Origin of the sequence: Actinoplanes sp. NPDC051470, from assembly GCF_040682035.1 — a bacterium.
Taxonomy (GTDB): Bacteria; Actinomycetota; Actinomycetes; order Mycobacteriales; family Micromonosporaceae; genus Actinoplanes.
This window is the reverse complement of sequence record NZ_JBFBAA010000008.1, coordinates 112,403-166,287: the sequence shown is the minus strand read 5'-3', so window position 1 is coordinate 166,287 and position 53,885 is coordinate 112,403. Positions and strand designations below refer to the sequence as shown.

General features: G+C 71.6%; 58 protein-coding genes and 1 pseudogene (2 of these 59 running past the window's edge). 29 read left to right on the top strand and 30 right to left on the bottom strand.

What is annotated here, in order from left to right; all coding sequences use genetic code 11:
• The 4 genes from fdhF to AB0M54_RS16870 form a co-directional block, all read left to right on the top strand.
• A protein-coding gene (gene fdhF / locus AB0M54_RS16885) for a formate dehydrogenase subunit alpha (RefSeq protein ID WP_364472080.1) crosses the window boundary here: on the top strand, window positions 1-1,381 show its end. 1,418 nt of this gene lie to the left of the window's left edge; only the last 1,381 of its 2,799 coding nucleotides appear in the window; the start codon falls outside the window, past its left edge; it ends in the stop codon at window positions 1,379-1,381.
• A 1-nt stretch (window position 1,382) separates the two neighbouring features.
• Window positions 1,383-1,592 carry a formate dehydrogenase subunit delta gene (locus AB0M54_RS16880; protein ID WP_364472077.1) on the top strand — a complete coding sequence of 70 codons (210 nt, stop codon included), beginning with the start codon at window positions 1,383-1,385 and terminating at the stop codon, window positions 1,590-1,592.
• An 86-nt stretch (window positions 1,593-1,678) separates the two neighbouring features.
• Entirely contained in the window at window positions 1,679-3,193 is a 1,515-nt protein-coding gene (locus tag AB0M54_RS16875) for an aldehyde dehydrogenase family protein (protein ID WP_364472074.1), read from the top strand.
• A gap of 179 nt (window positions 3,194-3,372) precedes the next feature.
• On the top strand, window positions 3,373-4,062 hold the full coding sequence (locus AB0M54_RS16870; protein WP_364472071.1) for a GntR family transcriptional regulator: 690 nt from the start codon (window positions 3,373-3,375) through the stop codon (window positions 4,060-4,062).
• 22 nt (window positions 4,063-4,084) lie between these two features.
• On the opposite strand, the gene AB0M54_RS16865 is transcribed toward AB0M54_RS16870, so the two are convergent.
• Complete coding sequence (locus AB0M54_RS16865) at window positions 4,085-5,794, bottom strand: thiamine pyrophosphate-binding protein (RefSeq protein WP_364472069.1); 1,710 nt, start codon at window positions 5,792-5,794, stop codon at window positions 4,085-4,087.
• Between the two features lie 113 nt (window positions 5,795-5,907).
• Between AB0M54_RS16865 and sucC the strand changes: the two genes are divergently transcribed.
• Both sucC and sucD read left to right on the top strand, forming a co-directional pair.
• Window positions 5,908-7,002 (top strand): ADP-forming succinate--CoA ligase subunit beta, encoded by a 1,095-nt coding sequence (sucC, locus tag AB0M54_RS16860; RefSeq protein ID WP_364472066.1) that lies wholly within the window; start codon window positions 5,908-5,910, stop codon window positions 7,000-7,002.
• 2 nt (window positions 7,003-7,004) lie between these two features.
• Window positions 7,005-7,888: pseudogene (sucD, locus tag AB0M54_RS16855) on the top strand (succinate--CoA ligase subunit alpha).
• A 53-nt stretch (window positions 7,889-7,941) separates the two neighbouring features.
• Here the strand turns inward: sucD and AB0M54_RS16850 are convergent.
• On the bottom strand, window positions 7,942-8,757 hold the full coding sequence (locus AB0M54_RS16850; protein WP_364332892.1) for a siderophore-interacting protein: 816 nt from the start codon (window positions 8,755-8,757) through the stop codon (window positions 7,942-7,944).
• A gap of 60 nt (window positions 8,758-8,817) precedes the next feature.
• Here AB0M54_RS16850 and AB0M54_RS16845 point away from each other — a divergent pair, with 60 nt between their 5' ends.
• Complete coding sequence (locus AB0M54_RS16845) at window positions 8,818-9,420, top strand: TetR/AcrR family transcriptional regulator (RefSeq protein ID WP_364332895.1); 603 nt, start codon at window positions 8,818-8,820, stop codon at window positions 9,418-9,420.
• On the opposite strand, the gene gcl is transcribed toward AB0M54_RS16845, so the two are convergent.
• The 3 genes from gcl to AB0M54_RS16830 all read right to left on the bottom strand — a co-directional run bounded on the left by gcl (window position 9,404) and on the right by AB0M54_RS16830 (window position 12,857).
• Window positions 9,404-11,092, bottom strand: coding sequence for a glyoxylate carboligase (gcl, locus tag AB0M54_RS16840; protein WP_364332898.1), 1,689 nt, complete (start codon window positions 11,090-11,092; stop codon window positions 9,404-9,406). The two genes, AB0M54_RS16845 and gcl, sit on opposite strands and share 17 nt — an antisense overlap.
• An 86-nt stretch (window positions 11,093-11,178) precedes the next feature.
• The gene (locus AB0M54_RS16835; RefSeq protein WP_364472063.1) at window positions 11,179-12,054 is read right to left on the bottom strand and encodes a 2-hydroxy-3-oxopropionate reductase; all 876 of its coding nucleotides are present in this window, start codon (window positions 12,052-12,054) and stop codon (window positions 11,179-11,181) included.
• Window positions 12,051-12,857 (bottom strand): TIM barrel protein, encoded by an 807-nt coding sequence (locus AB0M54_RS16830; RefSeq protein WP_364332904.1) that lies wholly within the window; start codon window positions 12,855-12,857, stop codon window positions 12,051-12,053. Before AB0M54_RS16830 ends, AB0M54_RS16835 begins: the two co-directional genes overlap by 4 nt.
• Before the next feature lie 97 nt (window positions 12,858-12,954).
• On the opposite strand from AB0M54_RS16830, the gene AB0M54_RS16825 reads away from it, so the two are divergent.
• Complete coding sequence (locus AB0M54_RS16825) at window positions 12,955-13,713, top strand: hypothetical protein (RefSeq protein ID WP_364472060.1); 759 nt, start codon at window positions 12,955-12,957, stop codon at window positions 13,711-13,713.
• An 88-nt stretch (window positions 13,714-13,801) separates the two neighbouring features.
• On the opposite strand, the gene AB0M54_RS16820 is transcribed toward AB0M54_RS16825, so the two are convergent.
• The 3 genes from AB0M54_RS16820 to AB0M54_RS16810 all read right to left on the bottom strand — a co-directional run bounded on the left by AB0M54_RS16820 (window position 13,802) and on the right by AB0M54_RS16810 (window position 15,375).
• Window positions 13,802-14,014, bottom strand: coding sequence for a hypothetical protein (locus AB0M54_RS16820; RefSeq protein ID WP_364332910.1), 213 nt, complete (start codon window positions 14,012-14,014; stop codon window positions 13,802-13,804).
• 114 nt (window positions 14,015-14,128) lie between these two features.
• On the bottom strand, window positions 14,129-14,923 hold the full coding sequence (locus tag AB0M54_RS16815; RefSeq protein WP_364472057.1) for an alpha/beta hydrolase: 795 nt from the start codon (window positions 14,921-14,923) through the stop codon (window positions 14,129-14,131).
• A gap of 62 nt (window positions 14,924-14,985) precedes the next feature.
• Entirely contained in the window at window positions 14,986-15,375 is a 390-nt protein-coding gene (locus AB0M54_RS16810; RefSeq protein WP_364332915.1) for a metalloregulator ArsR/SmtB family transcription factor, read from the bottom strand.
• Window positions 15,376-15,580: 205 nt separating this feature from the next.
• Here AB0M54_RS16810 and AB0M54_RS16805 point away from each other — a divergent pair, with 205 nt between their 5' ends.
• On the top strand, window positions 15,581-16,684 hold the full coding sequence (locus tag AB0M54_RS16805; protein ID WP_364472054.1) for an MHYT domain-containing protein: 1,104 nt from the start codon (window positions 15,581-15,583) through the stop codon (window positions 16,682-16,684).
• Window positions 16,685-16,899: 215 nt separating this feature from the next.
• Window positions 16,900-17,892: a ketoacyl-ACP synthase III gene (locus AB0M54_RS16800; protein WP_364472052.1), complete on the top strand. Its 993-nt coding sequence runs from the start codon at window positions 16,900-16,902 to the stop codon at window positions 17,890-17,892.
• 66 nt (window positions 17,893-17,958) lie between these two features.
• Here AB0M54_RS16800 and AB0M54_RS16795 read toward each other — a convergent pair whose 3' ends face one another.
• On the bottom strand, window positions 17,959-18,438 hold the full coding sequence (locus AB0M54_RS16795; RefSeq protein WP_364332924.1) for a hypothetical protein: 480 nt from the start codon (window positions 18,436-18,438) through the stop codon (window positions 17,959-17,961).
• A gap of 140 nt (window positions 18,439-18,578) precedes the next feature.
• Here AB0M54_RS16795 and AB0M54_RS16790 point away from each other — a divergent pair, with 140 nt between their 5' ends.
• The 3 genes from AB0M54_RS16790 to AB0M54_RS16780 are packed head-to-tail and all read left to right on the top strand — an operon-like array spanning window position 18,579 to window position 20,742.
• Window positions 18,579-19,619 (top strand): helix-turn-helix domain-containing protein, encoded by a 1,041-nt coding sequence (locus tag AB0M54_RS16790; protein WP_364472049.1) that lies wholly within the window; start codon window positions 18,579-18,581, stop codon window positions 19,617-19,619.
• Window positions 19,619-20,161: a hypothetical protein gene (locus tag AB0M54_RS16785; RefSeq protein WP_364472046.1), complete on the top strand. Its 543-nt coding sequence runs from the start codon at window positions 19,619-19,621 to the stop codon at window positions 20,159-20,161. Before AB0M54_RS16790 ends, AB0M54_RS16785 begins: the two co-directional genes overlap by 1 nt.
• 26 nt (window positions 20,162-20,187) lie before the next feature.
• Window positions 20,188-20,742 (top strand): hypothetical protein, encoded by a 555-nt coding sequence (locus AB0M54_RS16780; RefSeq protein ID WP_364472043.1) that lies wholly within the window; start codon window positions 20,188-20,190, stop codon window positions 20,740-20,742.
• Between the two features lies 1 nt (window position 20,743).
• On the opposite strand, the gene AB0M54_RS16775 is transcribed toward AB0M54_RS16780, so the two are convergent.
• The 11 genes from AB0M54_RS16775 to AB0M54_RS16725 form a co-directional block, all read right to left on the bottom strand.
• A complete protein-coding gene (locus AB0M54_RS16775) occupies window positions 20,744-21,175 on the bottom strand; it encodes a response regulator (RefSeq protein ID WP_364332935.1) in 432 nt (143 codons plus the stop codon).
• 170 nt (window positions 21,176-21,345) lie between these two features.
• Window positions 21,346-22,269, bottom strand: a complete 924-nt coding sequence (locus AB0M54_RS16770) for a type II secretion system F family protein (protein WP_364332938.1) — start codon at window positions 22,267-22,269, stop codon at window positions 21,346-21,348.
• 1 nt (window position 22,270) lies between these two features.
• A complete protein-coding gene (locus AB0M54_RS16765; protein WP_364332941.1) occupies window positions 22,271-23,218 on the bottom strand; it encodes a type II secretion system F family protein in 948 nt (315 codons plus the stop codon).
• Window positions 23,215-24,591 carry a CpaF family protein gene (locus tag AB0M54_RS16760; RefSeq protein ID WP_364472040.1) on the bottom strand — a complete coding sequence of 459 codons (1,377 nt, stop codon included), beginning with the start codon at window positions 24,589-24,591 and terminating at the stop codon, window positions 23,215-23,217. Before AB0M54_RS16760 ends, AB0M54_RS16765 begins: the two co-directional genes overlap by 4 nt.
• Complete coding sequence (locus AB0M54_RS16755; RefSeq protein ID WP_364472038.1) at window positions 24,588-25,769, bottom strand: P-loop NTPase; 1,182 nt, start codon at window positions 25,767-25,769, stop codon at window positions 24,588-24,590. The genes AB0M54_RS16760 and AB0M54_RS16755 overlap by 4 nt, the downstream gene beginning before the upstream one ends.
• A gap of 4 nt (window positions 25,770-25,773) precedes the next feature.
• Window positions 25,774-26,535 (bottom strand): RcpC/CpaB family pilus assembly protein, encoded by a 762-nt coding sequence (locus AB0M54_RS16750; RefSeq protein ID WP_364472035.1) that lies wholly within the window; start codon window positions 26,533-26,535, stop codon window positions 25,774-25,776.
• Between the two features lie 11 nt (window positions 26,536-26,546).
• Entirely contained in the window at window positions 26,547-27,482 is a 936-nt protein-coding gene (locus tag AB0M54_RS16745) for a pilus assembly protein TadG-related protein (RefSeq protein WP_364472032.1), read from the bottom strand.
• An 86-nt stretch (window positions 27,483-27,568) separates the two neighbouring features.
• Window positions 27,569-27,958, bottom strand: coding sequence for a TadE/TadG family type IV pilus assembly protein (locus tag AB0M54_RS16740; protein WP_364472276.1), 390 nt, complete (start codon window positions 27,956-27,958; stop codon window positions 27,569-27,571).
• Window positions 27,955-28,164, bottom strand: a complete 210-nt coding sequence (locus AB0M54_RS16735; protein WP_364332960.1) for a Flp family type IVb pilin — start codon at window positions 28,162-28,164, stop codon at window positions 27,955-27,957. The genes AB0M54_RS16740 and AB0M54_RS16735 overlap by 4 nt, the downstream gene beginning before the upstream one ends.
• A gap of 102 nt (window positions 28,165-28,266) precedes the next feature.
• Window positions 28,267-28,617: a DUF2750 domain-containing protein gene (locus tag AB0M54_RS16730; RefSeq protein ID WP_364332963.1), complete on the bottom strand. Its 351-nt coding sequence runs from the start codon at window positions 28,615-28,617 to the stop codon at window positions 28,267-28,269.
• Between the two features lie 83 nt (window positions 28,618-28,700).
• Window positions 28,701-29,156, bottom strand: coding sequence for a DUF2000 domain-containing protein (locus AB0M54_RS16725; protein ID WP_364332966.1), 456 nt, complete (start codon window positions 29,154-29,156; stop codon window positions 28,701-28,703).
• Window positions 29,157-29,227: 71 nt separating this feature from the next.
• Here AB0M54_RS16725 and AB0M54_RS16720 point away from each other — a divergent pair, with 71 nt between their 5' ends.
• The 3 genes from AB0M54_RS16720 to AB0M54_RS16710 all read left to right on the top strand — a co-directional run bounded on the left by AB0M54_RS16720 (window position 29,228) and on the right by AB0M54_RS16710 (window position 30,748).
• Window positions 29,228-29,689 (top strand): Lrp/AsnC family transcriptional regulator, encoded by a 462-nt coding sequence (locus tag AB0M54_RS16720; protein WP_364332969.1) that lies wholly within the window; start codon window positions 29,228-29,230, stop codon window positions 29,687-29,689.
• A gap of 9 nt (window positions 29,690-29,698) precedes the next feature.
• Complete coding sequence (locus tag AB0M54_RS16715) at window positions 29,699-30,184, top strand: GNAT family N-acetyltransferase (protein ID WP_364472029.1); 486 nt, start codon at window positions 29,699-29,701, stop codon at window positions 30,182-30,184.
• A gap of 96 nt (window positions 30,185-30,280) precedes the next feature.
• The gene (locus AB0M54_RS16710; protein ID WP_364332975.1) at window positions 30,281-30,748 is read left to right on the top strand and encodes a hypothetical protein; all 468 of its coding nucleotides are present in this window, start codon (window positions 30,281-30,283) and stop codon (window positions 30,746-30,748) included.
• A 67-nt stretch (window positions 30,749-30,815) separates the two neighbouring features.
• Here AB0M54_RS16710 and AB0M54_RS16705 read toward each other — a convergent pair whose 3' ends face one another.
• The 5 genes from AB0M54_RS16705 to AB0M54_RS16685 form a co-directional block, all read right to left on the bottom strand.
• Window positions 30,816-33,413, bottom strand: coding sequence for a lipopolysaccharide biosynthesis protein (locus AB0M54_RS16705; RefSeq protein WP_364472026.1), 2,598 nt, complete (start codon window positions 33,411-33,413; stop codon window positions 30,816-30,818).
• A 241-nt stretch (window positions 33,414-33,654) separates the two neighbouring features.
• Entirely contained in the window at window positions 33,655-34,743 is a 1,089-nt protein-coding gene (locus tag AB0M54_RS16700; RefSeq protein WP_364333015.1) for a magnesium and cobalt transport protein CorA, read from the bottom strand.
• A 26-nt stretch (window positions 34,744-34,769) separates the two neighbouring features.
• On the bottom strand, window positions 34,770-35,300 hold the full coding sequence (locus tag AB0M54_RS16695; RefSeq protein WP_364472023.1) for an ABC transporter permease: 531 nt from the start codon (window positions 35,298-35,300) through the stop codon (window positions 34,770-34,772).
• Window positions 35,219-35,488, bottom strand: coding sequence for a hypothetical protein (locus tag AB0M54_RS16690; protein WP_364332984.1), 270 nt, complete (start codon window positions 35,486-35,488; stop codon window positions 35,219-35,221). Before AB0M54_RS16690 ends, AB0M54_RS16695 begins: the two co-directional genes overlap by 82 nt.
• A gap of 3 nt (window positions 35,489-35,491) precedes the next feature.
• Window positions 35,492-35,869, bottom strand: coding sequence for a DUF4162 domain-containing protein (locus tag AB0M54_RS16685; protein WP_364472020.1), 378 nt, complete (start codon window positions 35,867-35,869; stop codon window positions 35,492-35,494).
• 611 nt (window positions 35,870-36,480) lie between these two features.
• On the opposite strand from AB0M54_RS16685, the gene AB0M54_RS16680 reads away from it, so the two are divergent.
• The 4 genes from AB0M54_RS16680 to AB0M54_RS16665 all read left to right on the top strand — a co-directional run bounded on the left by AB0M54_RS16680 (window position 36,481) and on the right by AB0M54_RS16665 (window position 39,838).
• Window positions 36,481-37,440, top strand: coding sequence for a YafY family protein (locus AB0M54_RS16680; protein ID WP_364472017.1), 960 nt, complete (start codon window positions 36,481-36,483; stop codon window positions 37,438-37,440).
• Window positions 37,441-37,524: 84 nt separating this feature from the next.
• Window positions 37,525-38,565 (top strand): amidohydrolase family protein, encoded by a 1,041-nt coding sequence (locus AB0M54_RS16675; protein WP_364472014.1) that lies wholly within the window; start codon window positions 37,525-37,527, stop codon window positions 38,563-38,565.
• A 9-nt stretch (window positions 38,566-38,574) separates the two neighbouring features.
• Window positions 38,575-39,354: an LLM class flavin-dependent oxidoreductase gene (locus AB0M54_RS16670; protein WP_364332995.1), complete on the top strand. Its 780-nt coding sequence runs from the start codon at window positions 38,575-38,577 to the stop codon at window positions 39,352-39,354.
• Window positions 39,355-39,373: 19 nt separating this feature from the next.
• Window positions 39,374-39,838 carry an NUDIX domain-containing protein gene (locus tag AB0M54_RS16665; protein WP_364332998.1) on the top strand — a complete coding sequence of 155 codons (465 nt, stop codon included), beginning with the start codon at window positions 39,374-39,376 and terminating at the stop codon, window positions 39,836-39,838.
• A 34-nt stretch (window positions 39,839-39,872) separates the two neighbouring features.
• On the opposite strand, the gene AB0M54_RS16660 is transcribed toward AB0M54_RS16665, so the two are convergent.
• On the bottom strand, window positions 39,873-40,403 hold the full coding sequence (locus tag AB0M54_RS16660) for a GNAT family N-acetyltransferase (RefSeq protein ID WP_364472011.1): 531 nt from the start codon (window positions 40,401-40,403) through the stop codon (window positions 39,873-39,875).
• Between the two features lie 77 nt (window positions 40,404-40,480).
• Between AB0M54_RS16660 and AB0M54_RS16655 the strand changes: the two genes are divergently transcribed.
• The 3 genes from AB0M54_RS16655 to AB0M54_RS16645 all read left to right on the top strand — a co-directional run bounded on the left by AB0M54_RS16655 (window position 40,481) and on the right by AB0M54_RS16645 (window position 45,013).
• On the top strand, window positions 40,481-41,878 hold the full coding sequence (locus tag AB0M54_RS16655; RefSeq protein ID WP_364472008.1) for a family 20 glycosylhydrolase: 1,398 nt from the start codon (window positions 40,481-40,483) through the stop codon (window positions 41,876-41,878).
• A 329-nt stretch (window positions 41,879-42,207) separates the two neighbouring features.
• Entirely contained in the window at window positions 42,208-44,256 is a 2,049-nt protein-coding gene (locus AB0M54_RS16650) for a M48 family metallopeptidase (protein WP_364333007.1), read from the top strand.
• 283 nt (window positions 44,257-44,539) lie between these two features.
• Entirely contained in the window at window positions 44,540-45,013 is a 474-nt protein-coding gene (locus AB0M54_RS16645) for a hypothetical protein (RefSeq protein WP_364472006.1), read from the top strand.
• Here the strand turns inward: AB0M54_RS16645 and AB0M54_RS16640 are convergent.
• From AB0M54_RS16640 to AB0M54_RS16625, 4 genes are all read right to left on the bottom strand, one after another.
• On the bottom strand, window positions 45,010-45,420 hold the full coding sequence (locus AB0M54_RS16640; protein ID WP_364472273.1) for a nitroreductase/quinone reductase family protein: 411 nt from the start codon (window positions 45,418-45,420) through the stop codon (window positions 45,010-45,012). The two genes, AB0M54_RS16645 and AB0M54_RS16640, sit on opposite strands and share 4 nt — an antisense overlap.
• 2 nt (window positions 45,421-45,422) lie before the next feature.
• Window positions 45,423-46,421 carry a WYL domain-containing protein gene (locus AB0M54_RS16635; protein WP_364472003.1) on the bottom strand — a complete coding sequence of 333 codons (999 nt, stop codon included), beginning with the start codon at window positions 46,419-46,421 and terminating at the stop codon, window positions 45,423-45,425.
• Between the two features lie 65 nt (window positions 46,422-46,486).
• Window positions 46,487-47,404, bottom strand: a complete 918-nt coding sequence (locus AB0M54_RS16630) for a hypothetical protein (RefSeq protein ID WP_364472000.1) — start codon at window positions 47,402-47,404, stop codon at window positions 46,487-46,489.
• Between the two features lie 10 nt (window positions 47,405-47,414).
• A complete protein-coding gene (locus AB0M54_RS16625) occupies window positions 47,415-48,023 on the bottom strand; it encodes a hypothetical protein (RefSeq protein ID WP_364471997.1) in 609 nt (202 codons plus the stop codon).
• Between the two features lie 353 nt (window positions 48,024-48,376).
• On the opposite strand from AB0M54_RS16625, the gene AB0M54_RS16620 reads away from it, so the two are divergent.
• From AB0M54_RS16620 to AB0M54_RS16595, 6 genes are all read left to right on the top strand, one after another.
• Window positions 48,377-50,830 carry a nitrate- and nitrite sensing domain-containing protein gene (locus AB0M54_RS16620; RefSeq protein WP_364330881.1) on the top strand — a complete coding sequence of 818 codons (2,454 nt, stop codon included), beginning with the start codon at window positions 48,377-48,379 and terminating at the stop codon, window positions 50,828-50,830.
• Complete coding sequence (locus AB0M54_RS16615; protein WP_364330884.1) at window positions 50,831-51,238, top strand: roadblock/LC7 domain-containing protein; 408 nt, start codon at window positions 50,831-50,833, stop codon at window positions 51,236-51,238.
• A gap of 2 nt (window positions 51,239-51,240) precedes the next feature.
• Window positions 51,241-51,627, top strand: coding sequence for a DUF742 domain-containing protein (locus AB0M54_RS16610; RefSeq protein WP_364331192.1), 387 nt, complete (start codon window positions 51,241-51,243; stop codon window positions 51,625-51,627).
• Window positions 51,608-52,195, top strand: a complete 588-nt coding sequence (locus tag AB0M54_RS16605) for an ATP/GTP-binding protein (protein ID WP_364330887.1) — start codon at window positions 51,608-51,610, stop codon at window positions 52,193-52,195. The genes AB0M54_RS16610 and AB0M54_RS16605 overlap by 20 nt, the downstream gene beginning before the upstream one ends.
• A gap of 7 nt (window positions 52,196-52,202) precedes the next feature.
• Window positions 52,203-53,231, top strand: coding sequence for a lactonase family protein (locus AB0M54_RS16600; protein WP_364330889.1), 1,029 nt, complete (start codon window positions 52,203-52,205; stop codon window positions 53,229-53,231).
• Window positions 53,232-53,432: 201 nt separating this feature from the next.
• Window positions 53,433-53,885, top strand: the start of a protein-coding gene (locus AB0M54_RS16595) for a VWA domain-containing protein (RefSeq protein WP_364330892.1). Its footprint extends 1,254 nt past the window's final position; only the first 453 of its 1,707 coding nucleotides appear in the window; it begins with the start codon at window positions 53,433-53,435; its stop codon lies off the right edge, out of view.

Sequence of the window (53,885 nt, the reverse complement as noted above, 5' to 3'; positions counted from 1 at the left end):
CCGGGCATTCGTCACCGAGCGCTGTGAGGACTTCGACTCCTGGGCCGCCTTCATCGCGCAGCCCGAGCACAGCCCCGAAGCGGTCGAGGTGATCACCGGCGTGCCCGCGGCCGACCTGCGCGCGGCCGCCCGGCTGTACGCGTCGGCCGGCAACGGCGCCATCTACTACGGGCTCGGCGTCACCGAGCACAGCCAGGGCTCCACGATGGTCATGGGGATGGCCAACCTGGCCATGGCCACCGGCAACATCGGCCGCGACGGCGTCGGCGTGAACCCGTTGCGCGGGCAGAACAACGTGCAGGGCTCCTGCGACATGGGCTCGTTCCCGCACGAGCTGCCCGGCTACCGGCACGTCTCCGACCAGGCCGTCCGCAGCGTCTTCGAGAACCTCTGGGGCCGTTCCCTGGAGAAGGAGCCCGGCCTGCGCATCCCGAACATGTTCGACGCCGCGGTCGACGGCAGCTTCCGCGGCCTGTTCGTGCACGGCGAGGACATCGCCCAGTCCGACCCCAACACCGCGCACGTCACCGTCGCGCTCCGGTCGATGGAGCTGGTCGTCGTGCAGGACCTGTTCCTCAACGAGACGGCCAAGTTCGCCCATGTCTTCCTGCCCGGCGCCTCCTTCCTGGAGAAGGACGGCACGTTCACCAACGCCGAGCGGCGGATCAACCGGGTCCGGTCGGTGATGCCGCCACGCACCGGCAAGCACGAGTGGGAGATCATCTGCGACATCGCCACCGCGATGGGCTACCCGATGAGCTACACCCACCCGAGCGAGATCATGGCCGAGATCGCCTCGGTGACCCCGACCTTCACCGGCGTCTCCTTCGAGGTGCTCGACAAGCTGGGCAGCGTCCAGTGGCCGTGCAACGAGAACGCGCCGGCCGGCACCCCGGTCATGCACATCGGCGAGTTCGTCCGGGGCAAGGGCAAGTTCGTGCGGACCGAGTACGTGCCCACCGAGGAACGCACCACCCGCCGCTTCCCGCTGGTCCTGACCACCGGCCGGATCCTGAGTCAGTACAACGTCGGCGCGCAGACCCGCCGCACCGGCAATGTCGCCTGGCACCCCGAGGACGTGCTCGAGGTGCACCCACACGACGCCGAGGACCGCGGCATCATCGACGGCGACCTGGTCACGCTGGCCAGCCGGGTGGGCGAGACCACGTTGCACGTCCGCGTATCGGACCGGATGCCGGTCGGCGTCGTCTACACGACCTTCCACCACCCGGTCACCGGCGCCAACGTGGTCACCACCGAGAACTCCGACTGGGCCACCAACTGCCCCGAGTACAAGGTGACCGCCGTCCAGGTCGCCCTCGCCCAACCCCTGGTGCGCCATGCCACCGAAGAGACCTATCTCGTAGCGGGCCAAGCCTGAGATGGCCGGCACCGTCCCGGCGGAACAGCGGATGATCAACGACATCGCACGGCAGTTCCGCCACCTGCCACCCGGCGAGGCGGCCGAGGCCATCGCCTCGCACGTCCGCCGGTTCTGGGACCCGCGCATGCGGGCCCAGTTGCAGGCGCTCGCCGATCAGGCGGCGCCCCTGGACCCGCTCGCCGTCGAGGCCGCTCGCCTCGTCGGCTGAGCTTCGCGCCCGGTGGTAGCCCAGAGCGGCATCCGACGCCCGGATGCCGTGCTGGGCTACCACTCGACCCCACTCGCGGGAGTGACATGCTGCTCAAGTCCGGAACTGACTGGCCCACCCTCTACGCGCGGTGCCGCCAGGTGGCGCCCCAAGCCTTCCTGCCCGACGGGCTCGCCAACTACTGGGGCGGGCTGTGGCGCGCCGGCGGCGCCACCACGCCGGGAGTGTCCCCGGTGGACGGCACCGAGATCGCCGGGGCGCCCGCTGTCGACCAGCTGACCGCCACGGCCGCCGTGCGGTCGGCGTACGACCAGCATCGAACCTGGGCCGACACCCCACTGAGCGAACGAAAAACGCGCGCGCTCGCCGCTCTCGACGCCCTGCGGGAGCATCGCGACCTGCTGTCCCTGCTGCTGGTCTGGGAGATCGGCAAACCGTGGCGGCTGGCCACGGCCGACGTCGACCGCTGCCTCGACGGCGTGCGCTGGTACGTCGACGAGATCGACGGCACGCCGCTGCCCGGGCCGGTGAGCAACATCGCCAGCTGGAACTACCCGATGAGCGTCCTGATGCACGCGATGCTGGTGCAGGTGCTGGCTGGCAACGCGGCGATCGGCAAGGCGCCCACCGACGGCGGGGTGAGCTGCCTGACCCTGGCCGTGGCGCTGGCCGCCCGCGAGGGACTGCCGCTCACGCTGATCAGCGGCAGCGGCGCGAAACTGTCGTCGGTGCTGGTCGGCGCGCCCGAGGTCGGCTGCGTGTCGTTCGTCGGCGGGCGCGACGTCGGCGGCCAGGTCGCGGCGCGGCTCCTCAGTACTGACAAGCCTCACGTGCTCGAGCAGGAGGGGCTCAACTGCTGGGGTGTGTGGGAGTTCAGCCAGTGGGAGCTGCTGTCCGGGTTGGTGCGCAAATCCTTCGAGTACGGGAAACAGCGCTGCACCGCCTACCCGCGCTACGTCGTGCAGCGCCGCCTCTTCGACGCGTTCCTGGCGGCGTACCTGCCGGCCGTGCGCGAGGTCCGCTTCGGCCACCCCCTGGCGGTCGCCGCGGCCGGCGACCCACTTCCCGACCTCGAGTACGGGCCCCTGATCAGCCACGCCAAGGCCAAGGAGCTGAACGACATCGTCGAGGTGGCGATCGCCCGCGGCGGCGTCCCGCTGCACCGCGGCTCGCTGTCCGACGGACGGTTCCTGCCCGGCCAGCCGACCGACGCCTACCTGCCGCCGGTGGCCATGCTGGCGCCGCCACGGTCGTCGCCGCTGCACCACGCCGAGCCGTTCGGCCCGGTCGACACGATCGTGCTGGTCGACACCGAGGCCGAGCTGCTGGCCGCGATGAACGCCTCGAACGGCTCGCTGGTGGCGTCGCTCGCCTGCGACGACGAGGCGCTGGCGGGGCGGCTCGCGGCCGACGTGCAGGCGTTCAAGGTGGGCATCAACCGGCCGCGGTCGCGGGGTGACCGGGACGAGGTGTTCGGCGGGCGCGGGGCGTCGTGGCGCGGGGCGTTCGTCGGCGGTTCGCTGCTCGTGCATTCGGTGACCTGCGGGGACGCTCCCCGGTACGGCAACTTCCCGTCCTATTCGAGCTATCCGTCGGTGTGACCCGTTGCCCATACGCGCTCAGAGCAGCTCTGAGCGCGTATAGGCAACACTCCGGCTCGGTGGCCCTGTCCGGAGTGCATCTGGGCGACTGTATGCTAAAACCACTGGCTGCCCGACCGCGGCCGCCGCCGGGCAGCGTCGCCGCGGCAAAGACCATGCGAACGTTTCCGGAGGACGCCATGCCCGACAGCACCACGCGGCGACCCCGCTCGGCGCGGCAGCCGCTGGAGCGGCCCGTGCCGCTGCGCCAGGCGGTCACCGACGTCATCTCCGACATGATCATCAACGGTGAGCTCCAGCCCGGCGAGCACCTCGTCGAGCAGGAGCTGGCGGCGCAGCTCGGGGTGAGCCGCCAGCCCGTCCGTGAGGCGTTGCAACGGCTGCATGCCGAGGGCTGGGTCGACCTGCGGCCGGCGCTGGGCGCGTTCGTGCACACCCCGACGCCCAAGGAGGCGGACGAGCTGCTCGGCGCGCGCTCGCTGCTGGAGGCCGAGTCGGCCCGGCTGGCCGCGGTGAACGCGACGCCCGAGACGGTCGAGCAGCTGTGGAAGCTCCAGGCCACCGGCGAGCAGGCGGTGGCCAAGGACGACGAGGCCGGCATGGTGGCCGCCAACGCCGCGCTGCACCAGCACATCCTCACGATGTCCGGCAACAAGATCATGGCCGAGCTGATCGGCATGGTCGACCGTCGGGTGCGGTGGTACTACCGGCCGATCGCGCGGGCCCGTGGCAAGGAGGCCTGGGACGAGCACCGTGAGCTGATCGAGACGATCGCGAGCGGGAACGGGCGCAAGGCCGGCGATCTGATGCGCAAGCACACCGAGCGGACCCGCAAGATCTACGAGCAGCGGGCGGAGACCACGTCGTAGTCCCCGCCCGCGCCACCGTGGACTACTTGTACATGGTCTGGTTCATGGTTCCCGGCGCGTAGGCGTCCGGATCGACCCAGACGTTGATCAGCGACGGCAGCCCCGACTCGCGGGCCCGTCGCAGCGCCGGCGCGATCTGGGCCGGGTCGCGCACCTCCTCGCCGTACCCCCCGAGCATCTCGGCGAACTTGTCGTAGTGCACGTCGCCCAGGGTGTTGCCGACCCGCTCGCGGGCCTCGCCGTACTTGCGCCTCTGGCCGTACCGGATCTGGTTCATCGACGAGTTGTTGCCGACCACGCCGACGAACGGCAGGCCGAAGCGCACCATCGTCTCGAAGTCCCAGCCGGTGAGGCTGAACGCGCCGTCGCCGAAGAGGCACACCACCTCACTGTCGGGGCGGGCGTACTTGGCCGCCATGGCGAACGGGATGCCGACGCCGAGCGTCCCCAGCGGGCCCGGGTCCATCCAGTGGCCCGGCGCCTTGGGCTGCACCACGCCGCCGGAGAACGTGACGATGTCGCCACCGTCGCCGATGAAGATCGAGTCCTCGGTGAGGAACTCGTTGATCTCGTGGGCGAGGCGCAGCGGGTGGATCGGGTCGGCGTCGGAGAGCTGGCGGGGGAGGCGCTTCTGGTACGCCGCGGTCTCCTCGGCGCGCAGCTCGTCGAACCAGGCCTGGCGGTTGCGCCGGTGGGACGCCTGGGTCACCGCGGCCAGGACGGCGCCCGGGTCACCGACGATCCCCAGGTCGATGTCGCGGTTCTTGCCGACCGTGCGGTAGTCCATGTCGATCTGGACGACCTTGGCCGTGGCCGGCAGCCGCCGGCCGTACCCCATCCGGAAGTCGAACGGGGTCCCCACGATGATGATCAGGTCGGCGTTGTTGAAGGCGTAACGCCGCGACAGGTGGAAGTGGTGCGGGTCGCCGGGCGGCAGCGTGCCCCGGGCGGCGCCGTTCATGTACGCCGGCACGTTGAGCTTGCGCACCATCTCGATCGCGGCGTCGGTGCCACGGCCGGTCCACACCTGGGTCCCGAGCAGGATGGCCGGCTTCTCCGACCGAGCGATCAACCCCGCCAGCGCCTCGACGGCGGCCGGGTCGCCGGCGCTCTTGGTGCTCGCGCGATACCGGCCGGGTGCGGGGATCGTGCAGTCGGCCAGCTTGACCTCGGCGTCCAGCACGTCGCGCGGAATCTCCAGGAAGGACGGTCCGGGCGCGCCGTTGTAGCACTCGCGGAACGCCATCGAGACCATGTCGGCGCTGCGTGAGGTGTGTGGGACGGTCGCGGCGAACTTGGTGATCGGCTGCATCATGTCGACGTGTGGCAGGTCCTGGAGGGACCCCATCTTGTGCTGGCTCAGCGCGCCCTGGCCGCCGATCAGCAGCATCGGGCTCTCGGCGCGGAAGGCGTTGGCCACGCCGGTGACCGCGTCGGTGGTGCCCGGCCCGGCGGTCACCACGGCCACGCCGGGTTTGCCGGTGATCCGCGCGTAGCCGTCGGCCGCGTGGGCGGCGACCTGCTCATGGCGTACGTCGACCACCTCGATGCCCTCGTCGATGCAGCCGTCGTAGATGTCGATGATGTGCCCGCCGCAGAGCGTGAAGATGACATCCACGCCCTCGGCCTTGAGCGCCTTGGCGACCAGGTGCCCGCCGGAGATGGTGTCGGGATCCTCGCTGGGGCGGCGCAGGATCTTCTCCGTGGACGACTCGGTGGCGGTCTGTGTCATGGTGCCTGCCCTCCGAATTGAAGACTGCATACCGTATGCGACCATCCTGGCCGCTCTACTTTGGCTTGTCCAGCCTATGGTAGACCACATATTGCATACAGTATGCTCCGAGAATGGATCTGCTGGAGCACCAGGCAATGCGTCTGTTCGCCGCTCATCAGGTGCCGGTCCCGGCCGGCGAGGTCGCGGCCTCGCCCTCGGCGGCCGGTGCCATCGCCGCCCGGCTCGGCGGCGCCACCGTCATCAAGGCCCAGGTCAAGGTGGGTGGGCGTGGCAAGGCCGGAGGGGTCAGGCTCGCGGCCACGCCGTCGGCCGCCGTCGCTTGCGCGGCCGAGATTCTCGGCATGGAGATCAAGGGCCATCGGGTACGCGAGGTGCTGGTCGCCTCGGCCTCCGACATCGTCACCGAGTACTACCTCGCCTTCCTGATCGACCGGTCGGCGCGGGAGATCATCGCGATGTTCTCCGAATCCGGTGGCATGGACATCGAGCAGGTGCCCGCGTCGTCGATCGTCCGTACCCCCATCGATCCTGGGCTCGGGCCGCCGGCTGACGCTTTTCCCGCGGACGTCGCTCCGGTCGCCGCGAAGTTGTGGGACGTGTTCATCGCGTCGGATGCCACGCTGGTCGAGGTCAACCCGCTGATCGTCGATGCCGCGGGTCGGGTGCTCGCCGTCGACGGCAAGGTGACGCTGGACGACAACGCCTTCTTCCGCCAGGACTTCTCGGACATCTCGACATCCCCGGAAGATCCGTCGGAGGCGCGGGCCGCCTCGCTGGGCCTCAACTATGTCAAGCTCGACGGCACGGTCGGCATCATCGGCAACGGGGCCGGCCTGGTCATGTCGACGCTCGACGTGGTGGCCGGGGCGGGCGCGCGGCCCGCCAACTTCCTGGACATCGGGGGCGGGGCCGGCGCGCAGGTCATGGCCGACGCGCTTTCCGTCGTACTCGACGACCCGGCAGTGAAATCGCTCCTGGTGAACGTCTTCGGCGGCATCACCGCCTGCGACGCCGTCGCCAACGGGATCATCCAGGCGCTGGACCGGCTGGGCGACGCCGTGACCCGGCCGATCGTGGTGCGGCTGGACGGCAACAACGCGGCCGCCGGGCGGGCGATCCTGGCCGCCGCGGCCCATCCCATGGTCACCCTGGTCGACACCATGGACGACGCGGCCGCTCGGGCCGCTGAGCTGGGAAAGGCGTAGTCATGGCGATCTGGCTGACCGAGAAATCCCGGGTCGTGGTGCAGGGCATGACCGGCGCCGAGGGCGCCAAACACACCCGCCGGATGCTGGCCGCGGGCACCGATGTGGTGGGCGGGGTGAACCCACGCAAGGCCGGTACGTCGTTCCAGGTCAAGGACACGTCCTTGCCGGTCTTCGCCTCGGTGGGTGAGGCAATGGAGGAAACCGGTGCGGACGTGTCCGTCATCTTCGTACCGCCGGCCTATTTGAAAACGGCTCTCGTCGAGGCCGTGGAGGCCGAGATCCCGCTCGCCGTGGTGGTCACCGAGGGCGTGCCGGTGCTCGACACCGCCGCCGCGTGGTCCCGTGCACGTGACAGCCGCACCCGGATCATCGGCCCGAACTGCCCCGGACTGATCAGCCCCGGCCGCGCCAACGCCGGCATCATCCCGGCCGACATCACCGGCCCCGGCCGCATCGCCTGGTGTCCAAATCGGGCACGCTGACCTACCAGCTGATGCACGAACTCCGTGACATCGGCTTCTCCACCTGCGTCGGCATCGGCGGCGACCCGATCATCGGCACCACCCACATCGACTGCCTGGCCGCCTTCGAGAACGACCCCGACACCGACGCGATCATCCTGGTCGGCGAGATCGGCGGCGACGCCGAGGAACGGGCCGCGTCGTACATCGCCTCGCACGTCACCAAGCCGGTGGTGGGCTACATCGCCGGCTTCACCGCCCCGCCCGGCAAGACCATGGGTCACGCGGGCGCGATCATCTCCGGCTCCTCGGGTACGGCCACCGCCAAGGCCGCGGCGCTGGAGGCGGCCGGCGTCCAGGTCGGCCGGACCCCTACCGAGACGGCGTCGTTGCTGCGCGCGGTTCGGCCAGGAACTCCCTGAGCCGCGGCTCCGGCGAGCCGGTCCACGGCCCGGCGGGCATCCGGCCCTGCCCCTCAGCCGGGGCTGGAGCGGCCGAGGCGCCAGTAGCCGAAGAAGGCGATGTCGGACTTGGCGACGCCGCGGTCGTTGACCAGGTGGCGGCGGACGCCGGTCGCGAGCTTGGACTCGCCGGCCACCCAGGTGTAGAAGCGGCCCGGTGGCAGGTCGGCCTCCTGGACCGTGGCCAAGGCCAGCGCGCCCGGCCGGGCGGGACCGTCGGGGCGGGGGAGCCAGTGGATGCGGGCGCCGGGCGGGGCGGTCACCGAGGGGCGGATGTCGGCCGCCGACGGGACCTCGAGGAACACCTCGGCCACCAGGGAGTCGGGGGCATGCTCCAGGATGGACAGGATCGCCGGGAGGGCGGTCTCCTCGCCGACCAGCAGGTGCCACTCGGCCTCGGCCGGGGGCAGGTAGGAGATGCCCATGTCGAAGAGGCCGGCGGGGTCGCCGGGGCGGGCCCGGGTGGCCCACGCGGCGGCGGGAGCATCGCCGTGCAGGGCGAACTCGATGTCGACCTCGCGCAAGGCGGGGCGGGCGCGGCGGATCGTGTAGTTGCGTACCCAGGGGCGCACGGTTTTGGGCAGCAGCAGGACTTGAGCCATCCAGGCCTCGTTGTTGAGGGTCGGCATGCGTAGCGTGGGCTGACCGGACCGGGGGAAGAACAGCCGCACGGTCTGGTCGAAGCCCAGCGGCAGGAAGTGTTCCAGCTCAGGCCCGCCGAGGGTGATGGTGCGGAAGGCGGGGCTGGTCTGTTCGACCCGGCGCACCGTCGAGGTGATCATTCTTCGGGCCGTCGGCCATTGCACCTTCGGCAGGATGTCCCAGCTCATGACATTATTGTGAGCAATTACTCGCCTTCTTGGAAACTCGCTTTCGCAGAGGAGGGGCGCATGCGCGACGTGGAGCCTCGTAAGCAGCCGCGACAGGTGCGGGCGGAACTCACCCGGCAGCGGATCCTGGCCGCGGCTGCTCACGTTTTTGTCGAGCACGGGTACGCCGCCGGCACCACCAACCGCATCGCCGAGCGGGCCCGGGTGTCGATCGGGTCGCTGTACCAGTACTTCCCGAACAAGGGCGCCATCCTGGCCGGGCTGCTGGCCCAGCACCTCGACGCCGGCGTCGCGACGTACCACGCGAACCAGCAACCGGAACGGCTGGCCGACATCGTGCGGCTGTTCGTGCGCACCGCGATCGACAACCACCGGGACGACCCGCGGCTGCTGCGGATGCTGATCGAGCAGGCGCCGTGGTCGCCGGGGCTGGTCAGCCGGCTCGAGGGGTATCAGCGCGAGCGGGTCGCCGAGGTGCGGGCGCTGCTGGAGAGCCATCCGGAGGTGCGCGTCGCCGACACCGGCACCGCCGCCCAGATGATCGTCGCCACCGTCGAGGTGGTCGTCCATCAGCTGGCGGCCGGCACCAATCCGCTCGACGAGTCGCGGCTCGAGGACGAGATGGTGCGGATGCTGACCGCCTATCTCACGAGTACTCCCTGACCGCGTCGATCGCGGCGCCGTGCGGGGTGTTCGCCTCGCGCTCGATCATGATCTCGACCAGGACCGGGCGGCTGGTGCGGGCCGCCTCCTTGCGGGCCCACTCGATGGCGTCCCGGATGTCGCCCGGGTCGAGGACACGGCGGCCGGAACACCCGTACGCCTCCATGATCTTGACGTTGTCCGTGCCGTACGTGTCGTAGTGGATGTCGACCTCGTAGTTGATCGCGTACGGGAGCTCGGCCTGCCGGATCAGCCCGAGGTACTCGTTGTTCAGCATGATCAGCACGAACGGGATGTCGTACTGCGCGGCCACGGCCAGCTCCTCGACCAGGAACTGGAAGCCGTAGTCGCCGACCACGCCGACCACCTCGGCCGACGGCGCCGCCTTCTTCACGCCGATCGCCGCCGGGATCTCCCAGCCGAGCGGTCCGGCCTGCCCGCACACCTGGTAGCGGCGCGGCTCGTGCACCTTCTGATGTTGCCCGCCCCAGATCTGGTAGAGCCCGATCGCGGTGACGAAGTAGGTGTCCGGCCCGAAGATCTCGTTGATCTCCTTGTAGACGCGCGGCGCCTTGACCGGCACGTCGTCGTAGTCCTCGCGGCGGGTGAGGGTCCTTTTCAGTTCGTCGATCCGCGTGAGCCACTTTGTCGTTTCGCAGGTAGCTGACCGGCGCCGGGCCGCGGCGAGCAGCTCACGCAGGAAGATCCGGGCGTCCGAGACCACGCCCAGGTCGGGGCCGAAAACCCGGCCGATCTGGGTCGGCTCCACGTCGACGTGGATGAACTTACGGTCGCCGCGGTAGACGTCGAGCGCGCCGGTGTGCCGGTCGCCGAACCGCGCCCCGACCGCCAGCACCAGGTCGGACTCCAGGAACGACGCGTTGCCGTACCGCTGCGAGGTCTGGATCCCGGTCATGCCGGCGTGCAGCGGATGATCGTCGTCGAGCGCGCCCTTGCCCATCAGCGTCACCTGTACGGGCACCCGCAACTGCTCGGCCACGTCGCGCAACTCGACCGCCGCGTCGGCCAGGATCACCCCGCCTCCGGCCAGGATCAGCGGGCGTTCGGCGGCGAGCAGCAGGTCGAGCGCCTTCTCGACGCGCGGCAGGTGCGGGCGGACCGGCGTCACCGGCAGCGGCGCGTCCACCGACGCGTCCCATTCGATCAGTTCCTTCTGTACGTCGAGCGGCAGGTCGATGAGCACCGGGCCGGGCCGCCCCGACCGGGCCACCTGGAACGCCTTCCGGAAGATCCACGGCGCCTGGGCCGCCTCCTTGACCTGCACCGCCCACTTGGTCACCGGCTCGGCGACGGCCACGATGTCGACCGCCTGGAACGCCTCCTGGTGCAGCTTGGCCGACACCGCCTGACCGGTGACGCAGATGATCGGCACCGAGTCGGCCTGGGCCGTGTAGAGCCCGGTGATCATGTTGGTGCCGGCCGGGCCGGACGTGCCGATCGCGACGCCCACGTTGCCGGTCGTACGGGACCAGCCGTCGGCCATGTGGGTGGCGCCCTCCTCGTGGCGCACGATCAGGTGCTCGATCCGGCCGTCGGCCTCCATCGCGTGGTAGAGCGGCAGGATGGCGGCGCCGGGACAGCCGAAGACCGTGGTCACGCCCTCCGAGCGGAGCACCTCGACGACGGCCTGCATGGCGGGGACCTTCGGCATGGCAAAACCTTTCTGCGGGGTACGGAGGGAAGCGCCGGTGTTGCCTATACGCGCTCAGAGCTGCTCTGAGCGCGTATAGGCAACGGTCACTCGCGACCGGAGAGTGCCGTCGTCACGGTCAGCAGCGCGGAGTGGTCGTCGCCGCCGTGACCCATCGCTCGCGCGGCCGCCACCAGCTGGGCGACCAGCCCCGAGAGCGGGAGCGCCACGTTCGCGCGGCGGGCGGCGTCCAGCACGATGCCCATGTCCTTGTGGTGCAGGTCGATCCGGAAGCCCGGCTGGAACTCGCGGGCGATCATCGAGGCGCGTTTGAGGTCGAGGATCCGGCTCGCGGCCAGCCCGCCGGCCAGCACGTCGAGGCCCTTGGCCGGGTCGACGCCGGACGCCTCCAGCAGCACGATGGCCTCGCCGACCAGCCCGTAGACGCCGGCCACGACGAGCTGGTTGGCCGCCTTCACGACCTGGCCGGCGCCGTGGTCGCCGACGTGCACGACGTTCTGGCCGAGCACCTCGAGGATCGGGCGCGCGGCGGCGACGTCGTCCGGCGTACCCCCGACCATGATGGACAGAGTCGCCTGCTTGGCACTCACCTCGCCGCCGGAGACGGGTGCGTCGAGAACCCGGAGGCCGCGCTCGGCGCCGGCCTTGGCCACCGCGACCGACGTCTCCGGGCGGATCGTGCTCATGTCGATCAGCAGCGTGCCCGGCTTGGCCCGGGCCAGCACGCCGTCCTCGCCGAACGCGACCTGCTCGACGTGGGTGTGGTCGGGCAGCATGGTGATCACCACCTCGGCGTCGGCCACCGCGTCGCCGACACTCGCCGCCGCGCGCCCGCCGATCGCGCCGAGCTGCCGCACCGGGGCGGGCTGCACGTCGAAGCCGGCCACCCGATGTCCCGCCGCGATCAGGTGGCTGGCCATCGGCGATCCCATGATTCCCAGCCCGACGAAACCGATGTTCATGACACGACCTCCCGGTTCAGCCAGCCGAAGCTGCTCGTGGTGTCCGTGCTGGGGGCGTACTCCAGGCCGACGTGCCCGCGGTAGCCGTGGGAGACCAGCCGGTCGACCACACCGATCAGGTCGACCGACCCGGTGCCCGGCTCGTGCCGGCCCGGGGCGTCGGCGATCTGCACGTGCCCGATCCGTGGGGTCAGCTTGTGCAGGGTGCTGAGGTCGTCGCCGTTGACCGCGAGGTGGTAGAGGTCGGCGAGCAGGCGCAGGTTGTCACGGCGGGGGAGCCGGTCGATCACGGCGAGCGCGTCGGCCGCCTTGCGCAGCGGATAGCGCGGCACCCCGCTCAGCGGCTCGATCACCAGCTGCGCGTCGATCCGCCCGGCGAAGTGGGCGGCGTGTGCGAGCGCCTCGATCGCGATGTCGTCCTGCCGCCCCGGGTCGACGCCGGGCAGCCGGTTGCCGTAGAGCGCGTTGAACGTCCGGCACCCGGTGCGTACGCCGATGTCCACGGCCACGTTGACGCTGTCCAGGAACTCGCGGGTACGGCCGGGCCAGGAGACCAGCCCGCGATCGCCGGCGGCCAGATCACCGCCGAAGAAGTTGAGCGCGACGAGGCGCACATCGGCGTCGGCGATGGCCGCGACGAACCGGTCGACCTCGGCCGCCGGCGGGTCGGCCGAGGCGAACGGCCACCAGAACTCGACCGCCTCGAACCCGGCGGCACGGGCCGCCGCCGGCCGGTCCAGCAGCGGCACCTCGGTGAAGAGCATCGACAGATTGACGTCGTACGACCACAGCGCGTCCGTCATTCCGGTATCCTGTATGCAGTATGTAAGACTGTCAAGGCCGGGTGACATCGGACCCGTTGTCCATCGTCCCGCCCCGGCCGTGAGCTGCACTTCTCCCATGAAGACTCTGGTTGCCGCGCTGTCGTCCGTCCTCGTCGCCACCTCGTTGGCCTGGCCACGTGATCAGCTCGAACTCCGCTACGCCGGCGATCTGGCCGGGCCGGCCCTCGTCGCCGACTCCAGTGGCAACGCCGTGCACGGCGCCATCGCGACCGGCGGCACGGGCACGGTCACGACACCGTCCGAGCCCGGCCGTGGCCCCTTCCTCCGCTTCCCCGGCGGCAGCTGCACGGTCGCACCCTGCCCGCAGGGCGTCATCCGCCCGACCAGCACGGTCACGCTGGTCCCGGGCAGCGAGGGCGAGGGCCGCTTTGTGTACGGCGCCGACATCCGCCTCACCGAGCCACCGTCACCGGCCGCCGGCATGAACGTCTTCCAGTTCGGGGCGGCCGGCGCCGGCCTCAGCCAGTGGAAGCTCCAGGTCGACTACGGCCGCCCGTCCTGCCGCTGGTCCGACGGCACGCAGGTGGTGCTGTTGCCGGCCGGCCCGGAGAACTTCCAGATGACCGTCGGCCGCTGGTACCGGGTCACCTGCAGCCGCAAGGCGCGGGTGCTCTTCTCGATCCGGGTGGACGACCCGGCCACCGGCTTCCCGCTGCTGGTGCCGCGCTTCCAGACCGTCCGCATGGCCGGCATCATGCCCACCGGCTCCGTCGTCATCGGCGGCAAGCGCATCAACGCCACCCAGTCCGACATCGACACCGACCAGTTCCACGGCGACCTCGACACCATCGAGTTCGGCCGCCGCTCCGACTGATCGACGGACGAACCTCTGAGTGGCATCGAGCGTGTTGACCGGTCCTGTGCCGGAGATTGCGCATCGGCCACGGCGCGCCGCGGGCTAGTTACGCGGCTGCCGTTCCGTCGCCACCGAGCGGGCCGTCGGCGGAGATCAGATCTTCGGCTTCGGTGAGGTAGGAGGCGTAGCCCGCCGGGTCGGTGGCCCGGAAGGCGTCCATCGCCCGAATCGACCGAAGCTGGGCATGCTCGTCGAGCAGCGCCCGAACGGTCTCTTCGGCGCTGGCGCCGTCGAAGTCTTCCCGAGCGGCGTCGGCCAACCGGGTCTAGTTTGGGCCCCCGGAATATCCCCGCGCGTCACTGTGGCCTATCGCTCAGGCGGGGGCGAGGCGGTGGCGCAAGGGGTCGTCGAGGAGAGCGGCGAAGGCCAAGGATCAGTCGATGACCTGGCGCAACCTCTCGGCGAAGGCGGCGGCGAGCGAGATGAAGCCGCCGTGGTCGCCCGGGAACTCGGTCATCGGGACGCCCAGCCGCTCGGCCAGCGCGGCCGACGTGCGGTGGGTCAGCAGCCCGCCCGACCCGGCGCCGATGCCCACGACGATGCGGGCCGGTCCGGCCGTCAGGGCCGCGATGTCCGGCACGTAGGTGGTGGTGCCGCGCAACTCGTACGCGAAGAACCGCTCGTTGTCCTTGATGTCCTGCTCGGACGGCGGCGGCATGTCCGGCATATCGGCCAGGTCGTAGCCGGCGGTCCGCATGAAGAGGCCGAACGCGGGCCCGGCGCCGTGAGCGTGGAACGTGCGGATGATCTCGTCCGTCGTCGCGTGCCGCGCGGCCGCGTCGGGGAGCAGGTCGAGCACGGGAGGTTCGTGGGCGACGAGCGTACGCACGCGGCGCGGATGCCGGGTGACCAGCGCGAGCCCGGTCACCGCCCCGCCGCTGGAGCCGAACACGTCGGCGGTGCCGGCGCCGACCGCGTCGAGCACCGCGGCCAGGTCGTCGGCCCGCAGGTCGGGCGTGGAGTCCTGGTCCGGGTCGTCGAGCGTGCTGGCGCCGATGCCCCGCGGGTCGTGCGTGACCACGGTGTGGTCGCCGGCCATGGCCTCGGCCAGCGGCTCGAAGAACCGCGCGCCCATCGGCGAACCGGTCAGCACCAGCGCCGGTCCGCTTCCGCGGACCTGGATGAAGAGCTTGCCGCCGGGCACGGTGATCAGGTCGGTCTCGGTCATCGGTTCCTCCTGGTGTTCTCGGGTACGCAAGAAGGACCGTTCTGGTTACCGAAATTCATCGGTTAATCGGAGATGAATTTCTGGCCGGGCGAATCGTCCGTTCCGTCGGCCTCGGCGGTGGCGGCCAGCCGCCGCTCCCGCTTGCCCCGGGCGATCTCGGTGGCGAGCGCGTCGAGGTGTGGCGTCCAGAGCCGGCGGAAGCGGCCGAGCCACTGGTCCGCCTCGCGCAGGGCGCTGTCGTCGACCGCGTAGAGGCGGCGGGTGCCCTCCGCGCGCACGGTGGCGAAACCGTTGTCCCGCAACACCCTCAGGTGCTGGGAGACGGCCGGCTGGGTGATGCCGAACTCTTCCCGGACGATCGCGGTGACGGCGCCCGAGGACTGCTCGCCGTCGGCCAGCAACTCGAGGATGCGCCGCCGGACCGGGTCGCCCAGGACGTCGAACGCGTGCATGGTCCGACAATATCAGGATTGCCTTATATAACGACCCCTCGACTCGTGCGAACGGTGCCGCGCACCTGGCCCGAAGGGTTGCTTCTGACCCGTCCGCATCCCACAGTTATGCAGATGGGGGCCGGTGCAGGCATCATGCATCGCGGTTAACAAACGAAGGGGAAGCTGGATCATGGCGGAGATCCATCACCTGGCTCATGGATGGGTGACGCCCTCAGTCAGCTACGTGCTCTCGGTGCTCGGGTCCCTGCTGGGCCTCACCTGCGCGGTGCGGTTCCGCACCGCGGCCAGCTCCGGGGCCCGTAACTTCTGGCTGATCCTGGCGGCGGTCGCGATCGGTGGCACAGGCATCTGGACCATGCACTTCGTGGCGATGCTCGGGTTCGACGTGGTCGGCACGCCGATCCGGTACGACGTCGGCCTGACCGCGGCGAGCGCCCTGCTCGGCATCGTGGCGGTCGGCATCGGCCTGGCGCTCGCGCTGTACGGCAGCGGCGCCCAGCAGCTGCGGATCATCATCGGCGGCGTGCTGGCCGGCCTGGGCGTGGCGGGCATGCACTACACCGGCATGGCGGCCATGCACCTGGACGGCGAGATCGACTACAGCGCCACCCGGGTCGGCATGTCGATCGGCATCGCGGTGGTCGCCGCGGCCGTCGCGCTGTGGCTGGCCGTGACCGTACGCAAACCCGTGGCCATCCTGGCCGCCGCCCTGATCATGGGCGTGGCCGTGAACGGCATGCACTTCACCGGCATGTCCGCCATGTCGGTCCGCCTCGAGCCGTCGGGCACGCCGCTCTCCGGCGCCACCGCCACGCAACTGCTCCTGCCGATCGGGCTGACCGTGGTGTTCGCGGTGCTCGGCCTGCTGTACGCGCTGATGGCCGCGCCGACCGAGGAGGACCTGGCCGGGCTGGCGTACCTGGCGGCCCGGCAGGACGGCTCGGCGCCCGCCCCGGCCCCGGCCCGCCCGGTGTTCGGCGGCGTGCCGCAGCAGCGATCGGCGCCCGCGCCCCAGCAGCGGCCGCCCGCGCCCCAGCAGCGACCGGCCGCGGCCCAGCCCGCGCCGGTGCCGCGTCCGGTGCAGCAGCGCCAGCCGCAGCGGCAGTACCAGCCGCCGCAGCAGCCGATCGGCGGCCCGCCGTCGCTGGGCGAGCGGCTCGGATCGCTGCAACGCGAGCAGGCCGACAAGGCCGCACAGTCCCGGGCCGACAGCGACGAGGACACCCGGTGGATCGGCCCGCAGGGCCCGCGCCGGATGCCGACCGCGGACAGCAGCTGGACCTTCCGCGACCGCGCCGACAGCTAGACAACCAGACAGCCACCCCAGAAGGGCCTGGTGCGGGTACGCACCGGGCCTTTCGGCTGTCCGGGGGACCTTTGGTCGCCGACGGTCGTCGTGAACCGGGGGCCGACCGGACGACCGTGTTGACCTTGCGGGTGATGACGCTGGGTGACTACTGATCGACGATCGAAGGACGGCAGCATTCGGTGGACTGCCGCCTTTTCTCGTTGGGTGGTGGCATGTCCGTGGACGTCGGAATCCTCGGCACCGGTTCGTACCTTCCTTACCGGGAGGTGACCAACGTCGAACTGGCAACCCTGGTCCCGGGGGCTGATCCGGACTGGGTGGCGCGTAAGACGCTGATCGGGGCGCGCCGGTTCGCGGCGCCCGACGAGGCCGCCTCGGACCTCGCCGCGAAGGCCGCGATCCCCGCTCTGGAGGCGGCCGGCCTAGCCGCGGGCGACCTCGACTACGTGATCGTCTCCACCTCCACCGGTGACTCTCCGCAACCGCCGACGGCCACCCTGGTGCAGGGGCTGATCGGCGCCGACCGGGCCGCGTGCTTCGACATCAACGTGGTCTGCGCCGGCTTCGTCTTCGCCCTGTCGATGGCGCGCAGCCTGGTGGCCGTCCAGCCGGACGCCAAGGTGCTGGTGATCGCCTCGGACGTCTACTCGCGCATCCTCGACTTCAACGACCGGCGGACGGCCGTGCTCTTCGGCGACGGCGCGGGCGCGGTGGTGGTCGGCGCGGTGCCCGAGGGCTACGGCATCCTCGAGACCGAGCTGGTCAGCCGGGGCGCCGCGCACCAGCTGATCCGGGTCGAGGCGGGCGGCAGCCGCAAGCCGGCCTCGCACGAGACGGTGGACAACGGCGACCACTTCTTCCGGATGGACGGACGCGGCGTCCGCGAGTTCGTCGCCGAGCACGTGCCGCCGGTGCTGGCCGGGATGCTGGAGCGGGCCGGCATGCACGCCAAGGACATCGACCACTTCGTGCCCCACCAGGCCAACGGCGTGATGCTGCGCGAGCTGGTCGACCTGGCCTCACTGGACGGCGCGACCACCCACCTGACCCTGGAGCGCTACGGCAACGTGGGCAGCGCCTCGGTGCCGGTCACCCTGGACGCGGCCGCCCGCTCCGGCGCCCTGCGCGACGGCGACCTGGTCCTGCTGGCCGGCTTCGGCGGCGGCATGGCCGTGGGCGCGGCCGTGCTCCGCTGGCACCCCTGACCAGGAAGGGGCGGTCAGGACCTCGACTGGGCTGGTCCTGGCCCGCCCCTTCCGCCGGCTGACGCCCTACGGCTTGATCTCTTTCCAGCCCTGGATCCAGGCCGGATCCCAGCTGCCGCTGGAGTAGCGCGTGCGGTGCCACCACCGGTGGTCGTTCAGGCCCCAGCAGTTGATGACCATGTTCCACCGGTCGTGGTACGCGCTCTTCTCGAGCCCGCCCCCGGGGCCGTTCGGATCACAGTTGCCGCCCATGTTGACCCATTCGGACGTGGCTGTCTCGGTGTTCCACTTCGTCCACACGTTGCGGTCGGTGCCGATCACGAAGTCCTGGATCGTGTCGTACGGCGTGATCCAGCGGGTATGACTGTCGCAGTAGAACGTGCCGCCCCATCGTTCGACGTAGCACATCACCAGCTGGTTGTCGTAGAAGCGGGTCCCGCCGGGATTGATCCGCCCGGCCGCCGCGGCGGGTGTCGCGACCGCCCCGAGAAGGGCCGTCACCGCGGCCATCACCAGGCCGGCCCGATGCGCCATTCGCTTTTGCATGCGGGGCAGTGCACCACGCTCCGGCCGACCGGAAACGGATCGTGCGGAAAACCGCACGGCGTGCCGACAAAACGGACCGGGGTAGTCCCGTGCCGTCCCCTGTGGTTCCATGACCCCGGCCAGGTCATTGGGGGGTGTCGATGGCGCGTCGGATGTCGGTGGCGATCGGTGCGGCGGTGCCGGATCTCGCACGGTGGGGTTTGTCGAGCGACGCCGACCTCATCTATCGCACCCTCGTGACGATGGGTGCCCGGAACGCGCACGGGCTCGCCGTCGAGCTCGGCCTCCCGGCGCGGCGGGTCGAGGACGCGCTCGCCGAGCTGCGGGCGGTGGGTGCGGCCGCCGGCGATCGGTCGATCTGGGCGCCGCGGCCGCCGGCCGAGGTGGTCGAGGCGCTGCGCCGCCGCCGGCTCCGCCCGGCCGATCGAAATGCTCAGGTACGTACACATCACGCCGTCGTCCGACGGATGGCGGGACGGCACGGCGTGGCGGCGCTCGGCGGCGAGCTGGGCGACGGCGTGCGCTACCTGCCGACCCGCGAGCTGACCCGGCGCCGGCTGGCCGAGCTGATGGCCGCCGAGCGGGTCGAACACCTGGCGATCAACACGGAACAGTCGTTCGACGCCGCCTCGGCCCGGGCGGCGGCGCCGCTGAGCCGGCAGATCATCGAGCGTGGCGTACGCATGCGTGTGCTCGGCCTCCCGCCCGCCGACCGCGACCTGCACGTGGACACCACGGTGTTGGACCACCCGTTCCTCGGCTACCGCGAGGCGCCCGAGATGCCGATGAAGCTGCTGGTCATCGACCGGCGGCAGGTGCTGTTCCCGGCCGACCCGGCCGACCTGGAACGCGGCTACCTGGAGATCAGCCAGCCGGGTGTGGTCCGCGCGCTGGTCACGCTCTTCGAACAGCACTGGGCGCAGGCCACCGACCCGCGGGAGCACGGGATGCCGCACATCACCCTGGACGATCGCGAGCGGGAGCTGGTCTCGCTGCTCGCCCTCGGCTACACCGACCTGAGCGCGGCCGCCCGCATGCGGATCAGCACCCGCCTCGTCACCAAGATCATGCGCAACCTGATGGACCGGCTCGGCGTCGAGAACCGCTTCCAGCTCGGCATGGTCCTCGGCGCCGCCCGCCAGACCCCGATGCCACCCGCAACCTGCGAGGAGAACCGCTGATGTCCCGTCGTCGATGGTTGCCGATCATCATCGTGCCCGTGCTCGCCGCGGCGATCACCCTGATCGGCGCCCGGCCCAGCCTGGCCGGGGACGCGTACTGGCTCGGCGGCCCGATCTGTGCCACCGGCACCCTGACCGCTGGCCCGCGGACCGGCGACCCGGTCGAGACCCCGCTGCAGGTGACCATCACCCCGTGCGAGGGAACCACCCAGGCGGTGGCCGACCGGGGGCGCTGGGGGCTGGCCAGGTTCTACGACACCGGCGCTGAACTCGGGGCGAACGGTTACCGGTTCGGTATCGCGCCCACGTTCAACCGAGGGACGACGCCTTACGGGATCCGTGACGGCGTTCTGCGCCTGCGGGCGACCTGCCTGGTGACGAATCAGTTCAACCGGCTCGCTTGCCTCCGCATCGACGCGGTCGGCCCGGCGGGCACCATCGTGACCCAGCCCCTTGCCGTCGACGACCCGCTCGTCGCACCCACCCCGAGGATCGTCGGGTCGAACAACCAGCCCGAGCCGGAGTGCGGCGCCTGCGTGTGATGGCTCGCCCACCGAGGAGAAGACCGATGCTCACACGTGGGTGGCTCGCCGCCGCTGTCGTCCTGACCCTGGCGGTGGCCGCGGCGCCGACGCCGGCGGCCGCCGAGCCATCGCTGGCCTGGCCCGGCCGGCCGATCTGCGCCGAGGGGAGCGTCGGCCCGGGGGAGCGGACCGACACGGATCCCGCTCGCACCCCGATCACCTTCAGCGTCCAGGCCTGCGCCGGCGAGGACGCCGCCGCGGTGGCCGCCGGGCGCTGGGCGATCGCGGTCTACTCGACCCACCGTTCGCGGGTGGCCGGCGACGGCCGGGCCCGTATGCGTTCCCACGGCGACCCATGGGTCGGACAGACGTTCGGGTGGGAGGACGACGGCCTGCGACTCGATTCCGGCGTGATCCAGGCGGCCTGCCTGATCACCGGCCACACCGTGCGGGTGGCCTGTGTCCGGCTCGATGCCATCGGTGACGCGGGCACGATCGTCATGGAGCCGTTGGCCGTGACCGATCCCGTGGTGAGCCGGTTCGCCGTGATCGTGCCGCCGAGCGCCTACACCAAGCCGGAGTGTGGCGCCTGCGTGTGAGTCAGTCCTGCCGGGGCAGGATGGCCACCTCGCGGTAGAACTTGTCGATCTGGCGGACGGTGGCCTCGAACTCGTCGAGGCCGAACGGCTTGGTGACGTAGGCGTTGGCGCGGTGCTGGTAGCTCGACACGATGTCCGGCGCCGCCCCGGACGTGGTCAGGATGACCACCGGGATGGCCTTGAGCCGGTCGTCGGACTTGATCGCGGCCAGGGTCTCGCGGCCGTCCATCCGCGGCATGTTCAGGTCGAGCAGGATCAGGTCGGGCCGGTGGGCGTCGGCGTACTGGCCCTCGCGGTTCAGGTATTCGAGTGCCTCGCGGCCGTCGGCCACGCGGATGACCGTGGTGTTGCGCTCGGTCGCGCCGAGCGCCTCCTCGATCATCAGTGCGTCGGCGTCGTCATCGTCGACGACCAGGATCTGGAGGCTCCGCACCCGACTTCTCCTCTGTTTGCAGTGGCGCAAGCATAGGGCTCGTCCCGGGACGCGCTCCATGACCTCCCGGCCGGAAATCACCGGTCGGTGGATTCCCGGCGAATCGCGACAAGTGTCACAGGGCCCGGATACGCCGAACGGGAATCGGCAGGGCGAGCTGTCGGCGCGCGTCAGCGACCCAGCGCCTCCAGCAGGCGAAGCACCCCTGGACCCAGGATCACCACGAAAGTCGCCGGAAAAAGGCAGAACAGCACCGGGAACAGGAGCTTGATCGGCACCTTCTGGGCCCGCTCCTCGGCCGCCTGACGACGCTTTATCCGCTGGTCGCGAGCGTGCTCCCGGAGCACGTTGGCGATCGGCACGCCCAGCTCGCCGGCCTGCACCGCGGACGTCACGAAGCTCTGCAACGAGCGGACCGTGGTGCGGCCGGAGAGCGCGTGCAGGGCCTCCGTACGCGAAATGCCGATCCTCATCTCCTGAAGCACCCGGTTGACCTCGCCGGGCATCGGGCCGGTCAGGTTCTCGGCCACCTGCTGCATGGCCGCGTCCAGGCCGAGCCCGGCCTCCACCCCGATCACCATCGCGTCCAGCACGTCCGGCAGCGACGCGGCCAGCTCCCGCTGCCGCTTGCGGCCCAGGTCGTGCAGGGCCAGGTCGGTCACGAACAGGCCGAGCACCGCGCCGGCCGGGGCGCCGAGCAGCGCGCCCACCGGGCCGGCCACGATCGCGCCGGACAGCGCGCCGCCCGCGCCCACCCCGAGCAGCAGCAGCCCACGGCGCCGGATCACCACCTCGAGCGGCTGGTCGTCCGGGTTGCCGGCGTAGTCCAGCAGCCGGCTCAGCCGCGCCCGCGCGCCCGGCGGGGTGACCGTCCGACCGAGCCGGTCCAGCCCGTCCACGACCGAGCGGCGCAGGCGTTCGTCCCAGCGCGGGCCACGGTCGTCGATCAACTTCCCCCGGGTACGCCCGAACTCCGCCAGCGTCCGCAGCAGCCGCTCGCCCCGCGTCGGCGGCATCGCCACGGCCAGCACGACCAGGCTCACCGAGGCGGCGGCCGACAGCACGGCCACGGCCAGCACGATCAGCATGGCCATGTCAGACCTCGACCCGGATCACGCGGCGCAGCCAGAGGATGCCGACGATCATCAGCAGGCCGGCGCCGGCCAGCATGGCCAGGCCGAGCGGCTCGGCGACCAGCGGGCGTACGTAGTCGCGCCGGAACAGGAACATCCACGCCCCGATCAGCAGCGGCATCGCCACCAGGATGGTCGCCGACAGCCGGCCCTCCGCGCTCAGCGCCTGCACGCTGCGCCGCAGCCGCTCCCGCTCGCGCATCGTGTCGGCGGTCGTCTGGAGCACCTCGGACAGGTTGCCGCCGACCTCGCGCTGGAGCTTGATCGCCATGGTCAGCCACTTCATGTCGGCGTTGCCGGTGCGCGTGCCCACCCGTACCAGCGCCTCCTCCAGCTCCCCGCCGAGCCGCGTCTCGGACAGCGCCCGGCGCAGTTCGGCGGCCACCGGCCCGGTGCTGTCCCGCACCGAGGCCTCGATGCCGTGCTGGAGCGTGAACCCGGCCCGCAGCGAGCTGACGACCAGCTGCAGGGTGTCCGGCAGCTCCTGCGCGAACATCCTCTTGCGGCGTTCGATCCGACCGGTGAGCAGCGCGTTCGGCACCAGGAACCCGGCCGGCAGGCCGGTCGGCAGCCCCAGCCACCAGGGCAGCGGGACGGACAGCAGCAGGGCCAGGCCGAGCGCGGCGCCGACCCGGATCACCAGCCACTCGGCCGGCCGGATCGGCACCGCCGCGGCGTCCAGCAGGTCGTGGTTGTCCAGCCGGGTGAGCCGGGTCAGCCACTCGCCGGCCCGCGAGGCGGCGGCGCGGATCGCGGCCAGCAGGCGGCCCTTGCGCTCCGGCCGGCGTACCGCGAACCGGGTGAGGATGGTCAGCCGGCGCTGGAACGCGGTGCGGCCGACCGCCGCGTCGAGCACCATCCAGGTGAGAAGGGTGACCGCGGCGCCGGCCAGGACGATCGCCGCGATCATCGCGACCCGGCCGTGAACAGCGACGGCGGCAGGGTCACGCCGTAGATGGCGAGGTCGTCGGTGAACCGGGGCCGGACGCCGGTCGGCTTGAGCCCGCCCTTCGCCGACCTGAAGTCGTACCGGAAGAGGTCCTGCAGGCCCACCACGTCGGCCTCCATGCCGACAACCTCGCTGATGTGGGTGATCCGCCGGCTGCCGTCCTTGAGCCGGCTCACGTGAAGGATCAGGTCGACGGCCGAGGCCACCTGGTCGCGGATCGCGCGGACGGGCAGCTCCAGGCCGCCCATCAGCACCATCGTCTCCATCCGGGACAACGCGTCGCGCGGGGCGTTGGCGTGCAGGGTGGTCAGCGAGCCGTCGTGGCCGGTGTTCATCGCCTGGAGCATGTCCAGCGCGGCGGCGTCACGGACCTCGCCGACCACGATCCGGTCCGGGCGCATCCGCAGCGCGTTGCGGACCAGATCGCGGATCGCGATCAGGCCCCGGCCCTCGGAGTTGAGCGGGCGCGCCTCCATCCGCACCACGTGCTCCTGACGCAGCTGGAGCTCGGCGGCGTCCTCGATGGTCACGATGCGCTCGTCGGCCGGGATGAAGCCGGACAGGATGTTCAGCATCGTGGTCTTGCCGGAGCCGGTGCCGCCGCTGACCACGACGTTGCGCCGGCCGCGGACGCACGCCGCCAGGAAGTCGGCGGTCTTGCGGGTCAGCGTGCCGTGCCGGATCAGGTCGGCCACGGTCAGCGGGGACGTGGCGAACTTGCGGACGGTCAGCGAGGAGCCGTCCAGGGCGATCGGCGGCACCACCGCGTTCACCCGGCTGCCGTCGGGCAGGCGGGCGTCGACCATCGGGCTGGCCTCGTCGACCCGGCGGCCCACCCGGGAGCAGATCCGGTCGATGACGCGCCGCAGGTGCGCCTCGTCGTCGAACTCGACCTCGGCCCGTTCCAGCCGGCCGTAACGCTCCACCCAGACGTGGTCGTGGCCGTTGACCATCACCTCGCTCACCGACGGGTCGCGCAGCAGCGACTCGATCGGGCCGTGGCCGAGCACGTCGTCGGTGACCTCGCGGATGATGCGGGCCTTGTCGGCGCCGGCGAGCGGGGTCTCCTCCCGGGTGATCAGCTCGGTCAGCGCCTGGCGGACCCGCTCCTCCAGGTCCTCGGCCGGCGCGTTGGTCGAGTACAGGGTCGGGCCGAGCTCGTCGGCCAGCCGGCGCTGGATCCGCAGGCGCACCTCGGTGATGCTGTCCCCGGCCTGCAGGCCGGCCGCGCGATAGCGCTCGGTGGTGGCCGAGACCGGCCCCGGCGTCCCGTCGAGCGGCGGCGCGGCCTCCGGCGTCCGGGCGCGGCCGGCGATCCGCGCGGCCAGGCTCACCGCTTCCGCCCGAACGCGAACAGCCGCCGCCTCGCGACCGGTTCCTCGGGGCTGCCCGCGACGCCGGCGCAGCGGTCGGCCAGCCGGCGCATCGCCTTGCTCACCGGATGGGTCGGGTTGTCCAGGGTGATCGGGATGCCCTTGTTCACCGACACCGGCACGTCCCGGGACGACGGCATGTGCACCGACAGGTGGGCGCCGACCGCCTCCTCGACGTCCTCCACGGTCAGACCCACCTGCGAGTCGGCCCGGTTGAAGACCACCAGCCGGCGCTCGCGCGGGTACTCCAGCAGGTCGAACATCTCCACGGTGAGCCGGATGCTCTTCAGGGTGGGCAGGTCGGGCGTCACGATCGGCACGAACCAGTCGGACAGGTCGAGTGCCGCGAGCACCTGGTCGGTGACGAACGGCGGGGTGTCCACCACCACGAAGTCGTACATGCCCCGGGCCACCCCGATGACCTCGGTGACCAGGTCGCGGCCGACGTGCTCACCCTCGGCCGGGCTGGCCGGCGCGAGCAGAACATCAAAATTCGGCCGGTACGCGGTGAGCACCGACCGCAGTCCGGTCTCGTCGAGCCGTCCCGCCATCCCGATCGCGTCCGTGATGCTCCGGGCCGGCGGCAGCTGGAGCATGATCGCCACGTCGCCGAACTGCAGGTCCAGGTCGACCAGCAGGACCCGCCGGGTGCCCTGGGCGGACAGCGCCGCGGCCAGGTTGGTGGCCACCACGCTCTTGCCACAGCCGCCCTTGCCGGCGAACACGGTGATCACCCTGGCGGTGCGGGCGTCGTCGTGGCCGCGCATCGTCGTGCTCAGCGCCTTGGACAGGTCCACCGACCGGGCCGAGGCGTGGCGGATGCCCTCGCAGTCCAGCTCCTGAACCACTTCGCGGACACCCGAACGCATCGCCCGGGACAGCACGTCCGGCTCGACGGTCGGGCGCAGCAGGACCACGCCGAGCAGAGGTCGCTGCACCCGCTGGTACGCCGTGAACGTCAGCACCGCCTCCAGGTCCACCGTGGCGCCCACGACGACCAGGAGCGTCTCCGGGTTCCGGGACAGGTGCTCGGCCAGGTCGGCCAGGTCGTGCACGACGTCGAAGCCGTGGCCGGCGTAGGCCTCGCCGGACGCCGCCCGTCGCTCGGGATCCGGCTCGACGTACACGTAGTAGGTCACGGGGTCACCCCTTCGGCCAGATGTTGTCGTAGTCGACCGCGGCCGACGGGTTGATCGACGTGCCCGCCCCGATCAGGCCCAGGTAGATCAGGCCGGTCTGCGCCCCGTGGACCAGCCGGGTCGCCTGGCTCTGATCCACCGCCAGGGTCGCCGGGTACGAGTCGGCCGGTCGGCGGTTCAACACCGACAGCCGGGAACTCGCCGTCGGGGCGGGCGTGACGTCGCTCGGCGGCCCGTTGGCGATGCTGATCACGGTCGCCTCGGGAAGCAGCACCCGCGTCTTCTGCCCGCTCGGCGGATAGTCCTTCGGGTACGTCACGAAGACGGTGACCGTGTCCCCGGCGGTGACCTTCTCGGCCACGCCCGGCGCCATCGTCACCTCCACGCTGACCGCGAGCTTGCCGTCCGGCACCCCCACCTGCGCCGCGGGAACGTCGCCGGGGCCGGTGAACAGGCCACGCATCAGCATCTGGTCCGGCAGCAGGTCGGCCGAGAGCCGCCGGCCGTCCAGCTTGCCGTCGATGTCGGTCAGCGCGCCCTCCGGCACCGTGGACGCCGGCATCAGCACCCGCTCGGCGAGCTTGCCCGACCGGATCTCGGCGCCGGTCGTACCCCGGGGAATGCGGTCCTGGGCGAGCATCACCCACACGCCCTGGCGGTCGGCCACGGCCCGGCGGTCCGCGCCGCGGGCGTAGACCAGCACGGCCATCGCGCTCAGCCCGCCCAGAACCAGGGCGACCAGCACGATGAGAACCCGTCGGCGCATGTGAGCCTCCTTCATCCGATCCGCGTGAGGTACGTGGCGCCGTAGTCGCGCCCGTCGCCCGGGAGCTGTCCGTTGACCGGCGTCATCCGCTGCTCGAACCGGCCGGTCAGCGGGTCGTCGTCGATGACCACGAAGGACGCGAAGCCGCTGATCCGGTAGTCGTTGCCGCGCACCGCGTCGGTGACCGGCAGAAGCACCGGCTCCCCGCTGCTCCGGGCGGCGTCGAGGGCGGCGGTGCAGTCGGCCGGGGCGGCCGGCGCGGTCACGGTGTCGGCCGTGTCGAACGTCCGCTCGCAGCTCCCGTCGACCGCGAACGACGTGTAGCCGGTAGTTGCCGACCAACTAGTCGGTAAGTTCTGGCCGCAGGACGCCGGGCTGGCGCCGCCGGCGGCCAGGGCGCCGGTGGCGGACGGGTAGACGGCGCCGTTCTGGGTGGCGTCGGCCCAGGCGCAGTGCGAGACGGCGAGGGCCAGGACGGTGCCGGTGGCCGGGGCGCCCCACGCGACCTGGGCGCAGGCGGCCACCGTGGTGCCGGCGTACCCACCGGCCATGGCCTGCGCGAGCACCGGGGGCAGCAGGGTGCCGCCGCCGCCGTCGCGGGTCTCGGTGCGGACCTCGGCGAACGACGCGGTCAGGGCGGTGGGCAGGGCCGGGCAGGGTTCGGTACGCCCGCGGGGCTCGCCGCCACAGCCGGTGGCGCAGACGGTCACCGAGGCGGCCGACCGGCCGTCGCGGGCGTTGCCGTCGGCCTGGCGCTGCGCCAGCGGTTGCTGGGCGGCGCACGTGGCCGGCGTACGCACGCAGGAAGCCGCGACCGCCCACGCCGCCGCATCCGCACCGCCCTGCAGTTGCTCGCGCTCGTGCGCGATCAGCCCGACGTCGATGACCAGTGCGCCCAGCCCGAGCAGCACCCCGCCGCCGAACAGGATGGCGACCAGAACGGCCACCGCGCCGTCGTCGTCGCGGTCGTGGGTCAGTGGTAGGCCCGCACGGTATCTGGCCCGCGGATACCGCGCTGCGCGACCACCGGGTTTCAGCCGGCGCATGCCATCACGCCCGTGGCGCGCAGCTCGAACGTGTCGGCCGCGCTCTGGCCGAACAGCAGCATGAGGCTGCCCAGCGGGGTCTTCGCCTGGTAGCGGTAGGTCAGGGTGACGCGGGCGTCCTGGTCGGGGGTGGCGTCGGCCGGACAGGACGTGACGCTGACCGACGACGGCTGGTCGCCGAGGACCGACGCGGCCCGGCCGCCGACGTCGGACTGTCCGAACGCGGCGGCCCGGGCGCCGGCCTGGGCCGCCTCGGTGAGCAGGATCTGCCGGTTGAGCAGCATCCCGAAATCGATGATGCCGAACAGGATGAGCAGGAGCAGGGGCAGCACGATCGCCGTCTCGACGGCGGCCGCCCCGTCCTCCGCGTGCGTCAGGTGGTGGAGGAGTCGCCGCTCAGCTGGTTCGCGATGTCGTCGAACATGGCGTCGATGTTGCCGCCCAGCAGCGTCACCGACGAGATGATGATGACCGCGATGAGGCCGACGAGCAGGGCGTACTCGACCGCCGTGGCACCCTTGTCGTGGTCCGCACGCCGGGAGGAGAAGCGCGTCGCCATCTCGTGGAGCAGGGTGGTGAGCATCGGAGTTCTCCCTCTGGGGTGCCGCGACCGATTGCGCCGCCACGGTCAGCCTGTCGCAATGTGTATCGGTCCCAGAAAGGGCCATCAAAGGGTTTGGGCTCGTCATGAAGGCTCGGCGAACCACCTGGCGACCTGGCCCGGGGAGACGTCGTAGCCGGTCGCCCGTGGCCCGGCCCAGTTGACCCCGACCAGGTGGCCTTCCCGCTCCAGGCCCGGCAACCAGCGGCCCAGCCAGTCGGCCAGATCGATCTCCACGACATCGAACTTCCGGTACGCCGCGACCTGACCGACCACCTTCTGCGCGCGGGACGACTTCGACCAGAACGGCAGCGTCGTCGTCCCGTCCGGGTCCTTCGCCACCGGATAGCCCCCGGCGTCACGGATCGAGAAGACCCGGCCCTCCTGGGGCGTTTCGCGCCGGAACGCCGCCCGATGTGCGCCGCTGAGCGACATGCCACTTCCTCCGTACCCTCTGCTACGCCGATCCACGGTCTATCGTCGCTCTTCGGAGGGTTCGGGGTGATTTGAATGGAAATTTAGTCGAGGAGCGACAGCCGCTTGACCAGCTTGTCGATCCGGTTCCGCGGCCCGACCAGGCTCACCGCGAGGTAGTCCGGGGCCTCGTCCTCGCCCAGCCGGCGCAGATAGTCGTCGTAGACCCGGGTGGCCTGGGCCGCGACCGGCATGTCGGCGACGAAGACGCCCTCGGTGGCCCGGGCGCGGATGTCGGCGATCTCCTCCCGCGTCGCGCCGAGAACCGTGCATCCGGCCCACGGCAGGCCCGGGTGCACGTTGCCGGCGGCGTCCTTGCCGTCCGGGCCGAGCAGCCCGGTCACGCCGGTGGCGGTCGCCGCGGCCACGCAGACGGCGGCGTTGGCGGCTCGGCCCTTGTCGAGGTCGCGATCGACCAGGACGACCCACTTCAGGCGGGCGGTGCGGGTTGATTCGTCCGTACGGATCTCGGTGGGCTCAAAGCCAATCTGTGCGCTCATGTGTCTGAACGCTATTCATAGCGACGGCCTCGACTCAAGGAATCCGTACTTAATTCGGCTAGGCTGCCCGGATGGCCGAGCTGGACGAACTTGATACGGCGATCCTGCGCGAGTTGCAGGTCGACGCACGGCGCACGAACCGCGACATCGCGGCCGCCGTCGGGGTGTCGCCCACCACGGCCCTGGACCGCACCCGGTCCCTGCGCGAACGGGGCGTGATCCGGGGCGCCAGCCTGACGATCGACCTGCACGCCATCGGCCGCCCGGTGCAGGCCCTGATCGCGGTCCGGATCCGCCCGCCGTCGCGCCGCAACATCGAGGCCTTCCGCAACTGGGCCGGCGCCCTGCCCGACACGCTCGGCGTGTTCGTCACCTCGGGCAGCGAAGACTTCCTGCTGCACGTGGCCGTCCCCGACAACGACGCCCTGTACGCCTTCGTCATCGACCGCCTCACCGAACACGCCCACGTGGCCGACGTCCGCACCTCGGTCGTCTACGAGCACCTCCGTAACGACCGCATCGCGCCTGCTTAGGGTTGGCTCGTGGAGATCAGGGAAGCTACGGCCGCTGACTGGCCGCACATCTATCCGTTCTGGGCCCGCATCGTCGAGGCGGGGGAGACCTACGCGTACCCGGAGAACCTCGACCAGCACGAGGCGGCCGCGCTGTGGATGGAGCCGGCGCCGGCCCATGTCGTCGTGGCGGTCGAGGGCGAGCGGGTGCTCGGCAGCGCCAAGATGGGACCCAACCGCCCGGGCCGCGGCGCGCACATCGGCACGGCCAGTTTCATGGTCGATCCGGACGTGCAGGGGCGGGGCGTGGGACGTGCCCTGGGCGATTACGTCATGCGGTGGCTGAGTGATGCCGGCTATCACGGGATTCAGTTCAACGCGGTGGTCGAGTCCAACGTGGCGGCCGTCAATCTGTGGCAGGCGCTCGGATTCCGCATCATCGGCACGGTTCCGGAGTCGTTCCGGCATCGTACGAACGGGCCAGTAGGCCTCCACGTTATGTACAAGAAACTCTAGTAAGCACCTAAATCCCAGAAAATCCCTAAAGTCCGAATAGCCTGTATTGCGTCGGTCGCTCACGGGGGCGTCCGAATCTTTACAGGAGGCTTCGGCATGAACAAGATCCGGCGGATCGGTGCAATGGTCGCGGCGACGGTGGCGGCTACCGGCATGGCGATGACGGTTGCCGCAGCGCCCGCCCAGGCTGCCCCGCAGAAAGGCCCCATGCCGCTGAGCAACCTGCTGGCCCCGATGGTCGAGAACAACGGGCCGCAGGGTCAATGGCAGTCGGTCAAGTTCCGGTCCAAGACCAAGGCCTGCAACTTCAAGATGCGCGTCTGGGACTTCGCCCCGAACGCCACCGTGGTGCACCCGCAGGGCTTCTACACCTCGCTGTGGCAGGGCCCGACGCTGAACAAGAACGAGATCGACTTCGCCTCGGTCAAGTTCTACACCGGCGACTACAAGCCGGGCTGGACGGTGCAGACCTTCCCGGCCACGATCTGGTGGGACAACTGCAAGAAGAAGGCCAAGACCCAGAGCAAGAGCACGCTGTTCGTGGTCTGGGTCAAGGGCTTCTGACCCAGGCCCCGGAAACGGGATGCGCGCGGCCGGCGGGGGCGGCCGGCCGCGCGCACGTCTCTGAGGGTCAGACCCTCCGGCCGGCCGCCGCCATGATGAGCGCGGCCGGGCCGGCGCAGACCAGCTCGAGGGCCCGGCCCACCATCGCCGGGTCGTACGTCGAGGCGTGGAACGTCGCCTCCAGATGCAGCACCCCGCCCATCTCCGACGTGGTCAGCGTGATGCCCTCCGGGCCGTTGAGCGTCGGGACGCTCTGGTTCACCCGGTGCGCCGCGTCGATCGCCCACGGCAGGTCAGCCAGCACGTCGTGCCGCCCCTGGTTGCTGAAGGTGAGCCGGACCAGCGGGTCGGCCGGCGCGGTCGACGGGTACGGGTCGGGGAACCCGGGCGCCCCGGTCACCGCGAGCTTGCTCTCGCGCAGCAGCATCATGGTCAGCATGCCGCCGGTGGCCAGCTCGCCCTTCAGGGTCTTGTGGATGGCCATCGGGTCGAGCAGCGATGCCGGGGTCAGGTACGGCCCGAAGCAGAAGTTGCTCTCCACCGTCACACCCTCCGGCAGGTAGCGCCGGGCGTCGGCGAGGAACGTCGCACCCGTCAGGTCGGGGTGGAAGCCCAGCTCGCGCAGCGCCGCGGTGAACGCCGCGAAGGTGATCGCCGAGGTGGTGACGCCGGGCGCGTGCTCGTCCCGCCAGACCCGCATCCTGCCGAGCACGTCGGCCGAGCGCGCGGTCTGCACGGTCAGGTTCGCCGTCCACGGCCGTTCGTCGCCGGTCTCGAAGTGCGGCGTACGGGCCATCTTCAGCGCGTCGCTCCACCGGCCCGGGTGCTTGCCGAACGTCTGCCACCACGCGCCCGGCAGCGCGAACCGGCGCGGCATCGGCGGGATGGCGGCCGCCCGTTCCTCGCCCGCCGCCCGCACGACCTCGCGCAGCAGCGTGTTCACCGGGCCGGCGTCGCCGTACGAGTGGGCCACCTTCATCGCCACGTAGCCGCCGCCGACCAGGAACCGCACCGGGTGGTGGGCCCGAGGCTCGGACTGGAGCCGGCGGGTCATCGCGTCGAAGTCGGCCGGCCCGTCGCCCAGGTCGGTGACGGCCTCGGTCACGTACGCGGCGAAGGTCGGCGCGTCCAGGTGCAGCCAGCGGCCGCCGGTGCGGTCGAGCCGGGAGACCGCCCGGTGGGTCGGGTCGGCCGCGTGCAGCCCGATCAGGGCGGCCCGGACCCGCTCGGCGGTCACCCCGGTCAGGGGCCCGACGGTACGGATGTACTCCAGCGGCAGCCAGGCACGCTCGTGCAGGGTGAGGCGGGTGGCGGACATGGTTCCTTCCGGGAGGTCAACCGCGTCGGCCCGCCGGGACGGGAGCACGACGCGCAGCACGATGGGCGCGACGATGATCATCTCCAGGGCCATCACCCCGGCGACCCAGGCGACCAGCTCGGTCAGGCTGCCGCGGGAGCCGCCGTACCAGGCGGCGGCCAGCTCGGCGAGGCCCGCGAAGACCGAGAAGACGCCGGCCCCGCGGACCTTGCCCTGGACCCGGGAGATGGCCAGGAAGAAGTGGTGGAAGACGAAGGGGATGTAGGTCAGGGCCAGGATCGCCAGGGCGGGACCGGCCGCGGCCGCGTACTGGGCGCCGAAGAGGCCCATCACCCAGTCGGAGAAGACCGCGACGAAGATCGACACCGGCAGGCCGACGACCAGGCAGATGAGCAGGCCGACGCGAACCTTGGAGCGCAGCGCGGCCCGGTCGCCGCTGGCCACGGCGAAGAGCGTGAGCGCCACGTTGCCGGGGACCATGGCCAGGAACGAGGTGACCATGAACGCGGTGTAGAAGGCCGCGTTCGCCTCGGCCGACAGCACCGCGGTGACCACCAGCGGCAGCGCCGCCCGCGGCAGGTAGGTGGCGAGGTTCAGCAGGTTGTGGTCGAAGGTGGCCTGGCCACGGCCGCGCATCAGGTTCAGCCGCGGGCGGACCGAGTCGACCATGCCGCGCCGGCGCAGCGCCCGGCTCAGGATGGCGACCGACAGCACCATGCCCGCCACCCAGGTCAGCAGCACCGTGCCGCCGGTCAGGTTGAGGGGCAGGATCACCAGCAGGCCGAGCAGCACCAGCTTGATCACCGAGAACCAGGCGTTGCGCATCAGCTGCATCGGGCCGGCCAGCAGGCCGACCAGCGCCTCGTCCAGGACCAGGGTCATGGCGTTGAGCGCGATGCCGAAGACCAGCAGCACGGTCGCGGCGGGGGAGCCGAGCGCGTCCTTCAGGCCGGGGACGGCCAGGTGGGCCAGCGCGACGTAGATCAGGCCGCCGACGGTCGCGGCGCTGCCCGCGACCAGCAGGCAGGTGGAGATCAGGTCCCACTTGCGGCCGGTCAGCCGGGGGAGGTCGGAGATCAGCATGGTGCCCATGCCGAACATGCCGATGGTGCCGATCAGGGTCATCGCGGCGACCGCGGCCGACGCCTGGCCGACCGCCTCGGCCGGCGCCGTGCGTGCGGCCACCCACCAGTACGCGAAGCCGAGCAGCGACGTGATCGCCGTGGTGGCCATCAGCGAACCGGCGTTCAGGAACAGGTCGACGTGCCCGCGCAGCCGGCCGAGAATCCCGTGCCGCGGCGCGGGTTGGTTCGGCGCGCTCTGTGGCACGGCCTCGATTGCGGTCACTCGTTCCCCCAAATGATCGACCAGCAAACGGTAGTTACTGGACGTAATTGGGCGGTACGGCGAAGCGGTCCGAGATGCGGCACGGTCCTCCGACGGATCGCTCCGGTCGAGCGATCATGGATGACCCGTTCGGCGGAGCTTTGTTGGGCCTGAGGTCCCATGCGTTTTGCCAGGTCACAACGTTAACGCCGGTTTCGTGAGTGATCTGGATCGCCCGACTCACGCTGGGTGTTGCCGACCGTCACAGCCAGCCGACCCGTTTCAACCGGCGGTACAGCGCGACCGCCGCGACCAGCATCAGGGCGATCACCCCGGCGTAACCGTACTTCCAGCGCAGTTCCGGCATGTGCTCGAAATTCATGCCGTAGACCCCGGCGATCGCGGTCTGCACCGCCGCGATGGCCGCCCACGAGGCGATCTTGCGCATGTCGTTGTTCTGGTCGATGGAGACCTGGGCCAGCCGCGCCTGCATGATCGAGTTCAGCAGGTCGTCGAAGCCGGCCACCCGGTCGACGGTCCGGGCCAGCCGGCCGCGCACGTCGACGAAGTACGGCCGGAGGCCCGGCGGCGGCAGCTCCGAGTCGAGGACCCGGTGCAGCGGCTCCTGCAACGGCAGCACGGCCCGCTTGAACTCGACCATCTCGCGCTTGAGCTGGTACATGTGCGAGATGGCGGGCCGGCGGTCGGTGGCGAACGCGGTCTCCTCCAGCCGCTCCATGTCCCGCTCGACGTGGCCGGCGACCTCCAGGTAGCCGTCCACCATCGCCGCGCACACGGCGTGGGCCACCGCCCACGGGCCGAGCCCGAGCATGGCCGGCCGCTGCTCCAGGTCGCGCCGCACATCCCGCAGCGCGCCCGGGGCGCCGTGCCGCACGGTGATCACGAACCGTTCACCGATCAGCAGCGTCACGTCGCCGGTGTCGACCACCTCGGAGGTCTCGGTGAGCTCCTCGTGCTCCACGTACCGGGCGGTTCGCAGCACGATGCGGGCCACGTTCCCGATGGTCTCGGCGGCCGGCCGGTGCCCGCCGTCGATCGCCTGCTCCACAACCAGGTCGTGCAGCCCGAACGCGTCGCCGACGGCCCGCATGACGACCAGGTCGGGTTCGTACAGCCCGAGCCAGACGTAGCTGTCGCCGCGGCGGCGGACCTCCCGGGCGGCCTGGGTGAAGGTCACCCGCCCGGGCCGGCGGGCGCCGCGCGCGTAGACGCCGCAGTCGACGACGGCGTCCGGGTTGCCCTGGCGACGGACCTGGGCGGGCATCGTCTGCCCGCCCGGTCCGACCAGGTTCTCCAACAGTCGTCTGAACGGCCGCTCCGGGCCTGGCATCCACCGCACACCGGAGAACGTAGCGGTCAGGCGTCCTTCTGCATGGCCCGGACACCGACGGCCAGGCCCAGCGCGGCCACCAGCACCGCCGCCGCGGCCCCGGTGAGCGTGGTGGTGGCCCAGATGTCGCCGTCGAACAGCGCGCGCTCGGCGTTCTCCACGTACGTCAAAGGGTTGAACTTGGCCGCGGTCTGGAGCCAGCCGGGACCGTTGCCGATCGGCAGCAGCATGCCGGCCAGCAGCAGCAGCGGGAACAACAACGTCTGCTGAATGGTCCAGAACAGCCACTCCTGATGCTTCGAGGCCAGGGCCAGCGTGTACGAGAGGGCGCCCATGCCCACGCAGAAGCCGGCCAGGATCAGGATCCCGATCAGCGCGCCGGCCAGGTGAAGCTCGAAGCCGAACGGCAGGCACACCGCCACGATCAGGGCGGCCTGCGCGAACATCGGCACGATCTCCTTGAGCGCCCGCCCGATCAGCAACGCCGGCCGCCGCAACGGGGTGACCAGCATCCGCTCATGCGAGCCGGTCTGGATCTCGAAGTGGCGAACAGACACGACATCACCACGATGCCGGGTACGAACCACTGCAGCGCCCCGCCCTCGATGTCCGGCAGCAGCGGCGCGAACAGCCCCAGGAAGACCAGCGGCTGCACCATGCTGATGATGATCGTGAACGGCTGCCGCAGCGTCGGCCGCAGCTCGCGGCCGAAGACGGTGCCGATGTCGGTGACAAGACTGGTCATGGCTCAGACCTCCACGAGCTCGCGGTCGACGGCGGACTCCGGCGCGGCGCCACCCTCACGGAGGCTGCGACCGGTCAGTTGGAGAAAGACGTCGTCCAGGGTTGGCCGGGTGACCTCGATCGAGGTGACTCCGAGGCCCGCGGCGCGAAGGTCTTCGAGGATGCCCGGGAGCAGCCCCGGCGCGCCGTCGACGCTGATCCGGAGCGTGCGCTGCTCGAGCAGCGACACCTGGTGGGGCATCCGATCGGCCGCGGCCGCGGCGTCAGGTGAGGTGGCGAACCCCAGAGTGATCCGATCACCCACGTGCTTGGCCTTGAGCCGGGCCGGGCTGTCGTCGGCGATGATCCGGCCGTGGTCGACCACGATCACCCGCTCGGCCATCGAGTCGGCCTCGTCCAGATAGTGCGTGGTCAGCAGGATCGTCGTTTCATGCTTCGCCCGCAGCGCGACGATGTGCTCTCTTCTTGTCGCCCAACTTCAAGATCAAGAGCCTGATGTCGTAGCTCGGCGGGAGGTACAGACCGTCGCTCCCGCCGAGGCCGGGCGCGCGGCTCCAAGGCCGTGACCGGCCAGAACAGAGCCGCGCACCCTTCATTCTGCGTGCGTGGTCGCCCTCCGGGCGCTCCGCGCCCAACCCCACCCCGCGGCCCTTTGCTCTGAGCGCATATAGGCACCACCTGGATGCCGGCGACATCCGGATACCGCCACCATCGAAGTGTTGCCTATACGCGCTCAGAGCAAAGGGCGCGAGCGCCGTGGGGGTGACCCCTTACGCAGAATGAAGGTCGCGCGGCTCTGGTTTGGACGCGCCAGCGGCCAGGAGCCGGGTGACCGGCCTCGGCGGGAGCTGCGGTCAGCACCACCCACTCAGGTGCGACATCAGGCCCTTGATCTTGAAGTTGGGCGCCAAGAAGAAGGCGTCTCAATCATGTTCCCCAAGCTATGAGGGCTTGCGGTCAGTTTCTGTCCGCAATGGGGGACAATCTGGAGTCATGGCGAACACCAGTGCTCGGATGCTCCGGCTGCTGTCCCTGCTGCAGACGCACCGCTACTGGCCCGGGGGCGAGCTGGCGGGTTGGCTGGAGGTCAGCCCGCGGACGCTGCGGCGGGACGTCGACCGGCTGCGTGAGCTGGGCTATCCGGTGGACGCGGCGCGTGGGGTCGCGGGCGGCTATCAGCTCCAGGCCGGCGCGGCGGTGCCGCCGCTGCTGCTCGACGACGACGAGGCGGTCGCCATCGCGATCGGGCTGCGGACGGCCGCGGCCGGCGCGGTGTCCGGGTTCGAGGACATCTCCGTGCGCGCGCTGGCCAAGGTGATCCAGCTGCTGCCGCCCCGCCTGCGCCGGCGCATCGACGCGTTGCAGGCGATGACCAGCCCGGGCGTCTTCGGCGGCGGCCCCACCCTGGACGCGGGGGCGCTGACCACGATCGCCATGGGCTGCCGCGGCGAGGAGCGGATGCGCTTCGACTACACCGCGCGCGAGGGCGAGGTGACCCGGCGGCACGTCGAGCCGCACCGGCTGGTCTCGCTCGGCCGGCGCTGGTACCTGATGGCCTGGGACCTGGAGCGCGGCGACTGGCGCAGCTTCCGGGTCGACCGGATGAGCGGGCCGACGCTGACCGGCGCCCGGTTCCGGCCCCGGGACATCCCGGGCGGCGACCCGGTGGCGTGGCTGCGCTCGCGGCTCGCCTCGGTGCAGACCCGGCACGAGGTGTCGGTGCTGATCTCCACGCCGGCGTCCCGGGTGACCTCGGTCGTCGGGTACTGGGGCACGGTCGAGGAGGCCGGACCGGAGTCGTGCCGGCTGCGGATGAGTGTGGACGACCTGAACTGGCCGGTCATGGTGCTCGGCACGATCGCGGCGCCGTTCACCGTGGAGTCGCCGCCGCAGCTCACCGAGGCCGTCCGGCGGGCCGGCGAGGCGCTGTTGCGGGGCGCGGCGACGTCGTGAATGGACGGACGGGCGCCCCCGTGGCGCCCGTCCGCACGGCGAAGGTACCGGCGGGGTACGACATTTTCTGGTTGAGTGCCGCCCATGACAGTGCTTCGGATCCGTGGTGTCGGGCTGCCCGACGGCGAGACGATCGACCTCTACGCCGACGGCGACCGCTGGACGACCGAGCCGGCCCCCGGCGCCGAGCTGGTCGCGGACGGCTGGATCCTGCCCGGCCTGGTCGACGTGCACACTCATCCGGGCGCGGCCAAGCCCGGCGACCCGCTCGACGAGAAGGTGCTGCGTGACGATCTGCGGCTCCAGGTGGCCACCGGTGTCACGCTGATCCGCTCGCCGGGGCTGGCCGGGGAACCGCCGGAGTGGTTCGGCCGCGACCCCGACGTGCCGCGGGCCGTGCACGCCGGGCCGTGGCTGGCCCGGCACGGCGCCTTCTTCGACGGCTGGGGCCGCCGCGCCGAGCCCGCCGAGCTGCCCGAGCTGGCCGCCGCCCAGGCCGGGCGCACGGGCTGGGCGAAGATCATCGCCGACTGGACGCTGGAGTCCGAACCGCTGTCCTTCGCCACCCTGCGCGCGGTCGTCGAGCGGGTCCATGCCGTCGGCGGCCGCCTGGCGGTGCATTCCCAGCACCTGGCCGGGGGTACGGCCGCAGTGGACGCCGGCGTCGATTCGGTCGAGCACGGCATGGGCCTCGACCCGGCCGCCCTCGACCGCATGGTGGCGAACCGGGTCGCGTTCACCCCGACGCTCTCCGTCCTGCAGACCGGCCTGGCCCGGGCCCTGGCGCGACCGGAGAGCCCGACCCGCACCTGGTACGTCGGGGGCGCCTCGGCGCATCCGGCTCTCGTGGCGGCCGCCGCCGAGGCCGGCGTGACCGTGCTCGCCGGCACCGACAGCCGGCCGCACGGCGGGATCGCGACCGAGGTGCGTGCCCTGGCCGCGGCGGGCGTGCCGGCGCACACCGCGCTGGGCGCCGCCTCGTGGGTGGCCCGGGACTTCCTCGGCCTTCCCGGCCTGGTCGACGGGGCGCCGGCCGACGCCGTGGTGTACGCGCGGGATCCGCGTACCCAGCTGGAGGAGCTGGACCATCCACAGGCCGTGATCCTTCGCGGCGTTCTCATCTAGGTTTGGCTCATGACGGTTATCGGTGTCACCTATCGGCCCCAGAACCCGCCCGAGAACCTGCGCGCGGCCGTGCAACTCGCCGACCAGCTGGGGCTCGACGAGCTGTGGCTCTGGGAGGACTGCTTCCTCAACGGCGGCATCTCGGCCACCGCGGCCGCCCTGGCCTGGAGCGAGCGGATCCGGGTCGGCGTCGGCCTGACCCCGGTGCCGTTCCGCAACGTGGTGGTCGAGGCGATGGAGATCGCCACGCTCAGCCGCATGTTCGGCGACCGGGCCATCGTGGCGGTCGGCCACGGCGTGCAGGAGTGGATGGGCCAGGTGGGCGCCCGGGCCGACTCGCCGCTGACGCTGCTGCGCGAGTGGCTCGGCGCCCTGCGCCCGCTGCTGGCCGGCGAAGAGGTCACGACCACCGGCAAGTACGTCTCGCTCGACCGGGTCAAGCTGGACTGGCCGCCGGCCACCCCGCCGCCGATCGTGGTCGGCGCGATGGGACCGAAGACGCTCAAGCTGGCCGGCGAGCTGGCCGACGAGACGATCCTGGTCAGCAGCGTGACGCCGGACGGTGTGCGGGAGGCCCGGGCCCACATCGGCGACCCGGCCCACAAGATCATCATGTTCGCGCCACACCCGCGCGGCCGCACCGGCGACGCCAAGACGGTCGCCGACTCGATCCGGGCCTACGTCGAGGCCGGCGCCTCCTCGGTCATCATCGAGCCGGATGCCGACGAGCCCGACCTGCACGCGTTCTTCCGGTTCGTCGCGGAGGAGGTCCGACCCCTGGTCGACTGATCCACATATGGTGACCGGCATGCCGATTCCGCCGTACATCCAGGCTCTGCGCAACGACATCGGGCACCGGCTGATCCTGACGCCCGGCGTGACCGCGGTCGTGTTCGACGACGCCGGGCGGGTGCTGCTCGGCGAGCGGGCCGACAGCGGCCGGTGGGCGCTGCCGGCCGGGGTCATGGAGCCGGGGGAGCAGCCGGCCGAGACCATCGTGCGCGAGGTGTACGAGGAGACCGCCGTGCACATCGAGCCGGAGCGGGTGGTCAGCGTGCTGACTCAGCCGGTGACCACCTGCCCCAACGACGACCTGGTGCAGTACGTGGACATCACGTTCCGGTGCCGGGCGGTCGGCGGCGAGGCCCGGGTGAACGACGAAGAGTCGCTGGCCGTCGGCTGGTTCGCCCTCGACGACATGCCGCCGGTCGGCGACCTGGGCAAGCACCGCATCGAGTGCGCCCTGTCGCCGGGGACCTGGTTCGCCGTGTAGGGAGCCGTGTAGAGAGCCGTGCAGGGAAAAGCCGCTAGAGAGGGCGGGCCCGCACGTGGTCGTCGTGCCAGTTATCGCCCACCTTGAACCGCTTGGTGCCCCGGATCGTGAAGCCGTTCTTCTCGTAGAACCGGGCCGCCCGGGCGTTGAGCTGGTTGACGCCGAGCCAGCAGAGGGTGGCGCCGGTCGCGGCGGCCGCCGCCAGCGTGGCCGCCATCAGGTCGTGGGCGATGCCTGAGCCGTGCCGGTCCAGCAGCACGTAGAACTTGCTCAGCTCGATGCTGCCGTCCGGGTCGATCACCCGGCGCACGTCCTCGTCGGCGATCGGGCCGCGGACCAGCATCGTGTAGCCGACCGGGGTCCCGTCCTCCTCGGCGACGAGCAGCACGCGGTTCTCGTCCTTCAGGTATTCCGCGAAGCGCGCCTCGGACAGGTGCGTGGTCACGAAGTCGTCGACGTCGGCCTGGGTGGTGCCGGGCGGGCAGGCCAGCGCGAAGGTCTCGGCCGCGACGTCGTGGAGTTCGGCGGCGTCGCTCGGGGCGGCGCGGCGGACGGTGATCGCCATGCGCGGATCCTATCCGCGACACACGTCACGACCTTGCGGTACGTCATGAACTGGAAACAGCATTTAGAGTCGTGCCCGTGCGACGACTCGACGACGTCATCCCCGTGCCCGTCTCCGCTGTTCCCGCGGACGGGCACTTCGCCATCACGCCCGCCACGCAGGTCTCGGCCGATCCCGGCCTCGCCTGGGTGGCGGCCTTCCTGGGGCTTCCGGCCGCCCCGTCCGGCGGCGCGATCCAGTTCGCGCTGGGCCTCGACGGGCCGGATGAATCGTACGAGCTGGACATCTCCGATTCTTCGGTCCGGGTCCGGGCCGCCACTCCGGCCGGCGCGTTCGCCGCCGTGCAGACGCTGCGGCAGCTGATCTCCGAGGGGACGCTGCCCGCCGGCCACATCGCCGACCGGCCGCGGTTCGCCTACCGCGGCGTGATGCTCGACGTGGCCCGGCACTTCTTCACTGTCGACGAGGTCAAGGCCTTCATCGACGCCATCGTGGCCTTCAAGATCAACCACTTGCACCTGCACCTGACCGACGACCAGGGCTGGCGGCTCGAGATCCCGGGCTGGCCGCGCCTCACCGAGGTCAGCGGCGCGTCCGGCACCGGCGTCGGCGGCGAGGGCCCCGGCTTCTACACCCGCGACCACTACACCGAGATCGTCTCGTACGCCGCCGAGCGCTTCGTGACGATCGTCCCCGAGATCGACATGCCCGGCCACGTCAACGCGGCGCAGTTCGCGTACCCGGCCCTGACCGCGGACGGCAACCCGGTGCCGCAGCGCACCGACACCGAGGTCGGCTACAGCTCGCTGGTCGCCGACTCCGAGACCACGTACGCCTTCGTCGAGGACGTCATCCGCGAGGTGGCCGCCCTCACCCCCGGCCCGTTCCTGCACATCGGCGGCGACGAGGCGCAGGCCACCACGCCCGACGACTACCGCACCTTCATGTCGCGGGTGCTGCCACTGGTCGGCAAGTACGGCAAGCGGGCCGTCGGCTGGCACGAGATGGCCAACGTCGAGCTGCCCGAGACGGCGGTGCCCCAGTTCTGGCGCACCGAGCCGGCCGACGACGGCACCGCCCGGGCCGTGGCCGCCGGCAGCCAGGTGATCATGTCGCCGGCCGACCGCACCTACCTCGACATGAAGTACGAGCCCGGCTTCCGCCTCGGGCTCGACTGGGCCGGCTGCGTGGAACTCGACCGCGCCTACGACTGGGACCCGGCCGACCGCCTGCCCGGTGTGCCCGAACACGCGCTGCTCGGCGTCGAGGCCGCCCTCTGGTCCGAGACGCTGCGCAGCCGGGCCGACGTCGAGACGATGACGTTCCCGCGGCTGCCCGCGATCGCCGAGATCGCCTGGTCCCCGCGCGAGGCCCGGGACTGGCCGTCCTTCCGCCGCCGCGTCGCCGCCTACGCCCCACGCTGGCGCGCCGAGGGCACCGCCTATCACCCGTCACCGACCGTCGACTGGGAGTAACCGTCCGGCTTACTTCGCCAACCCATCCGGTACGCGCGACGGCGTCACCAACCGCAACACCCGGGCGCCGTGGCGCACCGCGAGCCGGGTGGTCGGCCGGGCCGTGACGCGTCTCTCGCGTGAGTGGTCGGTCGCGGCTGTCACCCGTGCGGGGTGTGGTGAAAATCTTCCTTAAGTTTTCCGATCCCGCGCCGTGTCGTGTTTCCGCACGTCGTAGGGGAGAGCGGAAGCTGTGCCCCCGGCGCGGGACGGAACCGGGCGCGGGAACGCGGCCTAGTGTGGTGCGCGCCTCCCCCGACTGAAGGGGCGGCTGCCGGAAGGAGCGGACGTTGGGCGGTGCCAGGGCGTGGCTCTCGGCCACCATGCTGGCCGGTTTCCTCGCGGTCGCCGTGGCCCAGCTGCTGCTGGTCGTGGTGCCGGTGCTGCTGGTGCTGTCGCTGCTGCCGTCGGGCGCGGCGCTGCGGCTCGGGGTTCCGCTCTGCATCGCCACGGTCGGTGTGATGGCGTACGCGACCTGGCGTGCTCTTCGCACCCGCCGGGTCGAGCCGGCCGGCGTCCCGGTGACCCGGGCCGATGCGCCGGCGCTGTGGGCGATGATCGACGCCGCGGCTCAGGCCGGCCAGGTGCGGACGCCGGAGCGGCTGATCGTGGTCGCGGAGGCCACCGTGGCGTTCAGCGAACGTACCCATCTGCTGGGTCTGATCGGTGGGCGGCGCGATCTCTACGTCGGGTTGCCGCTGCTCCAGGCCTGGGACAACGCCGTGCTGGGGGCGGCGGTCGCGCACGAGCTCGCGCACGCCACGCCGCGGCTGAGCCGGTGGGCGCCGTTCGCCTACCGCGGGCGGCGGGCGGTCGCGCGGATCATCCCGCGGATCACCCGGCGGAACGCGGCCGGTCCCGGGCTCCGGGGGTACGCGCTCTTCTACCGCCGCCACGACCAGCCGGTCAGCCAGGCCCAGGAGCTGTGCGCCGACCGGGTCGCGGCCGAGTTCGCGGGGGTCGCGGCCACGGTGGCGATGCTGCGCGACGGCCCGGCCATGGAGAGCCTGCAACGGGTCTTCTACACCGAGTACGTGGCCCCCGGCTGGCGCGCCGGGCACGCCCCGGACGACGTCTTCGGCGGCTTCCTGCGGATGCTGGCCGCCCGCGCCGACGAACTGACCATCCTGCGCCGCCAGGAGCCGCACACGGCCGACGAGTGGGACACCCACCCGCCCCGCCCGCAGCGACTGGCCGCGGTGACCGCCCTCGCGACCCCGGCCCCGGCCGCGTCGCCTCACGCTCAGGCCGTGACCGCGCCGGCCCGGACCGCGGCCGGGCCGGTTCTGGAGACGGCTGCCGCGGCGCCCGCCATGGCCGGTGCGGGCGCGCCGCTGCTCGACGACATCCCGGCCGGGCTCACCGACGTGGCGGCTCCGGCCGCTCCGCTCGATGAAGCTGTTCCGGCCGGCGCCCTGGCCGACGTCGAGCCGACCGGCGCCGCGCTGATCGCGGGCGACGTCGAGCTGGTGCCCGACCTGCCGGGTCTGGGCCGGGCGCTGCAGGCGGTCGCGTTCCCGCCGCGCGGACGCACCATCGTCGGCTGGGACGACTTCTTCGGCGTGGCCCGGGCGGCCGAGATGGACCGCGAGGCCGACGCCGCGCTCGGCACCCTGACCCGGGCCGCCGGCAGCCCGGTGGCCTCGGCCGCCGACGTGCTCGACCTGGCCGCGGACGGGCGGCTGCGCAAGGTGGCCGAGACCGTCTTCCCGGACATGCCGCCGGACGAGACCGAGCGCCGCATCACCGAACTGGTCACCCTGCTGCTCGCCCTGGCCGCGCTGCGCAGCGACGCCGCCCGGTGGCGGCACAGCTGGACCGGCACGGCCGAACTGGTCGCCTCCGACGGCGGCCACCTCGACCTGGGTGCGGTGGCCACGCTCGTCACCGATCCGGCGACCGTCGGCGCGGCCCGCGAACGGCTGCTCGCCCTGCGGATCGACCCGGCCGCCCCGGTGGGCGCCAACCGGGACCGCCGCACCGGCGCCGACGTGGTCGGCGGGCTGGTCAACCTGGTCGTCGACGGCTCGCGCACCGACCTGCTGATCGTGGACAACGGGTTGCTGCTGGTGCCCGGCCTGCCCCGCTCGCAGAACGGCTCGGCCAAGCGCCGGCTGGCCCAGGTCGCCACCACGGCCGACGCGACGCCGGGCGCGCGCTTCGTCCCGTACGCGGAGGTCAGCGGCGCGACCCAGACGCGCCGCACCCCGAAGGCGTGGGATCTTCAGCTCCGCGACGGCAACACGATGACCGTGCGGGCCGCGCTCGACTCGGACGAGCTGCCCGGCGGCTGGGCCGCGCTCGACAACGCGGTGGCGTTCCTGGCCAGCACCCGCTGACGCGTTCCTGGCCGGCACGCGCTGACGCGGGCCTGGTCAGCAGCCGCTGACGGGGGCGACAAACTCGGTTGATCGGCGCCCACCAGGAGGTAAATCCTTGGTGGGCGCTGAACTGTTCGGCCGTCCGGTTCGTGCTTCCTGGTAGACGGTCACACTTCCGACGATCACGTAACCGGAACTTCACTTTGGGTCACAATGGCATCTCGTGGCGGCGGCTTTAGCTTCGGATTCTTTGGGTAGATCTAGGCACAGCCGACACGAATCATGGGGAGGAGGGGCGCTGATGGAACGCGGACAGCGGGGACCCATGGCGCTCTTCGGGGCGCTGGTCGCGGTCGGGCTCGGTCCCGCCCTGTGGCTGGGCGTCCAGATCGGTGACGTGACGGTGGCGCCGCCGAAGCCGCCGGTGGTGCGGAGCGAGCAGAAGCCGAACCCGGACGCCGGGCCCGGCGGGGCGGGGGCCGCGGCCGACGAGCCCGAGCCCGAGCCGACCCGGAAGCCGAAGCGCGAGGCGAAGTACACGCCGATGGAGCCGTCCAAGCCGAAGCCGGCCGCGAGCGAGAAGTCCACCGAGCCGGCCGCCGAGGAGACGAACCCGCCCCCGGTGGAGACCACCGACCCGGCGCCGGCCCCGACCGAGGACGACGAGACCACCCCGCCGCCGGACGAGGAGGGCGCCACGACGCCCGCCGACCCGGACGAGGGCGGCACCGGCAACGAGGGCCCGGGCGGCGGCAACTCCGAAGAGACCGCCTAGCCGGCCTTGGCGAGCGCGACGACCGGGATGGGCCGGCCGGCGCGCTCCTCGTGCTCGGCGAAGAACGGGAACCGGTCCTTGACGGCCGCCCACGTCCGGTCGTAGTCGTCACCCTCGAGCGGCGTGGCCCGGGCCTGGAACGTGCGGCCGGGCACCTCGACCGTGACCGTCGGGTCGGCGAGCAGGTTGCGGTACCACAGCGGGTCGGCGGGCGCGCCGGCGTTCGAGGCGACCACCAGGTAGCGGTCCGGCTCGTCGATATACATCATCGGGCTGGTCCGGCGCCGGCCGGTGCTGCGGCCGACCGTGGTCAGCAGGAGCAGTGGCCGGTCGCCCATCGAGCGCCCGCCGTCGGCCCGGAACTCCTCGATCAGCTTCGCGTTGTGGGCCAGCAGGTCGTCCGGCATCGTCACGGCGGTTCTCCTTCCAGGTAGAGCTGGGCCAGGCCGCGGGTCGTCTCGGCGAGCATCTCGCGGAGCGGCGGGGGCGCCAGCACCTCGACGTTCGCGCCGAGTTTCAGCAGCTCGGTGTGGCCGTGCTTGATCGACTCTATGGGGACCTCGGTGACCACGCGCCCCGACTCGTCGGGCTCACCGGCCCGCTCGCGGGCCACCCGGGACATCTCGGGCGGGAAGACGAAGGCCATGAAGCGCAGGGCGTCGGCCGTCATCCGGACGGTCGCGGTGCCGGTGTAGACGCTCCGCTCGTACCGCTCGGTCCACTCCTGCCAGAACGTGGCCAGGTCGAAGCGGGGCGGCCGGACCGCGGGCAGGTCGAGCACCTCGGCGTCGAGCACGCTCGCCACCCGGTAGGCGGTGATGCGGCCGTCGGGAGCGGAGGCGCGGGCCGCCACCAGGTACCACCGACCGGCCTTGAGCACCACGCCCAGCGGCGACAGCGTCCGGCTCACCTCGCGCGGGGCCTTCCACCGCCGGTAGCGCACCGACACCTGCCGCGCGTCCCACACCGCGCCGGCCAGCGCGGCCAGGTGGGGCACCGGCTCGTCGGCCCGGAACCAGCCGGGCGCGTCGAGATGAAACCGTTCGCGTACGCCGTCAGCCCGCCCCGCGAGCTCACCCGGCAGGGCCGCCCGCAGTTTGAGCTCGGCCGCCGCCAGCACCGACTTGAGCCCCAGCTCGGCGGCCGCGCCCGGGATGCCGGCCAGCACCAGGGTGGCCGCCTCGTCGCCGGTCATCCCGGTGAGCCGGGTCCGGTAGCCGTCCAGCAGCTGATAGCCGCCGGCCGGCCCGCGGTCGGCGTAGATCGGCACCCCGGACCCGTTCAGCGACTCGACGTCGCGGTAGACGGTCCGCACCGACACCTCGAGCTCCTCGGCCAGCGCCTGCGCGGTCATCCGCCCCCGGGTCTGCAGGAGCAGCAGGAGGGAGAGCAGGCGGCCGGCGCGCATGGCCCGAACGATAGCGCCGATGACTGACAGTGGGTGTCAGTCATCGGCGCGGTGGCACGGGACGGTCAGAGCCCGATGATCCGGTTGAAGATCTCCCGGTAGCCGCGCAGCTCGACGCGCAGCTTCTCGGTGTCCTCCGTGCTCTCGCCGCCGAACTGCTCCTTCTGGCTCCGCAGGCTGGCGGTCAGCTGCTCCACGGCGTCGTCGACCAGGGTGGCCGCCTCGGCGGTGGCCTCCTTGGGGCTGTCCACGAACCGCAGCTGCACGTCGCGCCACCGGTCCTGGAAGGCCTTCGCGTCGCCGGCGTCGAAGATCGTGGTGACCGCGGGCGCGTCGACCTCACCGGGCTTGGCCGCCGTGTCCGTGCCGGGCGCGTCCGGCGCGACCGGCGCGCCGGGCACGGCCGCGGTGGTGGCGGCGGGCACCGGCTCGGGCTCGGCGACGACGACCGCGGTGTCCGTGGTCGTCACCTCGTGGGAAACAACCTTGGGGTCGTCGAAGTCGCCGCCGTCGCGGAGCGTCGCGCCCTTGTCGTCGGAGGTCTCGTCGTCGTCGGCCCGGTCGCCGGCGGCGGTCGGCCCGGCCCAGCCCTTCTCGGCGCTGTCGGTCGTCGGCTCGGCGACGGTGTCGGAGTCGGCCCGGGCGGCCGGCGCGGTGTCCGCCACCGCGTGGTCCGGCGGCGTCGGGTCCTCGATCAGCGGCTCGTCATCGGCGTCCCAGCGGTGGCTGCCGCTGGCGTCGTGTGCGGTGGTGGCGTCGTGCCCGGTGGTGGCGTCGTGCCCGGTGGTGGCGGTGTCGTCCGGGTCGGCGTCGTGTTCGGGGGTGCCGTCCGGCGTGGACGACCACGGTGAGTTGCCGCGTTGCTGCGGCAGCGCGACGGTGTCGGCCGACTCGGTGGCGTCATTGTGGGAGCCGCCACGCTCCTTGACGTCGACGTCCTTCGGGTCGGTCTCGTCCTTGTTCTCGTTCGTGAAGAAACGCATCACCGGCTCCTCAGCGGCTGGTGGCGTCCGGGCGCGGGCCCGTGACGTCGCTGTTGTTGACGGTCTTGGTGGTGGTGGCCGGCTGCACCGGCTCCTCGCCCAGCAGGTCGGCGAACAGCGCCCGGTAGTACACCAGGGCCTGGCGCAGGTCTTCGGTGCTGGCCTCGCCGTTCCGGCTGCGGGTGCTGATGTCGTGGGCGTCGCGGTAGTGGCTCAGCGTGCGGGCGTGCTCGACGGAGAGGTTGGCGAGCTGGTCGTCGTAGTCGGCGGTCGGGTAGCCACGGTCGGCGACCAGCCGGGTGACCAGGTCGTCGGCGGTCGCCACGGCTTCGCCGGGGTTGTCGACGAACTGGATCTGCACTTCTTCCCAGGACTCGCGGTAGCGCGCCGAGTCTTCCGGGCTCAGGTCCTTGAGCTCCAGCTCGGCGTGCCGCTTCTGACGCTCCTGGAGCTCCTTCTCGGCGTCGGCGCGGTTGCCCGTGTCGGCGACGACGCGGTCGTATTCGGGCCCGAAAGTGCTCTGCAGCTTGCGGCGGCGGGCCGCGCGGACGGCGAAGACCGCGACCACGGCCAGCACCAGCAGGACGATGACGAGGACGATGACTTGTCCACCGGACATGGGCTCCTCCTTCTTCGCTCTGGGTATTCCCACTCAGCGGTGGTCGTCAATCCCGTCCAGCCGATGCGTTTACTTGACCTGTTCCAGAAGGAGATGGTCGGATGTCCCCATGCCGACCGCCTTTGGTCACGGACCGTTGACCAGCCACTTCGGACGGGTGACGCCGTAGTGTCGGGTTCATGCCAATCGCGCGGTGCATCCGGACCAAACGCGCGGTGCGTCGGTACAAAGCGGCGATACCGGGCAAGGCGCGGGTTCCTCGCTCCGCGTCGATTTCGTATCCTCTGCCGAGGTGCACGCTCCAACTTCAGGACGGAGTGCCGGTCCATGCCGTACCCGTCGGGCGGAGCTAGATGAAATCCCGGTACTGGTCGATCCGGTCGAAGATCATCGCGCTGGTGGTGGTGCCGCTCACGGCCCTGCTGGCGCTGTGGGTCTTCGCCACGGTGCTCACCGTCGGGCCGGCGTTCAACCTGCTGTCCGCGCAGACGCTGCTGGACACCGTCGGCCGCCCCGGTGAGGTCCTGGTCGGTGAGCTGCAGAAGGAGCGCCGGCTCGCGGTCATCCAGCTGTCCGGCGAGGGCAACGCGGTCACCCCCGCCCTCGCGGCGCAGCGGGCGGCCACCGATCGCGCGGCCGCCGACTTCCGGCGCTCGGCGGGCGGCGAGGACGCCGAGAACGCGGCCAGTGACACCCTGCGTACCCGGATCGACCAGGTTTTCGCCGACCTCGACGGCCTGCGCGCCAACCGCGCCCACATCGATGCCCGTGAGGTCGACGTGGTCGGCGCGCAGAACCTCTTCAACGGGATGATCGACGCCGGCTTCCTGATGTTCTCGGCCACCGCGTCGTTCGGCGACGACACCGTCGACCGGCAGATCCGCGCGCTCATCACGGTGGGCCGGGGCCAGGAATATCTGAGCCGCGCCGACGCCCTGCTGGCCGCCGGCAACACCCGCGGCCGGTTCGAGGCCGACGTGCACGACGACCTGGTCGCGGCCATCGTCACGTCCCGCTTCCTGCTCGCCGAGGGCATCGCCGACCTGCCGTCCAGCGACCGCACCACCTACCAGGTGCTGAGCAACTCGGCGTCCTGGAAGAAGCTCGAGGAGATGCAGTACACGCTGCTCAACCGGGCCCGGCCGGACGGCGCGCCGCCGGTCGCCGACGAGGTCTGGAAGCCGGTCTACGACACCGGGGCCCAGCAGCTGCGCGCCTTCGAGATCAACGCCACCCAGGCGCTGGCCGAGCGGTCCACCCCGGTGGCCGTGCGCGTCCTGGTCCGCCTGGGCGTGGCCGGTCTGCTCGGCCTGGGCGCGCTGGTCATCTCGATCATCGTGTCGATCCGGGTGGGCCGGTCGATCGTCGGCCGCCTGGGCCGGCTCCGCAAGGAGGCCCTGGAGCTGGCCGGCGAGCGGCTGCCCTCGGTGGTGCGCCGGCTCCAGCGCGGCGAGCCGGTCGACGTCGGCATCGAGACCCCGCCGCTGGAGTACGGGCGGGACGAGATCGGCCAGCTCGGGCGCGCGTTCAACGAGGTGCAGACCACCGCCGTGCAGTCGGCGGTCGACGAGGCCGCCGTACGCAAGGGCCTGAACGAGGTCTTCCTCAACATCGCCCGCCGCAGCCAGACGCTGCTGCACCGCCAGCTCGCGATGCTCGACAAGATGGAGCGGCGCGAGACCGAGCCGGACGAGCTCGAAGACCTCTACCGCGTCGACCACCTGGCCACCCGGATGCGGCGGCACGCCGAAGACCTGGTCATCCTGACCGGCGCGGTGCCCGGCCGGGGCTGGCGGCAGCCGGTGGCGGTGATCGACGTGATCCGCGGCGCGATCAGCGAGGTCGAGGACTACAAGCGGGTGGACATCACCACGGTGGCCGGGGCCGCGGTGGTCGGCCGGGCCGTCGGCGACGTCATCCACCTGCTGGCCGAGCTGCTCGAGAACGCGGCGTCGTTCTCGCCGCCGCAGACCCGGGTCCAGGTCACCGGCAACCTGCTGCCCAACGGGTACGCCCTGGAGATCGAGGACCGCGGCCTGGGCATGTCCCAGGAGTCGCTGGACGAGGCCAACCACAAGATGATCGAGCCGCCCGACTTCGACCCGTCGGACAGCGCCCGGCTCGGTCTGTTCGTGGTGGCGCGGCTGGCCCACCGGCACGGCATCAAGGTGTCGCTGCGCCCGTCGGCGTACTCCGGCATCGTCGCCGTCGTGCTGGTCCCGGGCGAGCTGATCACCGCCGAGCCCACCCCGCCCGGCCTGATGCCGCCGGCGCCGGTGGCCGGCGCCACGGCCTGGGAACACCCGGCCGCCGCCCTCCAGTGGGAGGACGTGGAGGCCACCCAGCCGGTGCCGCTCCAGTCGCCAGGCCCGGTGGTGCCGCGGCAGCGCGGCGCGTCCGAGCCGATCTCGTCGGCCGGCCCGCCCTTCAGCAGCAGTTCGGTCGCCGACGGCCTGTCGCCGGAAGGACTGGTACGCCGCCGGCGCAAGGCCCGGCCGGCCGCCGACGAGCCCGCGGCGGCACCGCCGGGGGAGACCACCAGGGAGGGGTTGCCCAAGCGGGTCCGTCAGGCCAATCTCGCGCCACAACTGCGCGAGGCGGCACCGGAGGACGACGCCGACACGGTGCCCACCCGGTCGCCGGACGAGATCCGCAGCATGATGTCCGCCCTCCAGCGCGGGTCAACGCGTGGCCGTCAGGCCGCCGCCGGCATCGATCCGGAACCCCGCCCACCCGCCCTCGACAACGCTTTGGATGAAGCGGCTACCGTCAATCTCCCGGTGGTACGCGACGAGAAGGACGCATAAGTGGCACAAGCGAAGCAAGGCGCGAACCTCACCTGGCTCCTCGACGAGCTCCTGGAGCGCGTGCCGCCGGCGAAGCAGGCTGTGGTGCTGTCCGCGGACGGGCTGATGATGGGCTCGTCAACCGGCATGGCCCGGGACGCGGCCGAACACCTGTCCGCGATGGCGGCGGGCTTCCAGAGCCTCGCCAAGGGCGCGAGCCGGCACTTCCGGGCGGGTCCGGTGCGGCAGACCGTGATCGAGATGGACAGTGCCTTCCTCGTCGTCACGGCCGCCGGGCAGGGCGCCTGCCTGGCCGTGCTGGCCGCCAGCGACGCCGACCTGGGCGTGCTGGCGTACGAGATGGCGATGCTCGTCACCCGGGTCGGCGAGTTCATGCAGGCGCCGACCCGGTCACCGCTGGACGGGTGACGATGGCCGATCCGCTGCGCGCGCCGCACGACTGGCTCGACCGCGAGGCCGGGCCGGTGGTGCGCCCGTACGCGGTCACCCAGGGCCGGGTGGCGCCGTCGGCGACCGAGTACGACCTGGTCGCCTTCGTCGAGTCGACCGGCGCGGCCGACGCCGCGCCGGGCATGCACCTCCAGCCCGAACACCACGCGATCGTGTCCGCCTGCTGGGACCCGGTGACCGTGGTCGAGCTGGCCTCCCGGCTCGACCTGTCGATCGGTGTTCTGCGTGTCCTGCTGGGTGATCTACGCTCGGCGGGTCTGATCTCCCTGTCCCAGCCCGCGGCGGCCGAGCAGCCGCCCGACGTCGACGTTCTCAAGGCGGTTGTCCATGGTCTCCGAGCGCTCTGACGGCTCGCGTGTCCCGGTTGCGCTCAAGATTCTGATCGCCGGTGGTTTCGGTGTCGGCAAGACCACCCTGGTGTCGTCGGTCAGCGAGATCCGGCCGTTACAGACCGAGGAGGTCCTGTCCGGCGGCGACGACGCCGACGACACCGGTCTGGTCGAGGGCAAGACCACGACGACGGTGACGATGGACTTCGGACGCATCACGATCACCGACGACCTGCTGCTCTATCTGTTCGGCACGCCCGGCCAGGACCGCTTCTGGTTCCTCTGGGACGAGCTGTCGCAGGGCGCGCTGGGCGCGGTGGTGCTGGCCGACACCCGCCGGCTGGCCGACTGCTTCCCGTCGATCGACTACTTCGAGCAGCGCGGCACCCCGTTCGTGGTCGGCGTGAACACGTTCGACCAGGACAAGCGGTTCACCCCCGACGCGGTGGCCGGGGCGCTCGACCTCGACCCCGGTGTGCCGGTGGTGCTCTGCGACGCGCGTGACGCCTCGTCGGCCCGCAACGTGCTGATCGAGCTGGTCGAGTACGTCGCCCGTAAGCAGCTGACCAGCGCCGGCCGCCGGTAGCCGGCCGGTGGAGCTCCTGTACGTCGGCAGCTACACCGGCGAGAGCGGCGGCCGGGGCGAGGGCATCACGCTGCTCCGCCGCGACCCGGCCACCGGCGAGCTGTCCGGCGCCGGCCTGGCCGCCCGCACCCGGTCGCCGTCCTTCCTGGCCCGGCACCCGGTGCTGCCGGTGCTGTACGCCGCCAACGAGCTCGAGGCCGGCACGGTCTCGGCGTTCGCGGTCGGTCCGGATGGCGCGCTGACGCCGCTCGGGGCGGCGGGCACCGGCGGCGGACACCCGTGCCACGTGGCGGTCACCCCGGACGGCCACCATCTGGTCGCGGCCAACTACACCAGCGGCAGCGTCTCGGTGCACCCGCTGGACGCCGAGGGGCGGCCGGGCGAGCGGACGGATCTGGTCCATCTCGAGGGTCAGGGCCCCGACCCCGAGCGGCAGAAGGGCCCGCACGCGCACATGGTGTCGCCGGACGCGACCGGCCATGTGCTGATCGCCGATCTCGGCTCGGACCGGGTCTGGCGGGCCCGTCTCGACCCGCTGAGCGGTCGCCTGCTCGATCTTTCGCCCGCGATCGTGACCGCGCCCGGCTTCGGGCCACGACACCTTCTGCGTACGCCGGACGGCGCCGTCCTGGTCGCCGGTGAGCTGTCGGCCGAGCTGAGCTGGCACCGGCCCGGTCCCGGCGGCCTGGAGCCCGTGGGCGCCGTCCCGGCCACGTCGGCGACCGGCGAGGCGTACCCGTCGGAGGTCACCGGTGGCCCGGACGGCCGCTTCGTCTATCTGGCGACCCGCGGCCCCGACACCGTGACGGTGTTCGGCTGGGACGGCGAGCGGGCCACCCGGCTCGGCGAGACGCCCACCGGCGGGGTGTGGCCCCGTCATCTCACGGTGGCCGGCGACCACCTCTATGTAGCCAACGAGCGTTCACACACCGTGACGATCTTCCACATCGACGCGGCCGACGGGTTGCTCCGTGACCAGGATGCGCCGACGGCTGTGCCGAGTCCCACCTGCGTGCTTCGCTGGCTTCCGATCTAACCTTTACGGGCGCTTAAGTCGTCTACGGGTTGCCACGGTCCGATCACATTGAGTTGAAATCGTGACAGTAATTTTCGATGTGAGTAACTTTCGTCCGAACGTGTATGGCATTCGGTCTCTCCTATGCGCAGTATGGAGCCCGTGTCAGGACGCCATCGCCGAAACTTCAATCTCAGGGGCGCCGGGGTCATCGGAGCCGCGATGGCGATCATCGTCGTCCTCACCGGTTCCTACTTCGGTTACCAGCAGCTCACCGACAAGGGGTGTACCGGTCAGATTCCGCTGAACGTCGCCGCCGCCCCGGAAATCGCCGGGGCGATCGAACAGGCTGCCCAGCAATGGGTGACCGACGGCGCCAACGTCAACGGGACATGTGTCGCCGTCAACGTCTCCGGGGTCAACCCGGCGACGATGGCCGCCGCCGTGGCCCGCGAGCACGGTGTCACGATCAACGGGCTCGGCAACGCCCCGCAGTCGGTGACCGTGCCGGACGTCTGGGTCTCCGACTCACAGACCTGGCTGCTCCGCCTCAAGAAGGAGGCGTCGGGCTTCACGCCGTCCGACGGCACGCCGATCGCGCAGAGCCCGATCGTGGTGGCCATGCCCACCCCGGTGGCCGAGGGCCGGTTCGGCTGGCCCAACCGCAAGCTGACC

What these genes read in the sequence shown, in the direction of transcription:
- AB0M54_RS16880 (WP_364472077.1), top strand. Translation starts at nt 1,383, where the DNA reads ATGGCCGGCACCGTCCCGGCGGAACAGCGGATGATCAACGACATCGCA.
- AB0M54_RS16875 (WP_364472074.1), top strand. Translation starts at nt 1,679, where the DNA reads ATGCTGCTCAAGTCCGGAACTGACTGGCCCACCCTCTACGCGCGGTGC.
- AB0M54_RS16870 (WP_364472071.1), top strand. Translation starts at nt 3,373, where the DNA reads ATGCCCGACAGCACCACGCGGCGACCCCGCTCGGCGCGGCAGCCGCTG.
- AB0M54_RS16865 (WP_364472069.1), bottom strand. Translation starts at nt 5,794, where the DNA reads ATGACACAGACCGCCACCGAGTCGTCCACGGAGAAGATCCTGCGCCGC.
- sucC (WP_364472066.1), top strand. Translation starts at nt 5,908, where the DNA reads ATGGATCTGCTGGAGCACCAGGCAATGCGTCTGTTCGCCGCTCATCAG.
- AB0M54_RS16850 (WP_364332892.1), bottom strand. Translation starts at nt 8,757, where the DNA reads ATGAGCTGGGACATCCTGCCGAAGGTGCAATGGCCGACGGCCCGAAGA.
- AB0M54_RS16845 (WP_364332895.1), top strand. Translation starts at nt 8,818, where the DNA reads ATGCGCGACGTGGAGCCTCGTAAGCAGCCGCGACAGGTGCGGGCGGAA.
- gcl (WP_364332898.1), bottom strand. Translation starts at nt 11,092, where the DNA reads ATGCCGAAGGTCCCCGCCATGCAGGCCGTCGTCGAGGTGCTCCGCTCG.
- AB0M54_RS16835 (WP_364472063.1), bottom strand. Translation starts at nt 12,054, where the DNA reads ATGAACATCGGTTTCGTCGGGCTGGGAATCATGGGATCGCCGATGGCC.
- AB0M54_RS16830 (WP_364332904.1), bottom strand. Translation starts at nt 12,857, where the DNA reads ATGACGGACGCGCTGTGGTCGTACGACGTCAATCTGTCGATGCTCTTC.
- AB0M54_RS16825 (WP_364472060.1), top strand. Translation starts at nt 12,955, where the DNA reads ATGAAGACTCTGGTTGCCGCGCTGTCGTCCGTCCTCGTCGCCACCTCG.
- AB0M54_RS16815 (WP_364472057.1), bottom strand. Translation starts at nt 14,923, where the DNA reads ATGACCGAGACCGACCTGATCACCGTGCCCGGCGGCAAGCTCTTCATC.
- AB0M54_RS16810 (WP_364332915.1), bottom strand. Translation starts at nt 15,375, where the DNA reads ATGCACGCGTTCGACGTCCTGGGCGACCCGGTCCGGCGGCGCATCCTC.
- AB0M54_RS16800 (WP_364472052.1), top strand. Translation starts at nt 16,900, where the DNA reads ATGTCCGTGGACGTCGGAATCCTCGGCACCGGTTCGTACCTTCCTTAC.
- AB0M54_RS16795 (WP_364332924.1), bottom strand. Translation starts at nt 18,438, where the DNA reads ATGCAAAAGCGAATGGCGCATCGGGCCGGCCTGGTGATGGCCGCGGTG.
- AB0M54_RS16790 (WP_364472049.1), top strand. Translation starts at nt 18,579, where the DNA reads ATGGCGCGTCGGATGTCGGTGGCGATCGGTGCGGCGGTGCCGGATCTC.
- AB0M54_RS16785 (WP_364472046.1), top strand. Translation starts at nt 19,619, where the DNA reads ATGTCCCGTCGTCGATGGTTGCCGATCATCATCGTGCCCGTGCTCGCC.
- AB0M54_RS16780 (WP_364472043.1), top strand. Translation starts at nt 20,188, where the DNA reads ATGCTCACACGTGGGTGGCTCGCCGCCGCTGTCGTCCTGACCCTGGCG.
- AB0M54_RS16770 (WP_364332938.1), bottom strand. Translation starts at nt 22,269, where the DNA reads ATGGCCATGCTGATCGTGCTGGCCGTGGCCGTGCTGTCGGCCGCCGCC.
- AB0M54_RS16765 (WP_364332941.1), bottom strand. Translation starts at nt 23,218, where the DNA reads ATGATCGCGGCGATCGTCCTGGCCGGCGCCGCGGTCACCCTTCTCACC.
- AB0M54_RS16750 (WP_364472035.1), bottom strand. Translation starts at nt 26,535, where the DNA reads ATGCGCCGACGGGTTCTCATCGTGCTGGTCGCCCTGGTTCTGGGCGGG.
- AB0M54_RS16735 (WP_364332960.1), bottom strand. Translation starts at nt 28,164, where the DNA reads ATGCTCACCACCCTGCTCCACGAGATGGCGACGCGCTTCTCCTCCCGG.
- AB0M54_RS16730 (WP_364332963.1), bottom strand. Translation starts at nt 28,617, where the DNA reads ATGTCGCTCAGCGGCGCACATCGGGCGGCGTTCCGGCGCGAAACGCCC.
- AB0M54_RS16725 (WP_364332966.1), bottom strand. Translation starts at nt 29,156, where the DNA reads ATGAGCGCACAGATTGGCTTTGAGCCCACCGAGATCCGTACGGACGAA.
- AB0M54_RS16720 (WP_364332969.1), top strand. Translation starts at nt 29,228, where the DNA reads ATGGCCGAGCTGGACGAACTTGATACGGCGATCCTGCGCGAGTTGCAG.
- AB0M54_RS16710 (WP_364332975.1), top strand. Translation starts at nt 30,281, where the DNA reads ATGAACAAGATCCGGCGGATCGGTGCAATGGTCGCGGCGACGGTGGCG.
- AB0M54_RS16700 (WP_364333015.1), bottom strand. Translation starts at nt 34,743, where the DNA reads ATGCCAGGCCCGGAGCGGCCGTTCAGACGACTGTTGGAGAACCTGGTC.
- AB0M54_RS16690 (WP_364332984.1), bottom strand. Translation starts at nt 35,488, where the DNA reads ATGACCAGTCTTGTCACCGACATCGGCACCGTCTTCGGCCGCGAGCTG.
- AB0M54_RS16685 (WP_364472020.1), bottom strand. Translation starts at nt 35,869, where the DNA reads ATGGCCGAGCGGGTGATCGTGGTCGACCACGGCCGGATCATCGCCGAC.
- AB0M54_RS16680 (WP_364472017.1), top strand. Translation starts at nt 36,481, where the DNA reads ATGGCGAACACCAGTGCTCGGATGCTCCGGCTGCTGTCCCTGCTGCAG.
- AB0M54_RS16675 (WP_364472014.1), top strand. Translation starts at nt 37,525, where the DNA reads ATGACAGTGCTTCGGATCCGTGGTGTCGGGCTGCCCGACGGCGAGACG.
- AB0M54_RS16670 (WP_364332995.1), top strand. Translation starts at nt 38,575, where the DNA reads ATGACGGTTATCGGTGTCACCTATCGGCCCCAGAACCCGCCCGAGAAC.
- AB0M54_RS16665 (WP_364332998.1), top strand. Translation starts at nt 39,374, where the DNA reads ATGCCGATTCCGCCGTACATCCAGGCTCTGCGCAACGACATCGGGCAC.
- AB0M54_RS16660 (WP_364472011.1), bottom strand. Translation starts at nt 40,403, where the DNA reads ATGGCGATCACCGTCCGCCGCGCCGCCCCGAGCGACGCCGCCGAACTC.
- AB0M54_RS16645 (WP_364472006.1), top strand. Translation starts at nt 44,540, where the DNA reads ATGGAACGCGGACAGCGGGGACCCATGGCGCTCTTCGGGGCGCTGGTC.
- AB0M54_RS16640 (WP_364472273.1), bottom strand. Translation starts at nt 45,420, where the DNA reads ATGCCGGACGACCTGCTGGCCCACAACGCGAAGCTGATCGAGGAGTTC.
- AB0M54_RS16635 (WP_364472003.1), bottom strand. Translation starts at nt 46,421, where the DNA reads ATGCGCGCCGGCCGCCTGCTCTCCCTCCTGCTGCTCCTGCAGACCCGG.
- AB0M54_RS16630 (WP_364472000.1), bottom strand. Translation starts at nt 47,404, where the DNA reads ATGCGTTTCTTCACGAACGAGAACAAGGACGAGACCGACCCGAAGGAC.
- AB0M54_RS16625 (WP_364471997.1), bottom strand. Translation starts at nt 48,023, where the DNA reads ATGTCCGGTGGACAAGTCATCGTCCTCGTCATCGTCCTGCTGGTGCTG.
- AB0M54_RS16620 (WP_364330881.1), top strand. Translation starts at nt 48,377, where the DNA reads ATGAAATCCCGGTACTGGTCGATCCGGTCGAAGATCATCGCGCTGGTG.
- AB0M54_RS16610 (WP_364331192.1), top strand. Translation starts at nt 51,241, where the DNA reads ATGGCCGATCCGCTGCGCGCGCCGCACGACTGGCTCGACCGCGAGGCC.
- AB0M54_RS16605 (WP_364330887.1), top strand. Translation starts at nt 51,608, where the DNA reads ATGGTCTCCGAGCGCTCTGACGGCTCGCGTGTCCCGGTTGCGCTCAAG.